Origin of the sequence: Streptomyces sp. OR43, assembly GCF_008042275.1 — a bacterium.
Classification (GTDB): domain Bacteria; phylum Actinomycetota; class Actinomycetes; order Streptomycetales; family Streptomycetaceae; genus Streptomyces.
In genome coordinates, this window is sequence record NZ_RDBK01000043.1 from 862,746 (window position 1) to 910,618 (window position 47,873).

Below are 47,873 nucleotides of genomic sequence, written 5' to 3' on the forward strand. Positions count from 1 at the left end.
GTGGTGTGGGGTCGGACCGGTGCGGCTGCTGGTAGTGCTGCGGCGGGAACGGCTGCGGGGGCGGGGACTGTGCGGGCGGCTGCATGGGCACGGTGGGTGCGTATGCGTAGCCCGGACCCGGCGGCAGGTAGCCGCCCATGACGTTCTGCCGCGTCAGCTGCGTGTAGTGGCGGATGTCGGCGACGAGGTAGTACGCGACGGCCGCGGCCATCGCGAGGAACAGCATCGGGATGAAGACGAAGTCGACGCCGTGGGCGTCCTCACCGTCCCTGCCGATGATGAGCAGCAGGGTGAGGGCGAGGACGAAGCCGGCTCCGGCCACCCACCAGTCGGCGGTCCTCCGGCGCACGAACGCCAGCCGCAACAGGGGTGCCCACAGGAGCATGCCGCAGGAGCACACCGCGAGCACGGTGAACAGCACGCGCATCGACACGATCCAGGCCCTGGAGGGGACTCTGCGCGGCGCCGTCGGCGGTTGACCCGGGGCGTACATGGCTGCTCCTGGATACCTGGTCATGGGACGTCCGCGCGCACTTGGACGTGCGCGCAGAACCGAGCGTAAAGGGCGACACCGACAAGGGGCCCCGGGTTGTACGGAACCGTTGTGGTTCCGCTCACTCCGGCGTGACCGTACCGTCCGTCAGTCCGTCGTACATCCCCTGGACGAGCCGGCCGCCGAGTTGGCCGGCGAGGCGCAGCGCGTCCTCGAACGCGGCCAGGGTACGGAACCGTTCGCCGTACCGCTGCTGTTCGGCCAGGGGCAGCCGGGGCAGTTGGAGGCGGCGGGCGTCGAGCCGGGTGGCGGTGGAGGCGTAGCTGCTGGCCCGGCGGTTGGTGGCGGTGCCGCGCAGGAAGCCGGCGAGGAACCAGGGGTCGAGGGCGGCCGGGTCGGGGCGCAGCAGCTGGAGGTTGCGGCCGAGCGCGGCGCCCGCGGTGGCGTCGTCGATGACGCGGGCGACGGAGCCGCCGCCGAGTACGGGAACGACGACGTCGCCGGGTTCGACGAGTACGMGGTCCTCGTGCGGCCCGTCGGCGGGGAGGTTTCCCGAGGGAGCGGCGGAGCCGAGGACGTCGTGCTCGGTGAGTACGGGACCGGGGCCGGTTCCGGTGCCGCCGGTGCGGAGCTGGAGGGCGCCGGCGCGGGCGAGTTCGCCGATGCTGGTGAGGGGCCAGCGGGCGGGTTCGGAGACCTCCACGGGCGGTGGGGTGAGGCTGTCCGCGAGGCCCAGGCTCCGGGTCAGCCGGTCCCGTACGTCGATCAGCTCGGCGGGCCCGCCGGCCGCGGCCGGGGACGGCAGGTGGCGGGCGGGGGCCAGGTCGACGTCGTCGTCGAGGAGTTCGATGACGGGGACGATGCGGCTGGCGCCGGGCCGCGGGCGGTTGCTCTCGGCGCCCGGGAGGGGCGGGGCGGTTGACGGGCCGTTCTCCGCCTCGCCGCTGAACGGCCGCCAGGCATCGAGCACGGAGGTGTGCAGGGCCGGCCAGTCGAGGCGGTCGCGGCCGCCGCGCTCGGAGGCGGGGTCGGCCGGTTCGGCGGTGTCGACGAGGAGCAGTTCGGGCGAGGGGTGCGGTCCGGCGTCCGGCTTGCGCAGGACCCAGAGGTGGAGCGGGATGCCGTACGGGGGCGCGGCGCCGGCCGGGAGCGCGATGACGGCCCGCAGGGCGCCGCGGCGTAGCAGATCGGCCCGGATGCGGCGGCCCGAGCGGCGCGACGCGGCGGCGGGCGGCATCAGCAGGACCGCGGTGCCGCCCTCGCGCAGATGGGCCAGCGCGTGCTGCACCCAGGCGAGTTCGGACTCAGTGCGGGCGGGGAAGCCGTACTCCCAGCGCGGGTCGTAGGCGAGTTCGTCGTGGCCCCAGTTGCGTTCGTTGAACGGCGGGTGGCAGAGCACGGCGTCCGCGGTGAGCCCGGGAAAGGCGTCGGCGCGCAGGGTGTCGCCGGCCCGCACGGCGAGCGTGCACTCGGCGGGGCCGGTCCGCAGGGCGAGACGGAGTGCGGTGAGGGCCGCGAGGTCCGGGTCGCTCTCCTGTGCGTACAGCGCGGTGGGCCGCGGGACCGCGCCGAGCAGGGTGCCGGTGCCCGCCGCCGGGTCGAGGACCGTGTGGGGAGGGCCGCCGCCGGTGTCGGCCAGTGCGGCCATCAGTTCCGCCAGGCCGGGCGGGGTGAGCGTGTACTGGCGCGGGTTGGCGTCGAGCTGACGTCCGAGCAGGAACTCGAAGGTCTCCCGGGGCCCGGACTCGGCGGCGAGCTCCGCCGCGCCCCGCAGGAGCGGTACGGACGGCAGGAGTTCGGAGCGGTCGGGGCTGTGAACCGCGCGCCCGGCCCCGGAGGCCGGTCCGAACCGGGCGGTGAGCACCTCGTTCAGGGCGAGGGAGAGCACTCCGGCCATGCGCGCGTCGGACACCCCCGCGATCTCCCGCCAGGCGGTGGGCCGCTCCCGCACGAGGAGGAGGGCGCACCCGACGTGGAACAGCGCGGGGACGGCGCCCGCGGGGTGTCCGGACAGTTGCTGCCAGACGCGCTCGCGGAGCGGGACCTCGGCGAGTTTTCCCTGGTCGCGCAGCCACTGCTCGACCTCGGGCAGGGCGAACGACGGGCTCGTCTCCGTGCCGCCGACGGGCTTGGGGAAGTCGGCGTGGCGACGGCGCCAGTTGCTGACGGCGGCGCGTCCCACCCCTGCCAGCCGGGCGATCCCGGCGGCGGTCACCTCTGTCGCGTTCTCCGGCACTTGCTGTCTCCCTGGTGCTCGTACCGCTGCTGCCCGTCCGTGCTCACTGCTGTGACGGCGAGCATAGCGACCCGTTCACAGCACACGATTCACGGCGTGCACTGCCCCATCCCGTGTGAACCGTGTTGACTCGGTTCACACGGGATGGTCTCATTGACCTGTCGCTGCACGAGGCGACGCGTGGAACCGCTCACCACTCACCTCCGCACCTGCCGAAGGGCACAGCCATGTCCCAGTTCACCCAGCCGCCGCAGTCCCCGCAGCACGGGCAGCCCCAGCCGCAGCAGCCGTACATCCCCACCCACACCCCCGGCCTGCGCCCCGCGCGCAACGGGCTCGGCGTGGCGGCACTGATCCTCGGCCTCATCGGCGCGGTCTCGGGCCTGGTCCCGTTCTTCTTCTGGCTGGCGGGCATTCTCGGCCTGATCGCGCTGATCCTGGGGCTGGTGGGCCGGGGCCGCGCCAAGAGGGGCGAGGCGACGAACAAGAACATGGCGACGTTCGGCGCGGTGCTCGGCCTGATCGCGCTGATCCTCTCGGTGGTCGGCGCGGTGATCACGTTCAAGGCGGTCGACGACGCGGTGAGCGACCTGAACAAGGCGGTGTCGGACACGACCGCCTCCGCGAAGCCGAAGGCCGGCGGGGAAGCCGACGCCAAGAACACGGACGGCACGAGCGCCAAGGAGGAAGGAAAGAAGGAGGACACCGGCGAGGCCCTGGAGGCCGGGGACTCGGCGGTCTACGACGACGACGTCACGATCACGGTCGGAGACGCGACCTCGTACACCCCGGACTCGTTCGCGGCCGGCCACACCAAGGGCAACAAGGCCTACCAGGTGGCCGTCGTCATCGAGAACGCGGGCAAGGAGAAGTTCGACGCCCTGCTCGTCAGCGTCGGGGCGCGGGCCGGTCAGGACGGGGTCGACGCCGAGCAGATCTTCGACAACAAGGTCGGCGAAGGCTTCAGCGGCACGGTCCTGCCCGGCAAGAAGGTCACGGTCCTCTACGCCTTCGACGCCCCCGCGGACGCCAGGAACCTGACGGTCGAGGTCAACCCCGGCTTTACGTACGAGGCCACCCAGTGGGACCTGAAGCTCTGACCCGCACCCACACATACGCAGGACGGAACCGGCCCACGGGCGGGTTCCGTTCGCGCGTTCACCCCGTTACGAGGAGCGGCCCGTGCGGCCGGGGAGCTCGGCGGCCGCCCGCCATCAGCCGCCGCACAGCTCCAGCATGACCTTCTTGTCCGCGGTGGTGACCGGGAGTTCGTACTTCAGCGAGACCTGGGCGAACCGCAGCGCATACGAGCAGCGCACCGGCTTGTACGGCGGCAGCCAGGAAGCGGGGCCGGAGTCGCGCTTGGCGTTGTTGGCCGGGCCGTCCACGGGCAGCAGATTGAGCGGGTCGTTGGCGATCTGCTGCCGCTTGGCCTCGTTCCAGCGGGCAGCGCCCATCTGCCAGTCGTACGACAGCGGCATGACGTGGTCGATCTGGACCTTGGTCGCCTGCTGCTTGCGCCACTCGATGGCCGAGCCGGTGTACGGGTCCATGAGCGTCATGGCGACGACCACGCAGTCCGATCCCGACCGGAGCGTGACCTCCTTGCCGTCCCGGGCCAGCAGGTCGTTCCGGGTGTCACAGCCGTTCCGCGAGAGTGGGATGCCGTCGACCGAGTCCTTCCAGGCGTACCCGAACTTGTCCCGCTCGTAGCCGGTCTTGGGGCCGCGGCCCTTGGTCGCCACCGTCTCGATGACCTTGCGGGCCTCCGCCCGGTCCGCGTCCGAGGTGAGAGGGGCGAGGCCCGGCTTCGTACCGTCCGGGTTGTCCAGCGGGCTGGCGCCGAAGCCGGTGGCGGACTGGCCGCCGTTCGAGCTGCCGCTCGGCGACTCGGCACCGGACGTGACCGATTCGGGATCACAGCCGGTCAGGGCCAGCACCGCCACCACACCCAGGGCGGGCACGATCACTCGACAATCGCGGGGAGATATCACTCGAAGCCGTCCTGACGGGGAGAAAGCCGAACCAACCCGGGAATCCTACGGACTTCTTCCCCGCCGGGACGTGTTCATGGCATCGCTTCACTCCGGATGCGGCCCGGATCACACCTTCCCGATCCCCAGCGTCGTCTCCGACGGCAGCAGCCCGGACCCGATCGCCGCCACCCACAACGGCCCCAGCAGCTCCACGAGCCGCTCCCTCTCCTCATCCGCCAGCACCCGCCACGGCGCCGCCGCCGCCTCGTCCGTGCGCCGCTCGACCTCGGCGCGCAGTGCCCTGCCCGCCTCCGTCGCCGTACCGTCGTCCGCCACCAGGCCGCGCTTCAGCAGCCGTTCGCGGGCCTGCGCCCACTCCTCGTCGCTCCAGCGCCGGCTCGCGAACACCTCCGGGCGCGCCGCGCCGATGGCTGCGAACGAGACCAGCGCCTCGACCGGGTCGAGCTCCGCCTCGGCGAGCGCCGCGAGATGGCCGTCGCCGCGGTGTTCGCGCAGGACGGTCGCCGCGTGCCAGAGCACCAGGTGCGGTTCGTCCGGCCAGGGAAGCGCGGCGTTGGCGGCGGCGAGCGGGCGGCCCGTCGTGTCGGCGGCCTCCGCGACGCGGCGCAGGAGCGCGGCGGCCTCGGCCGTGTCCGGCGCGGTGGCCGCCTCCCCCAGGACCGTCCGGTACGCGCGGTCGACGGCCCGGCCCCGGGCGGCGAGCACGGCGCCGGGCGAGGCGACGGACCAGACGGCGGGGACGTACGCGTCCACCATCGCCGGGCTGAAACTGTAGAAGGTCTCCGCGACCCGACCGGCTCCGGCCCCTTCCTCCCCGAGCGGCGCCGCCCGCCACGCGAAGTAGCTCGGCCAGCGCTCGTCGACCGCGTACCCGAGCGCCTCGGCCTCGTCGAAGGCCTCCGGCGCGTAGTAGAGAACAGCGTGCAGGGGCTCCAGCAGGTGCCACATCTGCCGTACGCGACCCAGCTCGTCGGACATGTCTCCGCCTTCCACAGCCATGTGAATCTTGCCAGTGACTAGATCTCCTACGGCAGCCACAGTGCACCTCGCGCCACGAACTTGTCAATGACTAGATTCTGCGTAGGGTGCTGTCCATGAGCAGCGACCGCACCTACCACCACGGCGACCTGCGGCGGGCCGTCCTCACCGCCGCCCTCGACGTCATCCGCACCGAGGGCCCCGCCGCGCTGAGCCTGCGGGACCTGGCCCGCCGGGCCGGCGTCTCCCACGCCGCGCCGGCCCACCACTTCAAAGACCGCACCGGCCTGCTCACCGCCATCGCCACCGAGGGCTACGGGCTGTTCGCCGACGCGCTGGCCGACGCACCCGATCTGCGGGAGCGGGGCGTGCGGTACGTACGGTTCGCCGCCGCACACCCGGCCCACTTCCAGGTGATGTTCCAGCCGGACCTCTACCGCGCCGGCGACCCGGACCTCCTCGCGGCGAAGGAGCGGGCGTCGGTGGAACTGCGGGCGGGCGTCACCGGTCTGCCCTCCGGCGGCGGGGACGACGCCCGGCTCACCGGTGTGGCCGCGTGGTCCCTGGCCCACGGCTTCGCCACGCTGCTGCTCAGCGGCAACCTGAGCGGGGCGGTGGGCGACCGGGATCCGGAAGAGGTGTTCCGGGCGCTCGCCACGCCGGTGTTCGCACCGGGCGGGCCCAACTGACGCTCACCCGGCGGGAATAGCCGACGCCTCCGCTTGCTTGGCCATGTCGTGCGCACGCAATCCACGAGACGGTCATCGAGGACAACGAGGGTGGAACCATGAGAACCACGAACGCGACCCGGCGTGCGGGTGTCGCACTGTTATCAGCGCTGGCACTGCTGGCGCTGCCGGTCGTCGGCGGACAGGTCACCGGCGCCTCCGCGCAGACCGCGCCGGCCGGTAACGGCACCACGCCGCAGCCGGACCGCGGCGCATGGCAGGGCGGCTGGGCCGCCTCGCCTCAGGCACCGACCGAGGTCTTCACACCGAACTGGTCGCGGCAGGGCTTCGCGGACCAGACGGTCCGCCAGGTGGTACGGGTCAGCACCGGAGGCACGCGGGCCCGCATCGAACTGTCCAACCGCTACGGGAGCACGCCGCTGCGCATCACCGGAGCGACGGTGGCGCGTACGGACAACGGCGCCTCGGTCGAGGAGGGTTCGGTCCGACGGCTGTCCTTCGGCGGGAACGGCATGGTGACCATCCCGGCGGGCTCCGACGCGACCAGCGACGCGGTGCCGTTCAGGACCCGGGCCCTGGAGTCGCTGACCGTCACGCTGTACCTGGCCGCACCGACCGGCCCCGCCACCTTCCACATGATGTCGTCGGCCACGAGCTACCGGGCGCAGGGCGATCACCGGGCCGACCGCGACGGCGCGTCGTTCACGGAGACCAGCGAATCCTGGTACTACCTCACCGGCGTCGAGGTCGGCGGCGGCGACGCCCCGCGCAGGAACGGGATCGTGGCGTTCGGCGACTCCATCACCGACGGCGTCGGATCCACGCCGGACACGGACAACCGCTACCCCGACGAACTGGCGGAGCGCTTCGCGGCCACCGGCAGGCCGCGCAGCGTCCTCAACCACGGGATCGGCGGCAACCAGGTCACGAACGACACGGACTGGGCCGGGGAGAAGGCCGTGGTCCGCTTCGAGAAGGACGTGCTCGACGAGCCGGGCGTGGGCACGGTCATCGTGCTGGAGGGCATCAACGACATCGGGGCGAGTGGTGCGGGCGCGGTCGGCACCCCCACCCCCGAAGTGTCGGTCGCCCAACTGATCGCAGGACACCGGTCGTTGATCCACCAGGCGCATGCCAAGGGTCTCAAGGTGATCGGTGCGACGCTGACGCCCATCAAGGGCTCGTTCTACGACAGCCCCGTCAACGAGGCCAAGCGCGACGCGTTCAACGACTGGATCCGCACATCGGGCGCGTACGACGACGTGGTCGACCTGGACCGCGCCGTGGCCGACCCCGAGGACCCGGACAGCATCGCCCCCGCCTACGACTCGGGCGACCATCTGCACCCGAGCGACGCGGGCTACCGGGCGATGGCCGGAGCACTGGACCTGGGCGGGATCTGACCCCACTGCGGTGCGCCCGGCGTCGCCGTCGGCTGCGGCGGGGCCGGGCGCGGCATGGGGTGCGTGCAGCAGTGCGGCACCCTGGGCTCCCGCTCAGTCGGCGGTGAACTCGTACTGCACCTCGTACAGATGGCCTGCCTTCACCATGACGGTCGCTTCGATGGGCCGCTCATCGTCGCTGTAGACGACACGCAACGTCCGCAGGACCGGCAGTCCACCCGGCAGCCGCAGCGCCTGGTACTGATCCTGCGTCGGTACGCGCGCGGAGACCCTGTCCACGCTGAGCCGCGGCGGGTAGCCGAGTTCCGCAAGCAGCGTCGGGGGGCCGCCCCGGATCTTCCGGCGCACCGTCATCGCCGTACCGTCAACGATCTCCAGCGGGTAGTACGACGCCACGAGCTCGACCGGTTCGTCGTCGACCATGAGGAGTTGGCGCCGCAGGAGCACACGGCCGGACGTCGGCAGCCTGAGCGCCTCAGCGACATCCGCGGGCGGGTCGCTCTCGGCCACTTCAAGAAGCGTGCTGTGTGCGCGGGCGCCGCCGCCGGCGGCTTCGGTAAGCCAACGGTACGGCGCACCCGAGCCCGCCGGAGCCATGTACGAGGCCGGGCGGACGGTTCGCTGCCTGTGGTCCCGGACCGTCACGGACGCACCCGCCCTGCCGATCACGAGCCGTTCGTCCTTGAGTAGCTGCAAGGCCTTCTGCACCGTCGCGTTCGAGGCGTCGAAGCGCTCCTTGAGGCGTGCGGTGGACGGCAGCCCGGCACCAGGAGCCAGGTCGCCGGACATGATCTCGTCCCGCAGATCGGCTGCGATCCGCTCGTGCAGTGAACGGCGATCGACATCGTTCGCTTCCGGTCTGGGCACAGTCATCCGATCCTGATCTCGTACCGCAGCAACTGCCCCCGGGGCGGCATGACCATCACGTCGGCTTGGACAGGCCGACCGTCCCGGTCCAGCGTGAGCCGCGTCAGTTCGAGCACCGGCTCACCGGTGTCCAGCCCCAACGCCACGCGCTCACCCTCCGACGGCATGCGCGCGACAACATCCTCCTGCGCCAGAACACCTGCGTGGCCGAGCTCGGCGAGCAGCCGGACAGCGCCTCCCCGGATCTTCGCGGTCCCCGCCAGCGCCGTACCCCGGGCGATCTCCAGCGGGTAGTAGGTGTCGGTCAACTCGCACGGCTCACCGTCGAGATACATGACCCTTCGGCGCTCGACGATGTCGCAGCCGCGCTCCACCCGGAGCAAGTCCGCGACCCTGTCGGGCGCGACGACCTCTCCGGCTCGCACGATCTCCTGGGTGCCCCGCCGCCCGACGGCCGCCGCCTCGGCACGCCATGCGTCACCGCCGTCCTGCTCCGATGGCGCCAGGTACCGGGCGGACGCGCTGACCCTCTCGCCTTCACCCATGGCCTTCTCCTTCACAACCGATGCCCGCAGGGCCTTGCCGCTCCACACGGTAGGCGAAAGCGATCCGGCCCCCCAAAGACTACCTTGCTGCTTTTCGCGAATAGCAGTACGGTGTGCGCGTTACGGCCCACGAGCAAGGCGGTGAACCACCGTGTCTCTGTCGCAGCAACGGCGTTTCCCCCGACGGCGCACTTCCGTCGGTGCCTCCCGCGACTTCGTCGTCGATGTCCTCGCGGAGTGGCGGCTCACGCCCCTGGTCGACGACATACGGCTCTGCGTCTCGGAGCTGGCCACCAACGCCCTGCTCCACGGAGTTCCGCCGGGAAGAGAATTCGCCGTCCGCCTTCGTGCGAACCGGGACCTCGTACACCTGGAGGTCCGGGACAGCGGCGGCGGTCACCCCGAGGTCAAATGCCCGACTGCGGAGGACTGCACGGGGCGCGGCTTACTCCTCGTCATCGAGCTGGCAGCAGATTTCGGTGTCGACCACCACGCCGTCGGCAAGACCGTATGGGCGGCCTTCAAGAGGCCCGCCACGCCCCCAGCCACGTAAAGAGCCCGGCCCCGCCGGATTTCCGGCGGGGCCCCCGCGTGTAGCTCCCGGTGCTACGACCCCAGGATCGTCGTCAGGAACTCCCCCGTCCACGCCAGCAGTTCACGCCCCACGACCGGCTTGCCGCCGATCTTGCCCGCGGTGGGGCGCGGGACCAGGATCTGGTGCAGGGCCGGCTTGATGATCGTCTTCGGGTAGAGGCGCTTCAGGCGGAGCTCCTGCGACTCGCGCAGCTCCACCGGCGCGAAGCGGATGTTCGGGCCCTGGAGCACGATGTCGCCGACACCGCAGGCGCGGGCCAGCATCCGCAGGCCGGCGACCAGGAGGAGGTTCTCGACCGGCTCCGGGAGCTTGCCGTAGCGGTCGGTGAGCTCCTCGCGCACCGCCCTGATGTCGTCCTCCGAGGAGGCCGAGGCGATCGAGCGGTAGGCCTGGAGGCGCAGGCGCTCGCCGGGGGCGTAGTCGTGCGGGACGTGCGCGTCGACCGGGAGCTCGATCTTGACCTCCAGCGGCGGCTCCTCCTCCACGCCGCCTTCGAGGGACGCCCGGTAGTCGGCGACCGCCTCGCCGACCATGCGGACGTACAGGTCGAAGCCGACGCCCGCGATGTGGCCGGACTGCTCGCCGCCCAGGAGGTTGCCCGCGCCGCGGATCTCGAGGTCCTTCATCGCCACGTACATGCCCGCGCCCATCTCGGTGTGCTGGGCGATCGTGGCGAGGCGTTCGTGGGCGGTCTCGGTGAGCGGCTTCTCCGGCGGGTAGAGGAAGTAGGCGTAGCCGCGGTCGCGGCCACGGCCGACGCGGCCGCGCAGCTGGTGGAGCTGGGAGAGGCCGAAGTTGTCGCCGCGCTCCACGATCAGGGTGTTGGCGTTGGAGATGTCGATGCCGGACTCGACGATCGTCGTGGAGACCAGGACGTCGAACTTCTTCTCCCAGAAGTCCACCACGACCTGTTCCAGGGCCTGTTCGGACATCTGGCCGTGGGCGGTCGCGATCCGTGCCTCGGGGACGATCTCGCGGAGGCGGGCGGCGGCGCGGTCGATCGACTCGACACGGTTGTGGATGTAGAACGCCTGGCCCTCGCGGAGCAGTTCACGGCGGATGGCCGCGCCGATCTGCTTCTCCTCGTACGGGCCGACGAAGGTGAGGACCGGGTGGCGCTCCTCGGGCGGGGTGGTGATCGTCGACATCTCGCGGATGCCGGTGACCGCCATTTCGAGCGTACGGGGAATGGGCGTCGCGGACATGGTCAGGACGTCGACGTTGGCGCGGAGCTTCTTCAGCTGTTCCTTGTGCTCGACGCCGAAGCGCTGCTCCTCGTCGACGATGACCAGGCCCAGGTCCTTGAACTTCGTCTCGGAGGAGAACAGGCGGTGGGTGCCGATGACCAGGTCGACGGAGCCCTCACGGAGCCCTTCGATCGTCGCCTTGGACTCGGACTCCGACTGGAAGCGGCTCAGCGCCCGTACGGTGACGGGGAACTGGGAGTAGCGCTCGGTGAACGTGCCGAAGTGCTGCTGGACGAGGAGGGTCGTGGGGACGAGGACGGCGACCTGCTTGCCGTCCTGGACGGCCTTGAAGGCGGCCCGGACCGCGATCTCCGTCTTGCCGTAGCCGACGTCGCCGCAGATCAGGCGGTCCATGGGGACGGACTTCTCCATGTCCTCCTTGACCTCGGCGATGGTGGTGAGCTGGTCGGGCGTCTCCGCGTACGGGAAGGCGTCCTCCAGTTCGCGCTGCCAGGGGGTGTCCGGGCCGAAGACGTGGCCGGGGGCCGCCATCCGGGCCGAGTAGAGCTTGATCAGGTCGGCGGCGATCTCCTTGACGGCCTTCTTGGCGCGCGCCTTCGTCTTCGTCCAGTCGGCGCCGCCGAGGCGGTGCAGGGTCGGGGCCTCGCCGCCGACGTACTTGGTGACCTGCTCCAGCTGGTCGGTCGGGATGTACAGCCGGTCGCCGGGCTGGCCGCGCTTGGCGGGGGCGTACTCGACGAGGAGGTACTCGCGGGTGGCGCCCTGCACCGTGCGCTGCACCATCTCGATGTAGCGGCCCACGCCGTGCTGCTCGTGGACGATGTAGTCGCCCGTCTCCAGCGTCAGCGGGTCGATGGTCTTCCTGCGGCGGGCCGGCATCCGGCCGAGGTCCTTGGTGGCCGTGCGCTGGCCGGTCAGGTCCGTCTCGGTGAGGACGGCGATCCTGAGTTCGGCGTCGACGAAGCCGTGGTCGATGGCACCGCAGGAGACGTGGACGAGGGACGGGGCGATCTCACCGAGGTCCGCGTCGAGGCGGGCCGGGATGCCTTCGCCGCTCAGCACCTCGACGGTACGGGAGGCGAGGCCCTGGCCCTCGGTGACGTACACCGTGCGCCAGCCCTCGGCCAGCCATCCCTTGGTGTCGGCGAGTGCGCGGGCGGTGTCGCCGCGGTACGCCTCCGGGGCGTGCATCCGGAGCTTGAGCGTGTCCTCGTCGAGCTCGTCGTCGGCGGCGAACGGGGAGACCGACCACCACATCATGTTCAGCTCGCGGGCCCGGTCGCGGACGTCCGCGATGCCGCGCAGCGAGGCCGCGCCGACGTCGATGGGTGCCTCGCCACCGCCGGCCGTGGCCGCCCAGGACGCCTCCAGGAACTCCTGGCTGGTGGCGACCAGGTCCGCGGCCCGGGTGCGGACCCGCTCGGGATCGCACACGACGGCCATGGAGCCCTTGGGCAGGACGTCGATCAGCAGTTCCATGTCGTCGACGAGGACGGGGGCCAGGGACTCCATGCCCTCGACCGCGATGCCCTCGGCGATCTTGTTGAGGAGTTCGCCCAGCTCGGGGTGGGCCTCGGCGAGCGCGGCGGCCCGCTCGCGGACGTCGTCGGTCAGCAGGAGCTCGCGGCAGGGCGGCGCCCACAGCCCGTGCTCGGCGATCTCCAGGGACCGCTGGTCGGCGATCTTGAAGTAGCGGATCTCCTCGACGTCGTCGCCCCAGAACTCCACCCGCAGCGGGTGCTCCTCGGTCGGCGGGAAGACGTCCAGGATGCCGCCGCGCACCGCGAACTCGCCACGCTTCTCGACCAGTTCGACCCGCGCGTACGCGGCTGCCGCGAGCGCCTCGACGGTCCTGCCGAGATCGGCGCTCTGCCCGATCCGCAGCGCCACGGGCTCCAGGTCGCCGAGCCCCTTGACCTGCGGCTGGAGCACGGAACGGATCGGTGCGACGACGACGGAGACGGGCCCGGTCTCCGGGTCGTCCTGCCTCGGGTGCGCGAGGCGCCGCAGCACGGCCAGCCGGCGGCCCACGGTGTCGGAGCGCGGGGAGAGCCGCTCGTGGGGCAGCGTCTCCCAGGACGGGAACTCCGCGATCGTGTCCGGCGGCAGCAGCGTGCGCAGCGCGGCCGCCAGGTCCTCGGCCTCGCGCCCGGTCGCGGTGACGGCGAGGACGGTCCGCTTCGAGTCCCGGGCGAGCGCGGCCACGGCGAAGGGCCGGGCGGCGGGCGGGCCCACCAGGTCGATGTGCATCCGGTGCCCGTCCCCGGCGGCCTTCACCGCTTCGTCGAGCGCCGGATCACGTACGACGACATCCAGCAGACCGTGCAGGCTCATGAAGGGCTTCCGTCCGGGTAACGAGGGCGAGGTCCGACAGCCGGCTGCTGTCGGGGGCGGCGCTGCTGTCAGGGGCAACGCGAAGGGCCCGACACGTGAGACGGGCCGGGGATTCCACCAGCGTACGACTCCGGGGTGACAGCCGCGCCCGCAACCGGCCAGCGCGCCGCGCCCCACGGCTCCGCACGCACGGAATCCGGCCCCGGGCGCTTGGAGGAGCGCCCGGGGCCGGAATCTTCAGTCTATGCGGACCGCCCGGCTCACCCGTCCGTGGCGATGGCGTTCAGGACGTTCATCCGTCCCGCCCGGAACGCCGGGACGAGTGCCGCGAAGAGTCCGACGAAGGCCGAGGCGACGAACACCGTGATGATGGTCGGCCACGGGATCTCCAGGACGCCGAGACCCTCCAGGGCCAGCAGCTTCTGGGCGGAGGTGCCCCAGCCCATGCCCAGGCCGAGCCCGAGCAGGGCGCCGAACAGGGCGATGACGACCGACTCCAGCCGGATCATCCGGCGCAGCTGGCGGCGGGAGAGGCCGATGGCGCGCATCAGGCCGATCTCGCGGGTCCGCTCGACGACCGAGAGGGCCAGGGTGTTCACGACTCCGAGGACCGCGACGATGATCGCGAGAGCGAGCAGGCCGTAGACGATGTTCAGCAGCTGGCTGATCTGGTCCTTCAGGTCCTGCTTGAAGTCGGCCTGATTCTGCACCTTGTACTGCGGGTACTCGGCGAGCGAGCTCTTCAGGGCGGCGTAGGCCTCCTTCTCCTTGCCGTCCTGCGCCTTGGCGAACATGATCACGTTCTTGGGCATCTTGTCCGCGGGGATGTACCGCTGGGCGGTCGTGGTGTTCATGTACATCGCGCCCTGGTCCACGGTCGTGTCGTCCGAGGTGATCGCGGCGACCTTCAGCTTCGCCGTGTCGCCCGCCTTGAACGCGACGGTGATCGTGTCACCGACCTTGATCCCGTGTTCGGTGGCGTAGTCGTCGCCGACCGACATGGCGTTCTTCCCGTACGCCGCGGACAGGTCACCGGCGGTGGTCTCGCGGTGCAGGTCCTGCGGATACGTCGGGTCGGCGGCGGTGACGTCCTCGTCCGTCGTCGTTCCGTCCGGGTTGGTGAGCTTCGCGCCGATGGCCTTGTAGTTCGTGATGTGCTCGATGCCGGGCGCGGTCTCCAGCGCCTTCGCGGCCTGGGGCACGATCAGCTGGCCGGTCGACGACTGCACGATGAAGTCCGCGCCCACCGACCTGTCCAGCTCGTCGGTGGCCGAGGCGACCATGGAGGAGCCCACCACCGAGAGGCAGGCCACCAGGGCCAGGCCGATCATCAGGGCCGCACCGGTCGCACCGGTCCGGCGCGGGTTGCGCAGCGCGTTGCGCTCGGCCAGCCGGCCGACCGGGCCGAAGAGCCTGAGGACGACGACGCTGAGTGCCCGTACTACGATCCCGGCGAGCAGCGGGCCGATGACGATGAAGCCGATGAGGGTGAGGACCACGCCCAGGCCGAGGAAGGCCGAGCCGTCGCTCGCCTCGTCCGCCCGCGTCGTCGCCCACAGGGCCGCCGCTCCGGCGCCGGTGAGGACCAGGCCGATACCGGCCCGGATCCAGCCGGACTTGGCGTCGGCCGGTGTTCCGGCGTCGCGCAGCGCGGCCATCGGGGAGACCTTGCCGGCCCGCCGGGCCGGGATGTAGGCGGCGAGGACGGTCACGATGATGCCGAGCGCGAGGCCGGTCACTGGGGTCGTCCAGGCGACGGTGAGGTCGCCGGTGGACAGCTCCATGCCGATGGCGCCCATGAGCTTCATCAGCCCGACGGCCAGTCCGACGCCGGCGGCGACGCCGAGGATCGATCCGACGATGCCCAGGAGCACTGCTTCGAGCAGCACGGACCGGTTGACCTGCTTGCGGCTGGAGCCGATGGCCCGCATCAGGCCGATCTCGCGGGTCCGCTGGGCGACCAGCATCGAGAAGGTGTTGACGATCAGGAAGATGCCGACGAGGAAGGCGATCCCGGCGAAGCCGAGCATCGCGTACTTCATCACGTCGAGGAAGTCGCCCATGGAGTCCTTGTTGGACTCGGCGGCTTCCTTCTGCGTCTGCACCTTGTACGCGGCCGAGCCGTCCAGTGCGGCGGTGACGCTCTGCTTCACCTGCGTGTCACTGACGCCGGGTTCGGCGGTGATGGAGATCTGCGTGAAGACGTCGGGGCTGCCGAGGAGCTTCTGCTGGGCGGTGGCCGTGTCGAGGTAGACGATGGCCGCGCCCGGGTTGGTGACCTTGAAGGTGGCGATTCCGCTGATGCGCGCCCTGACGTCGCCGGTGACCGCGATGGTGCGCAGTTCGTCACCGATCTTCAGGTCGTGCTTGTCCGCCGTGTCGGCGTCGACCATGACCTCGGTCGGGCCGCGCGGGGCGTGGCCGGAGGTGATCTCCATGGAGCGCAGGTCGTTGGAGGTCCAGTTGCCGGCCAGTGTCGGGGCGCCCGTGTCGGAGCCCATGTTCTTGTTGTGGCTGTCGACGACCGTGACGGCCGAGCTGGAGATGGCGCCCTCGGCCTTCTTCACCCCGTCGGCCTTCTCGACCTGCGCGATGACGGAGGCGGGCAGCGACTGGGGCTTGCCGTTCTCCGGGGTGTCGTCGACCTTGGCCGTCTTCGGGCTGACGGTGACGTCGGCCGACGTGGCGGCGAAGAGCTTGTCGAACGTGGTGTTCATCGTGTCGGTGAAGACGAGCGTGCCGCACACGAACGCCACCGACAGCAGGACGGCGACGGCGGAGAGCGCCATGCGTCCCTTGTGCGCGAAGAAGTTGCGCATCGAGGTCTTCCAGACGGTCATGACGTCCGCCCGCGCGCGTCGAAGTCCTTCATGCGGTCCAGCACCTGGTCGGCGGTCGGGTTGAGCATCTCGTCGACGATGCGCCCGTCCGCGAGGTACAGCACACGGTCGGCGTAGGAGGCGGCGACCGGGTCGTGCGTGACCATGACGATGGTCTGCCCGAGCTCGTCGACGGACTTGCGCAGGAAGTTCAGCACTTCGGCGCCGGCCCGTGAGTCCAGGTTCCCGGTCGGCTCGTCGCCGAAGATGATCTCCGGCTGGGCGGCGAGCGCGCGGGCCACCGCGACGCGCTGCTGCTGGCCGCCGGAGAGCTCGGTCGGCCGGTGCTTGAGCCGCTCGGCGAGACCGACGGTCTCCACGACCTGGCGCAGCCAGGCGGCGTCGGGCTTACGGCCCGCGATGTCCATCGGCAGCGTGATGTTCTCCAGCGCGTTGAGCGTCGGCAGGAGGTTGAACGCCTGGAAGATGAAGCCGATGCGGTCGCGCCGCAGCTGGGTGAGCTTCTTGTCCTTGAGCCCGGTGATCTCGGTCTCGGCGAGGTGGATCTGCCCGGAGGTCACGGTGTCCAGACCGGCGAGGCAGTGCATCAGCGTCGACTTGCCGGAGCCGGACGGGCCCATGATGGCCGTGAACTGGCCGCGGGCGATGTCGACGTCGACGTGGTCGAGCGCGACGACCCGGGTCTCACCGACCCCGTAAGCCTTGACGACCTGCCGCGCTCGCGCAGCCACGGCCGTACGCCCTCCAGTGCCCCCGTGCCTGGGAATGGTTACAGCCGTTGTCACGGTTTTTCTCCTATGTCGGTCGGCGACAGCGCGTCGCTGTCTGCTGTGAAGTCTGGTCGTGGAAGGGGGTCCGGCGCGCTGGTGCCCAGCGCAGTCTTCGGGTGGGGTTTTCCCCACCACGCCCCCTGTGGTCTGCCGCAATCCCGGTGCATGACCACGCTACGGAGCGGAGGGCGCGGGGCACGTCCTCCGCCGGGAGGAACGGTCCCTGCCCAGATGTAAGGAGCTCCCCCTAGGGGTCTGGTCCCCCGGGTGGACACGTCTCTCAGGGACTGCGCCCATGGGTCCACACCGCTGGGTGGAGCGGCAGGGCCCTGCCGTACGGAAACGCCCTGCTGAGGGGCTTCAGCCGCGGCGGCCGGTGCCCGGGGTGGTCGCGATGCGGGACCTCGGGGCCAGCGCGGACAGGACGGCGTCCGTACCGGCGACCGCGGCGTCGACGGCCGCCGGGTCGGTGGCGTCGGCGACGGCCACTGTGAGTCCGGGGCGTTCGGGCAGGGAGCCGGGGCGGCGGGTCACGGCGACGACGTGAAGACGCCGTCGGCGCTGACCGGCGCGGTGCGGTAGTCCGTGACGACAGGGTGCTCGAAGAGACCCGAGGGCCGTACGAGCGTCCAGTCGAGGTCCGTTCCGCGGATCACGTCCTCCATCCGGCGCATGTCCGCGTGGAGGGTGCGGCCCAGGCGCCGGTTCACCAGCGGGTCGAGCACATGGTTGAAGAAGTGTGCGCCGGTCGGACGCCAGGCGGGGTCGGCGTTATTCATCAGCGTTGAGCCTGCGTTGCGTGGATCGGCACAGTCAAGGGCGTTCCGGCCACCACACGAAGGAATGACCGACACCATGCGTATCGCAGTCTTCGGCGCCAACGGACCGACCGGCCGCCATCTCACCCAACAGGCCCTCATCGCAGGCCACGAGGTCGTCGCCGTGACCCGCCGCCCCGGCTCCCTGCCCGAACGCCCCGGACTCACAGTGGCCGTCGCCGACGCCACCGACCCGGCGGCCGTCGACGCCGCGGTCGCCGGTACGGACGCCGTCCTGTCCGCGCTGGGCGCCCGCTTCAGCAAACGGGCCATCACGCTGTACTCGGCGAGCGCCGCGGCCCTCACCGATGCCATGGCCCGCCACGGGATCAAGCGGCTCCTCGCCATCAGCTCCAGCATCGCCGACCCCGCCTGGCGTCCGACCGGCGCACACTTCTTCAACCATGTGCTCGACCCGCTGGTGAACCGGCGCCTGGGCCGCACCCTCCACGCGGACATGCGCCGGATGGAGGACGTGATCCGCGGAACGGACCTCGACTGGACGCTCGTACGGCCCTCGGGTCTCTTCGAGCACCCTGTCGTCACGGACTACCGCACCGCGCCGGTCAGCGCCGACGGCGTCTTCACCGCCCGCGCCGACCTCGCCGCGAGCATGCTGCGCGAGCTGGAGGAGCGGCGCTACGTCCGTACGGCGATGGGCGTCATCACCACCGCGGTGAAGCCGAACATCGCCAGGATGATCTGGGACGAGGGCGTGAAGAAGAAGTGAGCCCGGCGCACGACGAACTCCCCGCCACAGCTCTGGAGTTCCTCGGTCTCCCCCTCACCGCCACGTTCACCACGCTGCGCCCGGACGGCACCCCGCACGTCACTCCGGTCCGCTTCACCTTCGACGCGTCCACCGGTCTGGCGCGGGTGACCACCAGGGCGCGCGCCCGCAAGGCCCGCAACGTGGCGGCGGGCGGCGCGGCGGCCCGGGTCGCGCTCTGCCAGGCGGACGGCTTCCGCTGGCTCACCCTGGAGGGCCGGGCCACGGTCGGCGACGACCCCGTGCGCCTGGCCGATGCGGTCGCCCGCTACACCGCCCGCTACCGGACGGCCCCGCCCGCCCCGCCGGACCTGGTCGTCGTCGAGATCGCCGTCGACCGGGTACTGAGCCTCGGCCTCCGGCCCGGTCTCCGGGGCCGCACCTGAGCGCTGCGGCTACTTGGGCAGCCTGGCCCAGAAGTGGTCGACGATCTCCTCTACGTAGCGCCGCCCGTCCTCACCGGAGGCCGTGCTGCCGCTGGCCCGGCTGAGGGTGGCCGCCATGAGGGCCTGGTACTCCTGGTACATGGAGTCCAGCGGCCCGTGCAGCTGTTTGCGCTCCACCGAGATGAGCTTGGCGATGGCGCGGACATGCGCCTGCCACCGGGTGCTGACCGCTTCGGTGAGCAGGCGGGCGAGTTCGTCCTCCAGCCCGGTGATCGCGATGTGGTCGCGCGGCGGGAGGCCGAGCAGGCTGCCGAGTTTCGCGGACTGCCTCTGGTCGCCGGTCCACCGGCCGGTCTCCTCCATGTGGACGTACGAGTCCAGGGACAGACCCGTGGCGCGGGCGACGTCCTCGGCCGGTATCCCGCGGGCGACGCGGTGCTCGCGCAGGGTCCGCGGGTGCCCCATGACCTCGCTGGGATGGCACCACAACGCGCCTGCGAGCGCGGCGAGTTCATGGGGATCGGGCAGGGCGGACCCGCGTTCCCACGCCGCGATGTGGTCGGCGGTGACGTGAGCCGTCCCGAAGGACGTCCTCATCGCGTACGCGACGTGGCCGTGAGCCATCCCGAGCTTTTCACGCAGGGCTCGGGCAGCACGCGCATTGAAGGGGGGTGGAGGGTGCACGCACAGAACGTATGGGCATCGTCACCGGAAAAGCCATGACCGCTGTCGCCTGAATCACGCTTTGACTCCATAGGTCTCCGGCGATTCCGTAGGAACCGACAGTCGGATTCGCGTCATCAACGGCGTTATGCGGCAAGGGACTTGAGGGTTCGGCGCCGGCACGTATGATCCGCTCGCAAGAAGCCGTATGTGTGTTCGCACAACTGCCTGTCACCCGTGCCGGGCAGGAGCGGCTCCTGCCCTTTCCCTTTCCCCCTGTCCGTTGCAGGCCCAGGAGACGTCCCCATGCAACCCAACAAGACCGCCCCGGCCGACATACCGGCGACCGGATCCGGTGGCAGCGCCCTCGACCGGTTCTTCCGCATCACCGAACGCGGATCGACCTACGGCCGGGAAGTTCGCGGTGGCTTCGCCACCTTCTTCACCATGGCGTACATCCTCGTGCTCAACCCGATCATCCTCGGTGGCGCGAAGGACAAGTTCGGCGACCAGCTGGACACCGTCCAGTTGGTGACCGCCACCGCGCTCGTCGCCGCGGTGATGACCCTCATCATGGGCGTCGGCGGCAATCTGCCGCTCGCCCTGGCCGCGGGTCTGGGCATCAACGCCGTTGTCGCGTACCAGGTCGCCCCGCTCATGGCCTGGGACGACGCGATGGGCCTCATCGTGCTCGAAGGCCTGCTGATCTGCGTGTTCGTGGCGACGGGCCTCCGCGAGGCGATCATGCACGCCATCCCGCAGGCCCTCAAACAGGCCATCAGCGTCGGCATCGGCCTGTTCATCGCCTTCATCGGCTTCGTCGACGCCGGCTTCGTCACCCGCATCCCGGACGCGGCGAACACCACCGTTCCCGTACAGCTCGGCAGCGGCACCCTCACGGGCTGGCCGATGCTGGTCTTCTGCCTCGGCGTGATCATGACGATCGTGCTCCTCGCCCGCAAGGTCAAGGGCGCCATTCTCATCAGCATCGTCGTGATGACCATCGTCTCCGTCGTCATCAACTCGCTCGCCGACGTGAAGTCCTGGGGCCTGACCGTCCCGTCGATGCCCGACAAGCCCTTCGCCGCACCGGACTTCGGGCTGCTCGGCCAGTTCGACCTGTTCGGCTCGTTCGGCCGGATCAGCGTCCTGACCGTGATCCTGCTCATCTTCACGCTCATCCTGTCGGACTTCTTCGACACGATGGGCACCGTCGTCGGCGTCACGGCCGAAGCCGGACTCCTCGACGAGAGAGGACAGGTGCCGGGCCTGGGCCGGGTCCTGCTCATCGACGGCGCGGCCGCGGTCGCCGGCGGTGCCGCATCCGCGTCGTCCGCCACCACCTACGTCGAGTCCGCCGCGGGTGTCGGCGAGGGCGCCCGTACCGGTTTCGCCAACCTCGTCACGGGCGGCATGTTCGCCCTGGCCCTCTTCTTCTCGCCCGTCCTGACCATCGTGCCCATGCAGGCCGCGTCACCCGCACTGGTCGCGGTCGGATTCCTGATGATGACCCAGGTCAAGCACATCGACTGGGACCGCTACGACCTCGCCATCCCGGCGTTCCTCACGATCACCGTCATGCCGTTCACCTACTCCATCACCAACGGCATCGGCGCCGGCTTCGTCAGCTACGTCATCATCAAGGCGTGTCTGGGCAAGGCCCGTGAGGTCCACTGGCTGCTCTGGGGCACCGCGGCGCTCTTCCTCGTCTACTTCGCGATCGACCCGCTGGAACAGATCCTCGATCTCAAGTAGCCCGCCAAAAACGCCGAGGCGGTCCTCCGGGTGCGCACCGCGCCACCCCGGGGGACCGCCTCGGCGGATCGGTGTCCGGGTCAGTTCTTGACCGCGGCCACCTCGGGCGACGCGGTCGCCTCACTCTTCTCGCCCGCGGCGGCGGACGCGCGCACGGCCGGAATGAACGTCGAGATCACCACGGCGACGAGGGCGACCCCGCAGCCGAACATCAGGCCGGTACGGAACCCGGCCTCGGAGGTGAACGTGTAGCCGGCCGTCTCCGTGGTCATCTGGCCGAGGACCGCACCGATCACGGCGGCACCGATCGAGGTGCCGAGCGCGCGCATCAGGGTGTTGAACGCGTTGGCGGCGGCCGTCTCGGACGCCGGGACCGCGCTCATGATCAGGGCGGGCATCGCGCCGTAGGCGAGGCCGACACCGCTGCTGCTGACCATGAGGAACAGCATCAGGCCCCAGGCGGAGCCCATCAGGACGATGCCCAGACCGTAGGCCGCCGCGATGACCAGCACCCCGCTGATCAGCGTGAACTTCGGACCGCGGGCGTCGGTGAGCTTTCCGCCCAGCGGGGAGACGACCATCATCATGATGCCGCCGGGGGCCATCCACAGACCCGCCTGGAGCATCGACTGGCCCAGACCGTAGCCGGTGGCCTCGGGGAACTGCAGCAGCTGCGGCGCGATCAGCATGCCGGCGTACATACCGAAGCCGACGAAGAGCGACGCGAGGTTGGTGATGAGCACCCGCGGGCGGGCCGTGGTGCGCAGGTCGACCAGCGGGTCCGTGGTGCGCAGCTCCCAGAAGCCCCAGGCGACGAGCACCACGACGGCCGCGGCGAACAGACCGACCGTCGTCGCGGAGCCCCAGCCCCACTCGGCGCCCTTCGAGACGGCGAGGAGCAGGCAGACCAGACCGACGGCCAGGCCGAGGGCGCCGGGCATGTCGAAGCGCTGTCCCTTGGCGGCGGCCGGGACGTCCGGGATCAGGAACCAGACCAGGGCGAAGATGGCAAGGGCCAGCACGGCGGAGCCCCAGAACAGCACCCGCCAGTTCGCGTACTGGGCGACCGCCGACGCGATCGGCAGGCCGAGGGCGCCGCCGATACCGAGCGAAGCACTCACCAGGGCGATGGAGGAGCTCAGCTTCTCCTTCGGCACCACGTCACGCAGCAGGGCGATGCCGAGCGGCACCATGCCCATGCCCATGCCCTGCAGCCCGCGCCCGACGATCATGGGGACGACGGTCGACGAGAGCGCACAGACCACCGAGCCTGCGAACAGCGGCACCGCGCACACCAGCAGCATCCGGCGCTTGCCCAGCAGGTCGCCCAGCCGTCCGGAGACCGGCACGCACACCGCGGAGACCAGCAGGGTGGCCGTGATCACCCAGGCGGCGTTGGAGGAGGTCGTGTCGAGGATCTTCGGCAGCTCCGCGATGAGCGGCGTGACCAGGGTCTGCATGACCGCCGCCACGGTGCCGGCGAAGGCGAGCGTGGCGATCACACCGCCTGATCTGGCGGTCGGCTGGGGGGCATCCATGAGGGAGGAACTCCTTGGGGGGTCGTGGTCCCGGCTACCGGGACAGCGACGTGCATCGTACATGCCTAATGTGTCATACACACTTCATGCCTCGTGCACATCGCATGAGAGCATGGAGCGTCGCCCAGAATCCGACGTGCGACCGATCACCCGGCGCAGAAGCAGCAGAAGCAGGAGGCCGCAGACATGCCGAGGCCCACAGAAGAGGTGGAGTACGAGCAGATGCTGCTCGGGCGTCACAGCCTCGCCGATCACCGGGGCGGACGGCACAAGAACGCCCTCCTGGACCGGAGCGCCTACACCCTGCTGAGCCGTCTGCGTGTCCAGGGCCCCATGTCCAACGGCGAACTGAGCGACGCCTTCGGCCTCGACGCCTCCACCCTCAACCGCCAGACGGCCGCCGTGACCCGCGCCGGACTCGCCGAGCGCATCGCCGACCCCGACGGCGGAATGGCCCGCAAGTTCCGCATCACCGCCAGGGGCGCGGAACTGCTCGACGCGGAACGCGAACGCGTCGTCCAGTCCCTGGACCAGGTCATGAAGGACTGGCCGGACGACGACATCGCGGCCTTCGCCGGCTACCTCAAGCGTTTCAACACCGGGATCGAGCAGATCTCCCATCGCCCCTGGCCACGCCCCTGACCCGGGCGCGGCTGCCCCGTCCCCGATCCTGCCGCCGGGTGTCGGGCGGGGGGCGTGGGGCGGCTCCCGTCAGTCGTCCGCCGGAGCCACCCGCCCGGTCAGCGCCGCCAGCGAGTTGCGTACGTGCGCCATGTGCGCTTGCACGTCCTCGCGTCCCTCCTCGTGCTCACGCAGGATCCGCTCCGTCTCCCGCACGATCCGCTCCTCATGGACCCGGGCCCCCGCGACCAGTTCGGCTCCCCGCGCCGCCGCGTCCTCCTGGCCGTGGCGCGCGGCCTCCTCCGCTTCGGCCAGCGCACGCCGTGCCGCGGCGAGACCGGCCTCCGCCCGCTCCGTCAGCTCCGCGTGCTCCGCCGACTGCGCCGCCGCGGCCGCTTCCAGCTCCTCGTCCAGAGCCTTCCGGCGCTCACCGTGCTCCTGCTCCTGATGGGCCAGCACACTGTCCGTACGGCTCACGGTCGCCGCCATCGCGGCCTCCGCCTCCTCGCGGACCCGCGCCGCCTCCAGCCGGGCCGCGGCCAGTTCCTCACCAGCGGCGGTCTCGGCAGCGGACAGCACCTGCTCCGCGTGGGCCGTCGCCGCCGCACGCATCGCCTCCGCGTCGGCCCTCGCCGACTCGCGCAGGGTCCGCGCCGCCGCGTCCACCTCGTCGCGCAGCGCCTGGGCCTCCTCCGCGGCGGCGGTCCGGAGCGTCTCCGCCTCGCCCTCGGCCAGCGCCAGGATCCGCTGCGCCCGCTCCCCCAACGACGCGTAGTCCTGCGGTGCCAGCGCGGCGACGGCCTCGTCCAGCCGCGCCGACTCGGCCACCAGCCGCTCCGCCAGCGCCGTCAGCCGCGCCACCTGATCCCGCGCCCCGTCCCGTTCCGCCGACAGCGCGGCCACGGTCCGGTCCACCTGCTCCGGGCGGTAACCACGGCCGCGTACGCCGACGAAGCCGTGCGCGGACACCGGTGCAGAACTCATCCTTGACGCCTCTTTCCGACTCTCCGACCACTGAGCAATACGTCAAGGATGCGGCAATTGGCCAAGAAGTCGGAATCGATTCGATGCTTTCAGGACGGAAGCGACAGGCATCACAGCCCACGGAACAGACATGGCGCCCCTCCCCCGAAGGGAAGAGGCGCCACACCCCGCGCCACCGCGACGGCCGGGCCGTCAGATCAGCCCGTCCCACATCTGCTCCAGCAGGACCGACCACCAGCTCTCCGGCGACGCCAGGGCCGCCGGGTCGACCGCCACCAGCTGCGCCTGGAAGTCGACCGTCCAGCGGCCCGCCTGCTCGGGGTTCAGCCCGTACCGCAGCCGCCACATCCGGCCGAGCAACGCCATGGAACGCGTGAACTCCGGGAGCCCGGTGTTCACGAACTGCGGCGCCACCGACTGCCCGCCGGGGCCCGCCTCCACCGGCACGGCCACGATGTTCGCCGTCCCGTACTGCACACAGATCGCCCGGCCGAAGTCCGAGCCCATCACCAGGTACGACCCCGCGTCGGGAGCCGCCTGCACCTGCCGCTGCGCCGCCAGCTCCGCCAGCGTCGGCACCACCGGCTGCCCCGGCTGCGCCCAGAAGAACGGCCCGAAGTCGGCGGGCAGCCCCGCCCACACCAGGGTCCGCGCCACGATCTCCGGCACACCCTGCCGGGACACCGCGCGCTGGTCGAAGCGCAGCAGCCCCTGCGGACCGAAGGTCTGCAGCATCTCCTCCGCGATCGCCTCCGGCGGCACCTGCACCGGCGGCGGCGCCTGCGGCAGCGGCGCCCGCACCGGCGCCGGCCGCGCCGGACCGTCCGCGACCTGGTGCAGCTCGCCCTGATGGGTCAGCAGATGCTGCATGCCCTGCTGCCGGCTCGCGTGGTCCGTCCCGTACGGGGCGACGCTGGTGATCCGCACCTGCGGCCATGTCTCACGGATCATCCGGGCGCAGTAACCACCCGGCAGCTCGCACGACTCCAGCTCGGTGTGCAGCTCGATGACCTGCTGCGGCGGCACGTTCATCGCCCGCAGCTCGTGCAGCATCTGCCACTCGGGGTGCGGAGTGCCCGGCGCCGAACGACGGATCAGCTGCTGCTCGCTGCCGTCCGGCCCGCGGTACCGCAGCACGGCCTGGTAGCCGGGTCCGACGGTCGGCTGCCCCGCCGGCGCCTGCGGATACCCGTACGCGGGAGGCGGTACGGGGCCGGGGGCGCCGCCCAGCGACCCGCCCTGGCCCATCGGCGCGCCGGGCGGACCCGGCGGACCGGGCGGACCGGGCGGCTGCGGAGCCGACGGCCCGACCGGGCCCGGACCCGCGAGCATCGTCGCCGCATGGTGGACGTTGCTTCCGGCGGGCGGCGGCGTCGCACCGGGCGGCGCGGGCGGCTGCGGAGCCCCGGGGGCCCCTGGAGCGCCGGGCGGCTGCGGAGCGCCGGGCGCACCGGGCGGACCCGGCGGCCGCGGCGCGGACGGACCGGCCGCGTTCGGGTCGGCGAACATCGTGGCCGCGTGGTGGACGTTGCTCCCGCCGGGGGGCGGCGTCGCGCCGGGCGGCGCGGGCGGCTGCGGAGCCCCGGGCGGACCGGGCGGCTGCGGCGCGCCGGGCGGGCCCAGCTGCGACACGAGCTGCGTCGGCACGTACCCGCCCGCCGGAGCACCCGGCGTACCGGGTCCCGAAGGAGGCGGCAGCGGCGCGCCGGGCCGGGCGCCCGGCGTACCGGGGGCGCCGGGCGGCGGCGGGGTCGTCGAACCACCGCCACGCGCACCGCGCGGCGGCACGACCGCCTTGCTGGTCGCCTCGTCGGAAATGTCACCGGAACCGGAACCCGGCCCGGGGCGGGGTCCCGGAGCGGCCGGGCGGTTCGGTGCCGGAGCGCTCGGCGCGGGGCCGCCCGGCACGGGAGCCGGCGGAGCACCGGGGCCGGCCTGCGGCGGCAGGCCCGGCGCGATGGCCGTAGGCGGCAACTGACTGCCGCCCGACATCAGCGCCGTCGGAGCGTCGGCGGACACCACCCGGGGCGGTGCGCCCTCGTCGTCGGCGCCCGAGAGCGGCGGCGCGAACACGGTGGCCGGCAGGCCCACCTCGCCCTCGTCGGACCCGGCGTTGGTGTCGGTCCCGGCCCACGGGGTGGCCCCGACGGGCGGCTGCGGCGCGGACGCCTGGACGCCCGGGGAAGCCGTTGGCTCGTACGGGACCGGCTGCGGGGACGGGGAAGGGGCCGCGGGCGCGGGCGGGGGTGTCTGCCCCGCCGCTTCGGCCCGCCGGTCCGGGATACCCAGCTTGTCGGCCGCGTCCTGGAGCCACTCCGGCGGGCTCAACAGGAACGACGTCTGGTTCAGATCGATACGCTGCGGCGGCTCGGGGGCCGCGGGCGCACCGGCCGTCGACCCGTACTCCTCCTCGTACCGCCGGATCACCTCACCCACCGGCAGCCCCGGCCACAACGTCGCCTCGCCGCTGTCCCGGGCGATCACCAGCCGCTGCCGTCCGCCGTCCGACACCGGGCCCTCGGCACGGTCCTCGGCCCACACGACGAAGCCCAGCTCGAACTCACGGACCCGCACCTCCCGGTGCTGGTACGCCGGAACGTCACCGTTGACCCACTCGTCCGCGCGCTCCTGCGCCTGCGCAAAGGTCACCATCGCGCTCACCCCTCCACCGGGACAGCACGCGCGAAGCCGCCGTCCACCATCAGGTTCGCCACCGTCTCCAGCTCCGGCGGATTGCCCGCGAGCCGCTGGAGGAACGCGTCGAAATCGGCGCCGCACGGCAGCAGCAGCCGGTCCACCCGCTCCTGCACGCTCCAGCCGTCCCGGTCACGGGCGTCGTCGTACGCGCAGAACCAGACCGAACCGACGCCGTCCCCGCGGACCTTGACCGCGAGAATGCCGCCCTGGACGAAAGCGACGCCCAGATAGTCCTTGGTCAGATGGTCCCGCAGGCACTTGTTCACATAGACCAGGTCGTTCACGCCGGCTTCCTCGCGCACCGTGAAGAACGGCTGGTCGACCAGCAGGCCGAGCTCCGCGTCGAGCGCCGCACCGGCCGGAGCCGAACCGCCCGCCGCCTTCAGGAACGAGCGGTACGCACCGGGCAGCCGGTAGCCGAGGTCCTCCTCGACGCCCTGGATCTGCTGCTCGCTGACCGCCACGGCACCCTTCGGCAACCGGAAGTGCGCCGGCCGGGTCTCCTGCAGCGGACGCGTACCCCGCTTGTTCTGGTCCACGGCGGTCGTCGCCAGTCCACCGTGGTGCCGGAGCAACGCCTTCACCTCGACCGGGACCAGCTCCATCCGCCGGCCGCCCGGCACGTGGTGCCAGGTCCAGCCGTGCGGGGTGGCCACCGCGGGAATCGTGTCCCAGAGATCGTGGCCGCTCGCCGCCAGCGCCGCGTTCGCCGACACGTAGTCCGTGAGCCGCAGCTCGTCCACGCCGAACCCCTGCGGAGGCTCGGCGATCTCGGCGGCCGCGCGCGCGTAGGGCGCGAAGTCCGGGCAGCCGTTCCCGTCCATACGCACACCTCTGGGGTGGCGGGACGCCCGGACCGGGTCCGGGAAGTGCACGAGCTGCCCGGCGTAGGCCGCGTTCGGTGGCGCGGCTTGCTGACCGAGCCGACCTGTCGTCATGGCGGTTGCCCCCTGCTGCGTCTGGCTGATGAGGACCGACCTGCCCATGGGGGCGGTCCAGGCACAGCCTATGCGGTGAGCCCGGGACAGGCCCCGCCCCTGTGTCCCACGGCCACTTCCGTCACCAACCGTCACAACGGGGTGACGGACGAGCGACGATCGGGCCACTGAAGCGCGACACGCAGACACGTTTCATCGACCCCGCTTTCACAGGACCCGACACATTTGGCAGGCTGTCACCCGCATACACGGGGGCGTGCACATTCGGCAGCAGCCGCTGCGGGCACGGGAGGGACACAGCACCATGCACACCGCACACTCTGCACAGACCGTCACCACCGGGGACCCCCGACTCAGCTGGAGCAGCAACGAGACCGGCCACACCCCGCGCCTGATCCACCGCCGCGACGGCATCCTGCCCGCGGTGGCCGCAGCGCTGTCCGTACGCGGGGAAACGCTCACCTGCACCGCCGGCAAGGGCGACCAGCCGCCCGTGCTGCACCACCTCGTCCAGGACTTCCTGGACACCCTCCCCAGCGGGCAGCGCGAACGCTTCACCGGCCGCTGCCCCGAAGCCATACTGCTCTCCCGGCATCTCACCGCCGCCGAGTCCGGCCGTTCCAAGCGGGCCCAGCGCAAGCCCCTCACCAACGGCGAGGCCCGCCGCGCCCTCAAGCACGCCCGGCTCACCGCACGCCGGATCCGCGAGGACGGCGACCCGCTCCACGGCAGCTACGCGGCACCCTGCCGCTCCTGCTCCGTGATGCTCGCCCACTTCGGCGTACGTCCCGTCGACCTCACCACGACCGGAGCGGCGACGACCGCCGAGAAGGGCTGACAGCGCCCCCATGCAGGACCGAACCGACCTTCCCGACCTGCCGGCGCAGTCCGGGCCGGCGAACCACGACCGTCACGGCTCCACCCGCTTCCCCGTCGCCGTCGACGCCGCGCTGCGCGCCGCCGGCTGGGAACCCGGACGCTGGGACATCCGGCAGGCCGAGGAGTGGGCCGACGCCCTGCGCTCCCACGCCTCGCCCGCCGGGCACCAGCACGCCGTCTTCCCCGCCGCGGTGGAGGCGTGGGCCGAATTCGGCGGGCTCGTCGTCGCCGCCACCGCACCCGGGCGGCAGATCGCGCCGCCGTCCGTACGGATCGACCCGTTGCGCGGACTCCATCTGGCCCGGACGCTGGGAGACCTCGGCCGCGCCCTGGAGACCGAGGTCGCGCCGCTGGGCGAGGAGGGGGACGCGCAGGCCGTTCTCGCGATCGACGCGGAGGGGCGGATCTACAGCATCGACCACACCGGCGACTGGTACCTGGGGCCCGACATCGACAGCGCCCTGGCCGCACTCGTCGCCGGCATCCAGCCGGAGCGCCTGGTCTCCGGCTGAGAGCCCGGCCGGACGACAGGGTTCTGGACGCGCCGGGGCCCGATGCGGACGACAGGGTTCTGGATGCCCCGGAGCCTGATCCGGACAACGCGGTCCACGCCGCGCCGGGGCCCGATCCGGCCGAAGGGTCCTACGCCGCGTCGACGTCCGGCAGGACGGCCGAGACCCGGAAACCGCCCGCGTCCGTCGGCCCGGACACGAAGACGCCTCCCAGCCCGAGCACCCGCTCCCGCATGCCGACGAGCCCGTTGCCTCCGCTGGGCAGTCCCGCGTCCGCCGTCGCCGCGTCCGAGGGACCGTTCTCCACCTGCATGGCGACCTCGGCGTCCCGGTGGGCCAGGCGCACCCAGGTCTTCGCGCCCGCCGCGTGCTTGTGCACGTTCGTCAGGGCCTCCTGCACCACCCGGTACGCCGTCTGTTCGACCTCGGGCGCGTACGGACGCGCGTCGCCCTCCACCGAGAGCTCCACCGTCATCCCCGCCGCCCGTGACTCCCCCACCAGGGTCTCCACCTCTCCCAGCCGCGGCCCGTCCTCCGTCGCAGCCGGGACCGCACGTCCCACGGACGCCAGCGGGACCTTCGTCACCCGCGCCACCATCGGCTCCCCGGTCCGCAGCACCCCGAGCATCTCGCGTAGCTCCGTCAGCGCCTGCCGCCCCATGTCACCCACCAGCGCCGCGTTCCGCACCGCCTTCGCCGGGTCCTTGGGCGCCACCGCCTGCAGGGCCGCCGCATGGACCACCATCAGGCTCACCCGGTGCGCCACCACGTCGTGCATCTCCCGGGCGATCCGGTTCCGCTCCTCCGTGCGCGCCCACTCCGCCCGTTCCTCCGCCCGGTCCGCGAGCAGCGACAGCTCCCGTTCCAGCGAGTCCGCCCGCTCGCGCAGGCTCTCCATCAGCCGGCGCCGCGCCCCTATGTAGAGGCCGAACAGGACCGGCGGCGCGGTCAGGCCGACCGCCATGAAGAGGGACAGCATCGGCACGTACCAGTCGCCGGGGCCGAAGTCCGCGTCGGCGTCGACGCCCTGCCGCAGCCGTACATAGGTGACGATGAACGTCCCCACCAGCTGCATGCTCATCAGCACCGCGGTGATCCGGCGCGGCACTTCGGACGCGGCCAGCGTGTACAGGCCGACCAGGCCCATCAGGAAGCCCATCTCGGCCGGTGTCGTCGCGATCGACACGAGCACCACGGCGATCGGCCACTTGCGGCGTACCAGCAGCACGGATCCCGCGATCAGTCCGAACACCACTCCCAGCGGCACCGGCAGTCCGGTGTCCCCCGCGAACGCCACCCCTTCCAGCGCACATTCCAGCGCCGAAACCAGCGCCAGCCCCCCGTCCAGTGCGACACTCCGTCGCCGTTCCCACCACCAGTAGCCGCGGGTGGTCGATCCCGCCGCCTCCCGGTCTGCCCCCGTTGCGGTCATGGCATCCAGCGTACGGGCGGGCGCACCTCATTTTCGGGTGACCTGCGCAGCACGTCGGGGCGTCGAACGGATTCGAATGGGCGGAGGTTCGCGTGAACGAGCGCGCGGACCTATACCGTCGCGTCGAGGCCCGCTGGTACGGCATAGTGTTGGGTGCCAATCCGGCGGCCTGACGCAATGTCTGGTTAGTTCGCCTGTATTCCCCCATGGTGTAATTGGCAGCACAGTAGCTTTTGGTGCTATTTGTCCGGGTTCGAGTCCTGGTGGGGGAGCATCTGCCCGCGGGCCCCGACCGAAGCGGTCGGGGCCCGCGCCCATGTCCGCCCCCAAGCCCCCCGGTATCCTGCGGATGTCCGTCACCCGAAGCCGAAGGGCCTATCCGTGAGCTCCGTACGCCCGGCAGCCGTCGTCGTCCTCGCAGCGGGTGAGGGCACCCGCATGAAGTCGAAGACCCCCAAGGTCCTGCACGAGATCTCCGGGCGTTCGCTCGTCGGTCATGTCGTCGCCGCCTCCCGCGAGCTGGACCCGCAGCACCTCGTCGTGGTCGTCGGCCACGCGAGCGAGCAGGTCACCGCCCACCTCACCGCCGCGGACGCCCAGGTGCGCACCGCCTACCAGGCCGAGCAGAAAGGCACCGGGAACGCGGTGCGCGTCGGGCTCGACGAGCTGGGCGGGACCGTCGACGGCACCGTGATCGTCGTCTGCGGCGACACCCCGCTGCTGTCCGGCGAGACGCTCGCCGCGCTCGCCGCCACCCACACCGCCGACGCCAACGCCGTCACCGTGCTCAGCGCCGAGGTCCCCGACTCCACCGGCTACGGCCGGATCGTGCGCGACGCGGCGACCGGCGCGGTCACCGAGATCGTCGAGCACAAGGACGCCACCGACGCCCAGCGGGCGATCCGGGAGATCAACTCCGGGGTGTTCGCCTTCGACGGGCAGCTGCTCACGGACGCGCTCGGCAAGGTCCGCACGGACAACAGCCAGGGCGAGGAGTACCTCACCGACGTGCTGTCCATCCTGCGTGAGGCCGGGCACCGGGTCGGCGCCTCGGTGGCCGGCGACCACCGGGAGATCCTCGGGATCAACAACCGGGTGCAGCTCGCGGAGGCCCGCCGGCTGCTGAACCAGCGGCTGCTGGAGCGGGCGATGACCGCGGGCGTCACGGTGGTGGATCCGGCGTCGACGCTGATCGACGCGACCGTGACGTACGAGCGGGACGCGATCGTGCACCCCGGTACGCAGCTGCTCGGTGCCACGCATCTCGCGGAGGACGCCGAGGTCGGCCCGAACTCGCGGCTGAAGGACACCGTCGTCGGCGCGGGCGCGCGGGTGGACAACACGGTCGCGGACGGGGCCGAGGTCGGCGCCGGTGCGACGGTCGGCCCGTACGCGTACCTGCGGCCGGGCACGCGGATGGGGTCGAAGTCCAAGGCCGGTACGTACGTGGAGCTCAAGAACGCCACGCTCGGCGAGGGGACGAAGGTCCCGCACCTGTCGTACGTGGGCGACGCGACGATCGGCGAGTACACGAACATCGGCGCCGCGAGCGTCTTCGTGAACTACGACGGCGTGAACAAGCACCACACGACGATCGGGTCACACTGCCGGACCGGGTCGGACAATATGTTTGTGGCGCCTGTCACGGTCGGGGACGGCGTCTACACCGCGGCCGGCTCGGTCATCACCAAGGACGTGCCCTCCGGCTCACTGGCCGTGGCCCGTGGCCAGCAAAGGAATATCGAGGGTTGGGTGGCCCGTAAGCGTCCGGGCAGCGCGGCCGCGCAGGCGGCCCAGGCCGCGGCGGAGGACGCCGGCAGCGAAAGCTGACCGGAAACAGGTGCGCCGCGCACGGCGTACCGTGATAGATGCTCACCCCATTTCGGCTGGCTCGTTGCACATCGGGACATCTGCGTGCAGCGCCAGATACACGTCTGAGGAGACTGTGCTGTGACCGGGATCAAGACGACCGGCGAGAAGAAACTGATGTTCTTCTCCGGCCGCGCCCACCCCGAGCTGGCCGAGGAGGTTGCGCACCAACTCGGTGTGGGCCTCGTGCCGACGAAGGCCTTCGATTTCGCCAACGGTGAGATCTACGTCCGCTTCCAGGAGTCCGCCCGCGGCGCCGACTGCTTCCTGATCCAGAGCCACACGGCTCCGATCAACAAGTGGATCATGGAGCAGCTGATCATGCTGGACGCGCTGAAGCGCGCCTCGGCCCGCTCCATCACGGTCATCGTGCCGTTCTACGGCTACGCCCGTCAGGACAAGAAGCACCGCGGCCGCGAGCCGATCTCGGCCCGCCTGATCGCGGACCTGATGAAGACGGCGGGCGCGGACCGCATACTGACCGTCGATCTGCACACGGACCAGATCCAGGGCTTCTTCGACGGCCCGGTCGACCACCTCTTCGCGCTGCCGATCCTGGCCGACTACGTCGGTGCCAAGGTCGACCGCTCGAAGCTGACGATCGTCTCGCCGGACGCCGGCCGGGTCCGTGTCGCCGACCGCTGGTGCGACCGTCTGGACGCCCCGCTGGCCATCGTGCACAAGCGCCGCGACAAGGACGTGCCCAACCAGGTCAGCGTCCACGAGGTCGTGGGCAACGTGAAGGGCCGGGTCTGTGTCCTGGTCGACGACATGATCGACACGGGCGGCACGATCTGCGCCGCCGCCGACGCCCTGTTCGCGCACGGTGCCGAGGACGTCATAGTGACGGCGACGCACGGTGTGCTCTCGGGTCCGGCCGCCGACCGGCTGAAGAACTCGAAGGTCAGCGAGTTCGTCTTCACGGACAGCCTGCCGACCCCGGGCGAGCTGGAGCTCGACAAGATCACGGTCCTCTCCATCGCGCCGACGATCGCGCGCGCGGTCCGTGAGGTCTTCGAGGACGGTTCGGTCACCAGCCTCTTCGAGGAGCAGTAGGCGCGCAGGCGTCACAGAAGATCCACTTTGGGCGCGGCCTCCCCGCCGGGTAGACTCAGCGAGTTGCTCGGCGAGGGAGGCCGTACTCATAGGTACGGCGGTCCGTTATCGACGCGCTCTTCGTAGCAGGCCTGTCGTGGGCCGGGTGACCATCCGTAGCTTTGTCACCTTACGAGGAGTGCAGTCATGGCCGAGATCAAGCTCAACGCCGCGGTCCGTTCGGAGTTCGGCAAGGGCGCCGCCCGCCGTACCCGTCGCGCCAACCTGGTGCCCGCGGTCGTCTACGGCCACGGCGCCGACGCGGTCCACATCACGCTTCCGGCCCACGAGCTGCACCTCGCGCTCCGTACGGCCAACGTCCTCATCGGTCTCGAGATCGACGGCAAGGACGCCCTGGTCATCCCGAAGGCCGTGCAGCGCAACGCCCTCAAGGGCAACATCGAGCACGTCGACCTGCTGACCGTGAAGCGCGGCGAAAAGGTCGAGGTCGAGATCGCGGTGCACGTCGAGGGCGAGCTGGCCCCGGGCGGCAACCTGCTCGAGTACGTGCAGAACACCCTGCTCGTCGAAGCCGAGGCCACCCACATCCCCGAGTCCGTCACGGTCTCCATCGCGGGCCTGGACGCCGGTGACTCGATCCTCGCCAAGGACGTCCCGCTGCCCCAGGGTTCCGTGCTGGCCGGCGACGAGGACGCCGTCGTGCTCCAGGTCGTCGCCGCGCAGGCCGAGGAGCCGGCCGCCGAGGGCACCGAGGCCGCGACCACCGAGGCCTGAGCCTCACCTGCTTGACTGACGGGGCGGCGGTCTCCCTCCGGGGGATCCGCCGCCCCGTTTCCCTGTTCCCGCCGCCACCCGCCCGTACGCGAGGAGACCCAGCGCGATGTCCGACGCCAATGACCCCTGGCTGATCGTGGGACTGGGCAATCCCGGTCCCGAGTACGCGGCGAACCGGCACAACGTCGGCTTCATGGTCGCCGACCTGCTCGCGGAGCGCATCGGCGGCAAGTTCAAGCGCGCCCCCAAGGCCCAGGCGCAGGTACTGGAGGGCCGGATCGGCCCGCCCGGACCGCTGAGCCGCCGGGTGGTCGTGGCCAAGCCGATGTCGTACATGAACCTGTCGGGCGGCCCGGTCACGGCGCTGCGCGACTTCTACAAGGTGCCGCTCGACCATGTCGTGGCGGTCCACGACGAGCTGGACATCGACTACGGGACGCTGCGGCTGAAACTGGGCGGCGGCGACAACGGGCACAACGGCCTGAAGTCGATGACGAAGTCGATGGGCCCCGGCTATCACCGGATCCGGTTCGGGATCGGGCGTCCGCCGGGCCGGATGCAGGTCGCGGACTTCGTGCTGAAGGACTTCTCGTCCACGGAGCGCAAGGAGCTCGCGTTCCAGGTGGACCGGGCGGCGGACTCGGTGGAGTGCCTGCTGGCGGAGGGACTGGAGCGCGCGCAGAGCGCGTACAACTCCTGAGCGGCGCGGGTGGACGGGCGGAAATTCCGACATACCCACCGGTAAGTGGGCTGTTTTCGGCCACAGCTTGACCGACCGCAGGGCCCTGGCCAAGGATCGGCCCCCATGAAGCGCAGCTCCTCCCACCGTGCCCTGCAGTACGGCCGCAGCGCGGCGCTCGGCTGTGTCGTCCTGCTGCTGCTCGTCGCGGGCGTGCTCTCCTCGTGGGACTCGGCCCATCACATCGTGCTGGCGAAGGGCCGCGAACACGGGACGATGACGGTCACGGGGTGCGGCAGCGAGGTCTGCACGGGCCCCTACACGCCGACCGACGGCGGGGCGGCGCGCTCCCGGGTATCGGTCGAGAAGTCCGTGGCGGCGAAGAAGGGTGACCGTTTCCCCGTCGTCGTGAAGCCCGACACCTTCGAGGTCGTACGCACCGGGACACCGGGTTTCCTGCATGCGTGGATGCCGCTGGGCGGGGCGCTGGTGCTGGCCGGCCTGGTGATCGGCGGCGGTCTGCGACTGCCCCGGGTGGGCTGGGGCACCGGGATCGCGGGCGGGGTCCTGCTCGTGGCGACGTTCATCGCCCTGTGAGAGGACCCCGCCCGCGACCGCGTTCTTCGCCGGCCGGCGGGTGTTGATCAGCCGGTGTTGCGCAGCCCGGCCGCGACACCGTTGACGGTGAGCAGCAGGGCGCGGGCGAGCAGCGGGTCGGCTTCCTCGCCGCGTGCCGCGGCCTCGCGCTGGCGGGCCAGCAGGGACACCTGGAGGTAGGAGATCGGGTCCAGGTAGGCGTCGCGGATGGCGAAGGTCTGCTGGAGCACCGGGCTGGTGCCGAGCAGTTCGGTGTTGCCCGTGATCTTGAGGACTTCCTTCACCGTCAGCGCGTGCTCGGCCTCGATGGCGTCGAAGACGTGCTTGAGCTCGTCGGGGACGAGCGTGTCGACGTAGTGCCGGGCGATGCGCAGATCGGTCTTGGCCAGGGTCATCTCGACGTTCGAGAGGAAGTTCTGGAAGAAGTGCCACTGCTCGTGCATCTCGTCCAGGACGGTGTCCAGACCGGCCTCGCGCAGTGCCTTGAGGCCGGAGCCGACGCCGTACCAGCCGGGCACGATCTGCCGCGACTGGGTCCAGCCGAAGACCCACGGGATGGCGCGCAGGCCGTCGAGCGAGACGCCCGAGCCGGGCCGGCGGGAGGGCCGCGAGCCCAGGTGCAGGTCGGCGAGCTGGTCCACCGGGGTGGAGGCGAGGAAGTACGTCGGCAGGTCGGGGTCCTCGACCAGCTTGCGGTACGCGGCGTGGGCGGCGTCCGAGACGGTGTCCATGGCCGCGTCCCAGCGGGCCAGGGCCTCGTCGGACTGGCGGGGCGCGGTGTGCAGCGCGGAGGCCTGGAGGGTGGCCGCGACGGTCAGCTCCAGGTTCTCGCGGGCGAGCGCCGGGATGAGGTACTTGTCGGAGATGACCTCGCCCTGCTCGGTCACCTTGATCTCGCCCTCCAGCGTGCCCCAGGGCTGCGCGAGGATCGCGTCGTGCGAGGGGCCGCCGCCGCGGCCGACGGTGCCGCCCCGGCCGTGGAAGAGGCGCAGGCGCACGCCGTAGCGGTGGGCGACGTCGCGGAGGCGGCGCTGGGCGCGGTGGATCTCCCACTGGGACGTGGTGATGCCGCCGAACTTGGAGGAGTCGGAGTACCCGAGCATGACCTCCTGGACGTCGCCGCGGAGCGAGACGAGACGGCGGTAGGACGGGTCGGCGAGCATCTCGTCGAGGATGACGTCGGCGGCCTTGAGCTCGTCGGTGGTCTCCAGGAGCGGCACGATGCCGATCTTGGCCCAGCCGCCGTGCAGGTCGAGGAGTCCGGCCTCACGGGCGAGGACGGCCGCGGCGAAGACGTCGTCGGCGCCCTGGCACATCGAGATGATGTAGGACTCGATGACCTCGGGGCCGAAGCGCTCGAAGGCCTGGCTGATGGTGTGGAAGACGCCGAGGGTCTTCTCGCCCGCGGCGTCCAGCGGGGCCGGGGTCGGGGCGAGCGGGCGGCGGGAGCGGAGCTCCTTGGCGAGGAGCTTCTGCCGGTAGTCGCGCGGCATGTCGGCGTAGCGCCAGGACTCCTCGCCGAGGCGGTCGAAGAGCTGGCCGAGCGCGTGGTGGTGGGCGTCGGCGTGTTCGCGCACGTCCATGGTGGCGAGCTGGAGGCCGAACGCGGAGAGTGTGCGGATGGTGCGGTCCATCCGGCCGTCGGCGACGATGCCGCCCTTGTGCTCGCGCAGCGAGGTCTGGATGAGGGCCAGGTCGGCGATGAGCTCGGCGGTGCCGAGGTAGTCGCAGCCGGGGCGGTGCGGGGTGCCGGAGGCGAGGCGCTCGCGGGTGTTGACGAGCTTCTGCCGGATGCAGGTGGCCTTGAGCCGGTAGGGCTCCTCCGCGTTCAGCCGCTTGTAGCGCGGGCTGATCTCGGGAAGCGCCTCCAGGTCGGCCTGGAGGGAGGCGAGGAGCTCGTCGGTGGCTCCGGTGTAGCGGATGGAGTTGGAGAGCAGTCCGCGCAGCTGGTCGACGAGTTCGAGGGCGTCGGTGATGCCGTGCTCGTGCTGGAGGATCAGCACCTCCCAGGTGACGGTGGGCGTCACGTTGGGGTTGCCGTCGCGGTCGCCGCCGATCCAGGTGCCGAAGGTGAGGGGGCGGGTGCCGGCGGGCAGTTCGACGCCGACGCGCGCCAGTTCGGCGGCCAGGTCCTCCAGGACGTCGCCCACGGCGTTGGCGTGGAGCTCGTCGAGGTAGTAGATGGCGTTGCGGGCCTCGTCGGCGGGCTCCGGGCGGACCACGCGCAGCTCGTCGGTCTGCCAGATGAGGTCGATGTTCTCGGCGAGCCGGATGTCCTGGCGGCGCCGGTCGGCCTCGATGACCGGGGTCTCCAGGAGTGCGGCGATGCGGCGGAGCTTGTTCAGCACGGAGCGCCGGGCGGCCTCGGTCGGGTGCGCGGTGAAGACCGGCCGGACGTTGAGGTTCTTGACGGTCTCGCGCAGGTGCTCGGGGTCCGCGTCCTTGAGCCGGTCGGCGGTGCGGGCCAGGAGACCGCCCTCGGCGGAGCGCCGGTCGCGCATCTCGTGGGCGCGGTGGACCTGCTCGGTGACGTTCGCGAGGTGGAAGTAGGTGGAGAAGGCGCGCACGAGCTGTGCGGCGGTCTCCAGGTCCGTGTCGCCGAGAAGCTCGGCCGCGGCCTCGCCGTCGGTGCGGGTCAGGGCGCGGACGCGCTCGACGAGGTCGAGGAGCTCCTGCCCCTCCTGGCGTACGAGGGTCTCGCCCAGCAGGTCGCCGAGGCGGCGGATGTCGGCGCGCAGCTCGGGGCTGGCGGCAGGGGTCTGGTCGGCACTGCTCACAGTGTGCGGCTCCTTGCAGTGGTTGAGCACGGGATCCGGAGGCCCGCGGCCGGCGCGGTGCCGACGCGACCCCCCGGGTGGCAGGGTGCGGACCGCGCTGTCCGACCTCTCCAGGATAGGTGTCCGTGCTGTCGGCGCTGTTCGCGCCCCGAGGCGTGCCCGCTGTTCATGGCGGGTACGCGCGGGGTGCGTTCTCCGTCCCCTACCCCGTAGGGCGCCGGTCCGTGCCCGGTCCGTCGGCCTCTCGTGTGGCGGGCCTTCGCGCTGCCATACTTACGACGCCGTAGGTTACGGATGCGTAGCCCCGCCTGTCCGCTGCATTCCTACCCACAGGGGACTCCCCATGAAGTCCAGCCCCGATGTGATCGAGGCCGCCGAGGCGGCTGACGGTCAGGTTCTTCCCCCCGCCACGCTCGGCGGGGACAACAAGCGGTCGATCGAGCAGATCGCGCTCCTGCTGTTCATCGTCGTGCCGTTCGTGGCCCTGGTCGCGGCGGTGCCGCTGGCCTGGGGCCGCGGTGTGAGCTGGCTCGATCTGGGCCTGCTGGTGGCGATGTACTTCATCGGCTGCCATGGCATCACGATCGGTTTCCACCGCTACTTCACCCATGGTTCGTTCAAGGCGAAGCGTCCGCTCCGTATCGCCCTGGCCGTGGCCGGTTCACTGGCCGTGGAGGGCCCGGTGGTCCGCTGGGTTGCCGATCACCGCAAGCATCACCGTTTCTCCGACGCGGAGGGTGACCCGCACTCGCCGTGGCGTTTCGGCGAGACCCTGCCGGCCCTGATGAAGGGCCTGTGGTGGGCGCACATCGCCTGGATGTTCGACGAGGAGCGGACGCCTCAGCAGAAGTACGCCCCCGATCTGATCAAGGACCCGGCGATCCGCGGGATCTCCCGTCACTTCCTGACCTTCACGATCGTCTCGCTGGCCATTCCGCCGCTGGTCGGCGGCCTGGTCACCATGTCGTGGTGGGGGGCGGCGACCGCGTTCTTCTGGGGGTCGCTGGTCCGGGTGGCGCTGCTGCACCATGTGACCTGGTCGATCAACTCGATCTGCCACGCGGTCGGCAAGCGCCCGTTCAAGTCCCGTGACAAGTCGGGCAACGTGTGGTGGCTGGCGGTCCTGTCGTGCGGCGAGTCCTGGCACAACCTGCACCACGCCGACCCGACGAGTGCGCGGCACGGGGTGATGCGGGGTCAGATCGACTCGAGTGCCCGGCTGATCCGCTGGTTCGAGAAGCTGGGCTGGGCGACCGACGTGCGCTGGCCCGACTCCGCGCGTATCGAGTCCCGGCGCTACCCCGCGCAGGCCGACGCGGCATGATTGACGACGTGGCGACCGATGGAAGCACAAGCAGCGAGAACACCCGCGCACCCTCCGCCCGGCGTACCCGCCGGGTGCGGATGACCGGGAAGGAACGCCGCGAGCAGCTGCTGGACATCGGTCGCACCCTCTTCGCCGACAAGGGGTTCGAGGGCACGTCGGTGGAGGAGATCGCGGCGCGTGCCGGGGTCTCCAAGCCGGTCGTGTACGAGCACTTCGGCGGCAAGGAGGGGCTGTACGCCGTGGTGGTGGACCGGGAGATGCGTCAGCTCCTGGACATGGTGACCAGCGCGCTGACCGCCGGACACCCGCGGGAACTGCTGGAGCAGGCGGCGTTCGCGCTGCTGGACTACATCGAGACGTACACGGACGGGTTCCGCATCCTGGTCCGCGACTCGCCGGTGGCCCAGTCGACGGGCACGTTCGCCTCGCTGATCAGCGATATCGCCACGCAGGTGGAGGACATCCTCGGGCTGGAGTTCAAGGCCCGGGGCTTCGACGCGAAGCTGGCTCCCCTGTACGCGCAGGCGCTGGTCGGCATGGTGGCGCTGACGGGTCAGTGGTGGGTGAACGCGCGCAAGCCGAAGAAGGCGGAGGTCGCGGCCCATCTGGTGAACCTGGCGTGGCACGGTCTGGAGAACCTGGAGTCGAAGCCGCGGCTGATCGGACACCGCAGGAGTTGAGCGGAGGTGTCCCGATTGGTCCCCGATGCTCCGCACCGCGTATCGGATCCGAGACGTCGTTCACCGCTAAAGCACTTCAGTCCCGCTGGTCACAGTTGTAGAGTCTGTGACCATCCCGGGAATGCTTCACCCTGCATGTAATGCACCTGTGAAGGCGTTTCTCCCGGTTCCACCACTTACCCCTGGGGGGGCTTTGTCTTCTGTGGAACCCGGCCGTCGTCCCGTGCCCGCGCGCTCGAAGCGCGCGGGCCGGATCGCGGCCTGCACGGCACTCGTTCTCTCGGCCGGCATGCTGCTGGCCGCCCCGGCCTCGGCCGATGACACCGCACCGGGCCGCACCGCGGTCGAGCGGTCCACGCCGGCCCTCGGCCAACTGCCGTCCCTCTCGCTCCCGGAGCGCCCGGCTCACCCGGCGAAGAAGTCGGGTGCGGCCGGTGTCGAGGGTGCCGCCGCCGCGGTGGTGCCCGCGAAGCCGCGTCTCGACGTGGACGACGACGGATACAGCGACCTGATGTACCGCGCGATCGACGGCAAGGTGTACGTCGAGCCGTCGACCGGCGCGGACTCGCACGAGTACACGATCAACGGCGACTACGAGGAGCAGTACAAGGACCTCATCGCGCCCGGCGACCTGGACGGGGGCGGCCGGCCGGACTTCCTCGCCCTGTCCGCCACCGGCACGCTCTCGCTCCTCCAGAGCTGGGGCGACACCGGCACCGGTTACGTCACCTGGTCCGGCAAGGGCTGGCAGATGTACAACAAGCTGGTCGGCCCCGGTGACCTGAACGGTGACGGCCGCGGTGACCTGCTGGCCCGCACACCGTCCGGTGAGCTGTACCTGTACGTCACCAACGGCGCGGTCGACTCCAACCCGTTCAAGGCCCGCGTCAAGGTCGGCAGCGGCTGGGGCGCCTACGACCAGCTGGTCGGCGCCAATGACGTGACCGGCGACGGCATCGCCGACCTCTTCGCCCGGACGACCGCCGGTGAGCTGTACTTCTACGCGGGCACCGGGAACGCGGCCAAGCCGTTCACCGGGCGCGTGAAGGTCGGCAACGGCTGGAACGGCTACAACCAGATCATCGGCGTCGACGACGCCAACGGCGACGGCCTCGGCGACATCCTCGCCCGGACGACCGCCGGCGCGCTGTACTACTACGAGTCCACCGGATCGGGCAGCTTCCTCACCCGTTCGGGCGGCGGGCCCGGCTGGAACGTCGCGTCGCTGTTCATCGGCACGGGCGGCAACCCCGACTTCGGCAAGAACGAGATGCTCGGGCTCGGCTCCAACGGCACTCTGTACTGGTACTACCCGAAGAACAACGGCCTGTTCGCCGCCCGTCAGGTGGTCGGCGAGAACTGGGGCGGGGCCAACATCTCGTTCCCGTCGTCCTTCGACAAGGACGGCCGGGCCGAGCTGATGGAGGTCTACGCCGGCACGCTGTACAACGGCGGCGACCCCATCGGCAACGGCTGGGGCGTCTACAACAGCCTCGTCGGCCCCGGCGACCTCAGCGGTGACGGCAAGGGCGACCTGCTGGCCCGTACCTCCGGCGGCACGCTCTACCTCTACCGGGGCAACGGCAACGGCACCGCGTTCGCCTCCCGGATCAACGTCGGCGGCGGCTGGGGCGCGTACAACAAGCTGCTCGGTGCCGGCGACTACAACGGTGACGGCCTCACCGACCTGCTCGCCCGCAGCAAGAGCGGCTACCTGTACCTCTACCCGGGTACGGGCGTCGCCTCGAAGCCGTTCAAGGCGCGCCTGAACATCGGCGGCGGCTGGAACACCTACAAGAAGCTGGCCGCGCCCGGCGACATCAACGGGGACGGCAAGGCCGACCTCGTGGGCATCGACGGCAAGGGCGACCTGTACCGCTACACCTCGACCGGCACCGGCAAGTTCGGCGCCCGGGCCAGGATCGGCGGCGGCTGGGGTTCGTACGTCAACCTGTACTGATCCTTCGCACGACCGCACCATCGCGTTCCGACGGGGCCCCGTCACCGGCACTCCGGTGACGGGGCCCTGGACGTTTCACCACGTACCCCTGGGGGGGCCATGATCTCTGTGACATCCGGCCGTCGCGCCGTGCCCGCACGCTCCACGCGTGCGCGCCGCCTCGCGGCCTGCACCGCACTCGTCCTCTCGGCCGGCATGCTGCTGGCCGCCCCGGCCTCGGCCGATGGCAGCACGGCGGCCGAACGGCCCGCGCTCTCGGCGGACCCGCGGCCGGCCCTGAACCTGCCGGAGCACACCGACCGGCTCGGGGCGGCCCTGAAGCCCCGCGCGGACTTCGACGACGACGGCTTGTTCGACCTGGTCGTGCGGACGCGCGACGGCGGGCTCGGCATCATGCCGAGCAGCGCGGAAGGGGTGTACGACTTCGACATCCCCGGCAAGGACGGGAACGCGCACAAGGACGTCATTCCGGTCGGCGACCAGACGGGTGACGGGTTCTCGGACCTGCTGACGCTGTCGCCGTACGGCGCGCTGTCGTTCCACTCGACCATGTCCGGGGCGGGTACCGGCAACGCCGAATGGACCGGCAAGGGCTGGCAGATCTACAACAAGGTCCTCTCGCCCGGCGACCTGACCGGCGACGGGCGGTCCGACCTGCTGGCCCGCACACCCGCGGGCGAGCTGTATCTGTACCCGGCCACCGGCAACACCTCCACCGCGCCGTTCGGCGCACGGGTCCTCGTCGGCAAGGGCTGGGACTGGTACGACCAGCTCATCGGGATGAACGACGTCACCGGGGACGGCGTCGCCGACCTCTACGGGCGGACCGTCTCCGGCGATCTCTACTTCTACCGGGGCACCGGGTCGGCGAAGTCCCCCTTCGTGGCGAGCACCCGGGTCGGTCACGGCTGGCACATCTACAACCAGGTCATCGGCGCCGACGACCTGGACGGCGACGGCCGCGGCGACCTGATCGCCCGCGCGGTCAACGGTGACGTCTTCACCTATCTCTCCACCGGCGACGACGGCATGCTCTCGGTCCGCGTCGCGAGCGGTTCCGGTCTGAACACGGCGACGCTCCTCGCCGGCGCCGGCGGCACCCCCGCCTACGGCAGGAGCGAACTCCTCGGGCTCGACACCACGGGCGATCTCTCTGCCTTCTGGTCCCGGAACAACGGCGAGCTGGACCAGCGCGCGGGGATCAGCAGCGGCTGGAAGGGCAAGCCCTTCCTCGCCTCGTCGCTCAACGAGAACACCCTCGTCGACCTGATGAACGTGTCCGGCGGCGAGCTCTACAACCACAGCTTCGGCCCGGACGACATCCGCCACGTCAGCAGCGGCTGGGGCGGCTACGACCTCACGATCGGCCCCGGCGACCTGACCGGCGACGGCAGGGCCGACCTGCTGACCCGTGACACCAAGGGCTACCTGTACCTCCACCCCGGCAACGGCACGGGCAGCGCGCTCGGTGCCCGGGTCAAGGTCGGCGGCGGCTGGAACGCGTACGACGTGATCGTCGGCACCGGCGACTTCACCGGGGACGGCCGCGCCGACCTGGTGGCCCGCGACCTGGGCGGGGTGCTCAGGATGTACCGGGGCACCGGCGACGTGAACGCGCCGTTCCTCAGGCCGTTCCCCGTCGGCGGGGGCTGGAACACCTACGCCAAGCTGGCCGCGCCCGGGGACCTCACCGGTGACGGCAAGGCCGATCTCCTGGCGGTCGACCGCAGCGGCGGCCTCTTCCGGTACATCTCGAACGGCTCCGGCCAGTTCACCCGCCCGGTCAGGATCGGCGGCGGCTGGAACACGTACAGCGTCCTGAACTGATCCACCGCAACGACCGCACCCTCACGCAGGGCGGGGCCCCGTCACCGGTCTTCCGGTGCCGGGGCCCCGTCCGGTTCCAGGAACTCCAGCCGGTTGCCCACCGGGTCGTGGCTGAAGAAGCGGCGGTGGCCGGGCAGGTCCCCGTCCCAGCGGACCTCGGCACCGTGTGCCGTCAGCCGGGCGGCGAAGGCCTCGATGTCCTGGACGCGCAGGCCGGGATGCGCCTTGCGGGCCGGGCGGAAGTCCGCCTCGATGCCCACGTGGAGCTGGACCGGGCCCGCCTGGAACCAGCAGCCGCCGCGGGCGGCCAGGACCGGCGGCTTGGGGACCTCGGTGAGGCCGAGGATGCCGGCGTAGTACGTGCGCAGCGCCTCCTCCGAGCCTTCGGGGGCGGCCAGCTGGACGTGGTCGAGCGCGGTGATCATGACTTCTCCCGGTGGGCGACGGCGAAGATGCGGCGGAACGGGAAGACCGTGCCGTGCGGGCCCGCGGGGTAGGCGGCGCGCAGCAGGTCGCGGTACTCGGCGAGGAAGGCGTCCCGGGCCTCCTCGTCGTCGGCGAGGGCGGTGAGGACCGGGCGCAGTCCGGTGCCCTTCACCCAGTCGAGGACGGCGTCCTCGCCGTGCAGGAGGTGGAGGTAGGTGGTCTCCCAGACGTCGGCGGTGATGCCGGGGGCCGTGAGGTGTTCCAGGTAGCCGGCCGGGCCGAGGACCGCGTCCGCGTGGCGCAGGCTCCCTCCCAGCCGGGAGCGCCAGCGCGGGGACTCGGCGAGTTCGCGCATCAGGGCGTGCGAGGGCTGGTCGAAGTTGCCCGGGACCTGGAGGGCGAAGGTGCCGCCGGGGGTGAGCGCGTCCAGCCAGTCCGGGAAACGGTCCGCGTGGCCGGGGACCCACTGGAGCAGGGCGTTGGAGACGATCAGGTCGTGCGGCCGGCCGGGGGTCCAGGTCGTGGCGTCGGCCTCGGCGAAGTCCAGCAGGGCGGTGGCGTGGGCGCGGGCCCGTTCCAGCATCTGCGGGGAGTTGTCGTAGCCGGTGATACGGGCCCGGGGCCAGCGCTCGGCGAGCAGGGCGGTGACGTTGCCCGCGCCGCAGCCGAGGTCGGCGATGCGGGGGGCGGAGGCGTCCGGCAGTTCGGGAACGCGGGCCAGCAGGTCGTGGAAGGGGCGCGTGCGATGGTCCGCGTGGCGCAGGTACTGCTGCGGATCCCAGAGGGGTGCGGTCATGCCGTCCAGGATCGGCCCGAAGTATCTTGATGTCAAGACACTTGAATTCAAGAGACTTCATGTCGACAGACCCTCTACACTGATCCACATGGAGGACGAGGTCGACCGGCTGGTCGCTGCATGGCGCCGAGAGCGCCCCGACCTCGACGTGGAACCGCTCGAGGTCCTCAGCCGCGTCTCCCGCCTGGCCCGCCACCTCGACCGGGCCCGAAGGATCGCCTTCGCCGAGCACCACCTGGAACCGTGGGAGTTCGACGTCCTCACGTCGCTGCGCCGGGCCGGCTCCCCGTACCAGCTCTCGCCCGGCCAGCTCCTCACCCAGACGCTGGTCACGTCGGGCACGATGACCAACCGTATCGACCGGCTGACCAAGAAGAACCTCGTCGAGCGGCTCCCCGACCCCAGCGACCGCCGCGGCGTCCTGGTCCGGCTCACCGCGGAGGGCCGTGACAAGGCCGACCAGTCGCTGGCCGGCCTGCTGGCCCAGGAGCGCGCCATCCTGGGCGAACTCTCCCGGCAGCAGCGGGGCGAACTGGCGGGTCTGCTACGCCAGTTGACCGCCCCGTTCGACAACGTCCCCGGCTAGGGCCGGCGCCTCCAGGTCGGCGGGACCGACACCCGCCCGCCGGGCCAGCGCGACCGCCGCCAGCGTCGAGTGCACGCCCAGTTTCCCCAGCACGTTCTGCATGTGCGTACGCACCGTGTGCGGGGAGAGGAAGAGCCGCTCCGCCACCGCCTTGCGGCCCAGGCCCGCCACCATGCAGCGCAGTACCTCGCGCTCGCGCGGGGTCAGGGACTCGACGAGCTGTTCACTCTCGGTGCGGTGCTTGCGGTCCGCCATCAGCTCCCGCAGCACGCCCGTGAGCAGCGCGGGCGGCAGATGCGTCTCGTCGCGCAGCACGCCCCGGATCACCGCGAGCAGCCGTTGCAGCGAGCTGTCCTTGGCGACCCAGCCACAGGCGCCCGCCTGGAGCGCGAGCGCGGCCCGGCGCGGGTCGTCCTTCTCGGCGAGCACTACCGTACGCACCTGGCAGCGCAGCGAGCGGATGCCGGCGACCAGGGAGATGCCGTCGACCAGGCCGTTCTCCCCGGCGTTCGGAGCGGGCACCGGGACCGGGCCCGCGGCCGGGCGGCCGGGCGGGCGCAGGATGCCCAGTTCGGCGTCGACGAGTATCACGTCGTAACCGCGGCCCTCGGACACCGCGCGCTCCAGACAGCGCAGAGCGGCCGGCCCGTTGCCGGCCGCGGCCACGTCGACATCGGGCTCGGCGGCCAGCGCCGCGGCGAGCGACTCGGCGAAAATACGGTGGTCGTCGACGACGAGAACCCGGATACGGGCCACAGGCACCCCCATGCTGTGTGTTCTGGGGCACGCGAGAATGCGGCCCCCGGCAGGGACGGACCGGCGCGGGTACGACGCCCGGAGCGGGGAGCTGAACCGCGGTCCACGGCCGCCGCCGTGCACCGACTGCCCTCCCGCCCGGACGCCGCACCCGGCTGTCTCGTACCCCTGAATCAGCACCGGCCCCCACCGGTGCTGTGCATCAGGGTACGGGCGGCGGCTCCGAGGGGAAGGAAATTCACAGAACTGACGGGCAGCCGAGTCCTAGGGTGTTGTTCATGTTCCGTCTTGAGACAGAAGTGGACAAAGAGCGACGTCAGCTGCTGAACAAGTGCCTGCGCGACGACAACACCGCTCGCTCACCGCGGCTGCGCGCCCTGCGCGATACACCGGCGGCGCTCGAAGTCCCGCTGGAGGTATGGGCACTGGACGCCGATGACCGGCTCGCCGCGGGACTGACCGGCCGTACCTGGGCGACCTGGCTCCATGTGGACCTGCTCTGGGTCGACGCCCGCCATCGCGGTTCCGGCCTCGGCTCGCGACTGCTCGCCGAGGCGGAACGGGTGGCCCGGACCGAGCGGTCCTGCGTCCGCTCGCGGGTGGAGACCTGGGACTTCCAGGCCCCGGACTTCTACCGTCAGCGGGGTTACGAGGTGCGGGGGCGGATTCGGCGGCTCGGCGATCGTGCTCGTCGAGGAGTCGCAGGAGGACACCGTCACCAAGTCCGTGCAGGAGGCGTTCGCCGCGGCCGGGTACGCGGCCCCGGGCGTGTTCCCCGCGGTGCCGTCCGCGGGAGCCCGCCGGCTCGTCTGACCC

General features: G+C 71.3%; 41 protein-coding genes, 1 tRNA gene and 2 pseudogenes. 23 read left to right on the forward strand and 21 right to left on the reverse strand.

Annotation, left to right across the window (positions count from 1 at the left end; all coding sequences use genetic code 11):
- Together EAO72_RS42110 and EAO72_RS22260 are read right to left on the reverse strand one after the other, a co-directional pair.
- A partial coding sequence (locus tag EAO72_RS42110) for a hypothetical protein (protein ID WP_187285173.1) occupies window positions 1-493 on the reverse strand: 493 nt, incomplete at its 3' end.
- A gap of 121 nt (window positions 494-614) precedes the next feature.
- Complete coding sequence (locus EAO72_RS22260) at window positions 615-2,729, reverse strand: N-6 DNA methylase (RefSeq protein ID WP_148019047.1); 2,115 nt, start codon at window positions 2,727-2,729, stop codon at window positions 615-617.
- Between the two features lie 227 nt (window positions 2,730-2,956).
- On the opposite strand from EAO72_RS22260, the gene EAO72_RS22265 reads away from it, so the two are divergent.
- The gene (locus tag EAO72_RS22265) at window positions 2,957-3,829 is read left to right on the forward strand and encodes a DUF4190 domain-containing protein (RefSeq protein WP_148019048.1); all 873 of its coding nucleotides are present in this window, start codon (window positions 2,957-2,959) and stop codon (window positions 3,827-3,829) included.
- A gap of 114 nt (window positions 3,830-3,943) precedes the next feature.
- Here EAO72_RS22265 and EAO72_RS22270 read toward each other — a convergent pair whose 3' ends face one another.
- Window positions 3,944-4,699, reverse strand: a complete 756-nt coding sequence (locus EAO72_RS22270) for an HNH endonuclease family protein (protein ID WP_148019049.1) — start codon at window positions 4,697-4,699, stop codon at window positions 3,944-3,946.
- Between the two features lie 132 nt (window positions 4,700-4,831).
- On the reverse strand, window positions 4,832-5,704 hold the full coding sequence (locus tag EAO72_RS22275; protein ID WP_148019050.1) for an SCO6745 family protein: 873 nt from the start codon (window positions 5,702-5,704) through the stop codon (window positions 4,832-4,834).
- Between the two features lie 116 nt (window positions 5,705-5,820).
- Here EAO72_RS22275 and EAO72_RS22280 point away from each other — a divergent pair, with 116 nt between their 5' ends.
- Complete coding sequence (locus EAO72_RS22280; RefSeq protein ID WP_148019051.1) at window positions 5,821-6,393, forward strand: TetR/AcrR family transcriptional regulator; 573 nt, start codon at window positions 5,821-5,823, stop codon at window positions 6,391-6,393.
- A 98-nt stretch (window positions 6,394-6,491) separates the two neighbouring features.
- Window positions 6,492-7,796 (forward strand): SGNH/GDSL hydrolase family protein, encoded by a 1,305-nt coding sequence (locus EAO72_RS22285; RefSeq protein ID WP_148019052.1) that lies wholly within the window; start codon window positions 6,492-6,494, stop codon window positions 7,794-7,796.
- A gap of 93 nt (window positions 7,797-7,889) precedes the next feature.
- Here EAO72_RS22285 and EAO72_RS22290 read toward each other — a convergent pair whose 3' ends face one another.
- Together EAO72_RS22290 and EAO72_RS22295 are read right to left on the reverse strand one after the other, a co-directional pair.
- Window positions 7,890-8,669 carry a GntR family transcriptional regulator gene (locus EAO72_RS22290; RefSeq protein WP_148019053.1) on the reverse strand — a complete coding sequence of 260 codons (780 nt, stop codon included), beginning with the start codon at window positions 8,667-8,669 and terminating at the stop codon, window positions 7,890-7,892.
- Window positions 8,666-9,208: a UTRA domain-containing protein gene (locus EAO72_RS22295; protein ID WP_148019054.1), complete on the reverse strand. Its 543-nt coding sequence runs from the start codon at window positions 9,206-9,208 to the stop codon at window positions 8,666-8,668. The genes EAO72_RS22290 and EAO72_RS22295 overlap by 4 nt, the downstream gene beginning before the upstream one ends.
- Window positions 9,209-9,359: 151 nt before the next feature.
- Between EAO72_RS22295 and EAO72_RS22300 the strand changes: the two genes are divergently transcribed.
- Window positions 9,360-9,761, forward strand: coding sequence for an ATP-binding protein (locus EAO72_RS22300; protein ID WP_148019055.1), 402 nt, complete (start codon window positions 9,360-9,362; stop codon window positions 9,759-9,761).
- Window positions 9,762-9,814: 53 nt separating this feature from the next.
- Here EAO72_RS22300 and mfd read toward each other — a convergent pair whose 3' ends face one another.
- The 5 genes from mfd to EAO72_RS22325 all read right to left on the reverse strand — a co-directional run bounded on the left by mfd (window position 9,815) and on the right by EAO72_RS22325 (window position 17,734).
- Window positions 9,815-13,345, reverse strand: coding sequence for a transcription-repair coupling factor (mfd, locus tag EAO72_RS22305; protein WP_148019056.1), 3,531 nt, complete (start codon window positions 13,343-13,345; stop codon window positions 9,815-9,817).
- A gap of 260 nt (window positions 13,346-13,605) precedes the next feature.
- Complete coding sequence (locus EAO72_RS22310; RefSeq protein ID WP_148019057.1) at window positions 13,606-16,185, reverse strand: ABC transporter permease; 2,580 nt, start codon at window positions 16,183-16,185, stop codon at window positions 13,606-13,608.
- The gene (locus EAO72_RS22315) at window positions 16,182-16,970 is read right to left on the reverse strand and encodes an ABC transporter ATP-binding protein (protein WP_148019058.1); all 789 of its coding nucleotides are present in this window, start codon (window positions 16,968-16,970) and stop codon (window positions 16,182-16,184) included. Before EAO72_RS22315 ends, EAO72_RS22310 begins: the two co-directional genes overlap by 4 nt.
- A 345-nt stretch (window positions 16,971-17,315) precedes the next feature.
- Window positions 17,316-17,489, reverse strand: coding sequence for an NAD(P)H-binding protein (locus tag EAO72_RS42545; RefSeq protein WP_222724117.1), 174 nt, complete (start codon window positions 17,487-17,489; stop codon window positions 17,316-17,318).
- Window positions 17,486-17,734, reverse strand: a complete 249-nt coding sequence (locus tag EAO72_RS22325) for an NAD(P)H-binding protein (protein ID WP_222724118.1) — start codon at window positions 17,732-17,734, stop codon at window positions 17,486-17,488. Before EAO72_RS22325 ends, EAO72_RS42545 begins: the two co-directional genes overlap by 4 nt.
- A gap of 76 nt (window positions 17,735-17,810) precedes the next feature.
- On the opposite strand from EAO72_RS22325, the gene EAO72_RS22330 reads away from it, so the two are divergent.
- Together EAO72_RS22330 and EAO72_RS22335 are read left to right on the forward strand one after the other, a co-directional pair.
- A complete protein-coding gene (locus tag EAO72_RS22330; RefSeq protein WP_148019060.1) occupies window positions 17,811-18,503 on the forward strand; it encodes an NAD(P)-dependent oxidoreductase in 693 nt (230 codons plus the stop codon).
- A complete protein-coding gene (locus EAO72_RS22335; RefSeq protein ID WP_148019061.1) occupies window positions 18,500-18,928 on the forward strand; it encodes a pyridoxamine 5'-phosphate oxidase family protein in 429 nt (142 codons plus the stop codon). The genes EAO72_RS22330 and EAO72_RS22335 overlap by 4 nt, the downstream gene beginning before the upstream one ends.
- Window positions 18,929-18,937: 9 nt before the next feature.
- On the opposite strand, the gene EAO72_RS22340 is transcribed toward EAO72_RS22335, so the two are convergent.
- Window positions 18,938-19,552, reverse strand: coding sequence for a helix-turn-helix domain-containing protein (locus EAO72_RS22340; RefSeq protein WP_148019062.1), 615 nt, complete (start codon window positions 19,550-19,552; stop codon window positions 18,938-18,940).
- Between the two features lie 345 nt (window positions 19,553-19,897).
- On the opposite strand from EAO72_RS22340, the gene EAO72_RS22345 reads away from it, so the two are divergent.
- Complete coding sequence (locus EAO72_RS22345) at window positions 19,898-21,346, forward strand: NCS2 family permease (protein WP_148019063.1); 1,449 nt, start codon at window positions 19,898-19,900, stop codon at window positions 21,344-21,346.
- Between the two features lie 80 nt (window positions 21,347-21,426).
- Here EAO72_RS22345 and EAO72_RS22350 read toward each other — a convergent pair whose 3' ends face one another.
- Complete coding sequence (locus EAO72_RS22350; protein ID WP_148019064.1) at window positions 21,427-22,884, reverse strand: MFS transporter; 1,458 nt, start codon at window positions 22,882-22,884, stop codon at window positions 21,427-21,429.
- A 186-nt stretch (window positions 22,885-23,070) separates the two neighbouring features.
- Here EAO72_RS22350 and EAO72_RS22355 point away from each other — a divergent pair, with 186 nt between their 5' ends.
- Complete coding sequence (locus EAO72_RS22355; protein WP_148019065.1) at window positions 23,071-23,526, forward strand: MarR family winged helix-turn-helix transcriptional regulator; 456 nt, start codon at window positions 23,071-23,073, stop codon at window positions 23,524-23,526.
- A gap of 69 nt (window positions 23,527-23,595) precedes the next feature.
- On the opposite strand, the gene EAO72_RS22360 is transcribed toward EAO72_RS22355, so the two are convergent.
- From EAO72_RS22360 to EAO72_RS22370, 3 genes are all read right to left on the reverse strand, one after another.
- Complete coding sequence (locus tag EAO72_RS22360) at window positions 23,596-24,489, reverse strand: cellulose-binding protein (protein WP_187285175.1); 894 nt, start codon at window positions 24,487-24,489, stop codon at window positions 23,596-23,598.
- Between the two features lie 192 nt (window positions 24,490-24,681).
- Complete coding sequence (locus EAO72_RS22365) at window positions 24,682-27,141, reverse strand: SUKH-4 family immunity protein (RefSeq protein ID WP_148019066.1); 2,460 nt, start codon at window positions 27,139-27,141, stop codon at window positions 24,682-24,684.
- A gap of 5 nt (window positions 27,142-27,146) precedes the next feature.
- Window positions 27,147-28,124, reverse strand: coding sequence for an SMI1/KNR4 family protein (locus EAO72_RS22370; RefSeq protein WP_148019067.1), 978 nt, complete (start codon window positions 28,122-28,124; stop codon window positions 27,147-27,149).
- Between the two features lie 304 nt (window positions 28,125-28,428).
- Here EAO72_RS22370 and EAO72_RS22375 point away from each other — a divergent pair, with 304 nt between their 5' ends.
- Together EAO72_RS22375 and EAO72_RS22380 are read left to right on the forward strand one after the other, a co-directional pair.
- The gene (locus EAO72_RS22375) at window positions 28,429-28,962 is read left to right on the forward strand and encodes a YwqJ-related putative deaminase (RefSeq protein WP_148019068.1); all 534 of its coding nucleotides are present in this window, start codon (window positions 28,429-28,431) and stop codon (window positions 28,960-28,962) included.
- A 10-nt stretch (window positions 28,963-28,972) separates the two neighbouring features.
- Complete coding sequence (locus tag EAO72_RS22380; RefSeq protein ID WP_148019069.1) at window positions 28,973-29,515, forward strand: SUKH-3 domain-containing protein; 543 nt, start codon at window positions 28,973-28,975, stop codon at window positions 29,513-29,515.
- Between the two features lie 130 nt (window positions 29,516-29,645).
- On the opposite strand, the gene EAO72_RS22385 is transcribed toward EAO72_RS22380, so the two are convergent.
- Window positions 29,646-30,947, reverse strand: coding sequence for a sensor histidine kinase (locus tag EAO72_RS22385; RefSeq protein ID WP_148019070.1), 1,302 nt, complete (start codon window positions 30,945-30,947; stop codon window positions 29,646-29,648).
- 200 nt (window positions 30,948-31,147) lie between these two features.
- Here EAO72_RS22385 and EAO72_RS22390 point away from each other — a divergent pair.
- The 6 genes from EAO72_RS22390 (at window position 31,148) to EAO72_RS22415 (ending at window position 35,922) form a co-directional block, all read left to right on the forward strand.
- A tRNA-Gln gene (locus EAO72_RS22390) sits at window positions 31,148-31,219 on the forward strand.
- Between the two features lie 109 nt (window positions 31,220-31,328).
- The gene (glmU, locus tag EAO72_RS22395) at window positions 31,329-32,777 is read left to right on the forward strand and encodes a bifunctional UDP-N-acetylglucosamine diphosphorylase/glucosamine-1-phosphate N-acetyltransferase GlmU (protein WP_148019071.1); all 1,449 of its coding nucleotides are present in this window, start codon (window positions 31,329-31,331) and stop codon (window positions 32,775-32,777) included.
- Between the two features lie 120 nt (window positions 32,778-32,897).
- Complete coding sequence (locus EAO72_RS22400) at window positions 32,898-33,872, forward strand: ribose-phosphate diphosphokinase (protein ID WP_148019072.1); 975 nt, start codon at window positions 32,898-32,900, stop codon at window positions 33,870-33,872.
- Between the two features lie 186 nt (window positions 33,873-34,058).
- Window positions 34,059-34,646 carry a 50S ribosomal protein L25/general stress protein Ctc gene (locus tag EAO72_RS22405; protein ID WP_148019073.1) on the forward strand — a complete coding sequence of 196 codons (588 nt, stop codon included), beginning with the start codon at window positions 34,059-34,061 and terminating at the stop codon, window positions 34,644-34,646.
- Window positions 34,647-34,752: 106 nt separating this feature from the next.
- The gene (gene pth, locus EAO72_RS22410; protein WP_148019074.1) at window positions 34,753-35,346 is read left to right on the forward strand and encodes an aminoacyl-tRNA hydrolase; all 594 of its coding nucleotides are present in this window, start codon (window positions 34,753-34,755) and stop codon (window positions 35,344-35,346) included.
- Between the two features lie 105 nt (window positions 35,347-35,451).
- Window positions 35,452-35,922: a hypothetical protein gene (locus EAO72_RS22415; RefSeq protein WP_148019075.1), complete on the forward strand. Its 471-nt coding sequence runs from the start codon at window positions 35,452-35,454 to the stop codon at window positions 35,920-35,922.
- 47 nt (window positions 35,923-35,969) lie between these two features.
- Here EAO72_RS22415 and ppc read toward each other — a convergent pair whose 3' ends face one another.
- Window positions 35,970-38,699, reverse strand: coding sequence for a phosphoenolpyruvate carboxylase (ppc, locus tag EAO72_RS22420; protein WP_148019076.1), 2,730 nt, complete (start codon window positions 38,697-38,699; stop codon window positions 35,970-35,972).
- Between the two features lie 343 nt (window positions 38,700-39,042).
- On the opposite strand from ppc, the gene EAO72_RS22425 reads away from it, so the two are divergent.
- The 4 genes from EAO72_RS22425 to EAO72_RS22440 all read left to right on the forward strand — a co-directional run bounded on the left by EAO72_RS22425 (window position 39,043) and on the right by EAO72_RS22440 (window position 44,493).
- Window positions 39,043-40,023, forward strand: a complete 981-nt coding sequence (locus tag EAO72_RS22425; RefSeq protein WP_148019077.1) for an acyl-CoA desaturase — start codon at window positions 39,043-39,045, stop codon at window positions 40,021-40,023.
- Window positions 40,020-40,706, forward strand: a complete 687-nt coding sequence (locus EAO72_RS22430) for a TetR/AcrR family transcriptional regulator (protein ID WP_148019078.1) — start codon at window positions 40,020-40,022, stop codon at window positions 40,704-40,706. Before EAO72_RS22425 ends, EAO72_RS22430 begins: the two co-directional genes overlap by 4 nt.
- A 289-nt stretch (window positions 40,707-40,995) precedes the next feature.
- On the forward strand, window positions 40,996-42,666 hold the full coding sequence (locus tag EAO72_RS22435; protein WP_148021968.1) for an FG-GAP-like repeat-containing protein: 1,671 nt from the start codon (window positions 40,996-40,998) through the stop codon (window positions 42,664-42,666).
- Window positions 42,667-42,765: 99 nt separating this feature from the next.
- Window positions 42,766-44,493, forward strand: coding sequence for an FG-GAP repeat domain-containing protein (locus EAO72_RS22440; protein ID WP_261991602.1), 1,728 nt, complete (start codon window positions 42,766-42,768; stop codon window positions 44,491-44,493).
- Window positions 44,494-44,534: 41 nt separating this feature from the next.
- Here the strand turns inward: EAO72_RS22440 and EAO72_RS22445 are convergent, their stop codons facing one another.
- Together EAO72_RS22445 and EAO72_RS22450 are read right to left on the reverse strand one after the other, a co-directional pair.
- Window positions 44,535-44,918, reverse strand: a complete 384-nt coding sequence (locus tag EAO72_RS22445) for a VOC family protein (protein WP_148019079.1) — start codon at window positions 44,916-44,918, stop codon at window positions 44,535-44,537.
- Window positions 44,915-45,715: a trans-aconitate 2-methyltransferase gene (locus EAO72_RS22450; protein ID WP_148019080.1), complete on the reverse strand. Its 801-nt coding sequence runs from the start codon at window positions 45,713-45,715 to the stop codon at window positions 44,915-44,917. Before EAO72_RS22450 ends, EAO72_RS22445 begins: the two co-directional genes overlap by 4 nt.
- A gap of 88 nt (window positions 45,716-45,803) precedes the next feature.
- Here EAO72_RS22450 and EAO72_RS22455 point away from each other — a divergent pair, with 88 nt between their 5' ends.
- Window positions 45,804-46,301 (forward strand): MarR family winged helix-turn-helix transcriptional regulator, encoded by a 498-nt coding sequence (locus EAO72_RS22455; protein ID WP_148019081.1) that lies wholly within the window; start codon window positions 45,804-45,806, stop codon window positions 46,299-46,301.
- Here the strand turns inward: EAO72_RS22455 and EAO72_RS22460 are convergent.
- Window positions 46,260-47,057: a LuxR C-terminal-related transcriptional regulator gene (locus EAO72_RS22460; RefSeq protein ID WP_222724152.1), complete on the reverse strand. Its 798-nt coding sequence runs from the start codon at window positions 47,055-47,057 to the stop codon at window positions 46,260-46,262. The genes EAO72_RS22455 and EAO72_RS22460 overlap by 42 nt on opposite strands.
- A 278-nt stretch (window positions 47,058-47,335) precedes the next feature.
- Between EAO72_RS22460 and EAO72_RS22465 the strand changes: the two are divergent.
- Window positions 47,336-47,725: pseudogene (locus tag EAO72_RS22465) on the forward strand (GNAT family N-acetyltransferase); the annotation flags it as partial.
- A pseudogene (locus tag EAO72_RS43225) lies at window positions 47,700-47,870 on the forward strand (galactokinase); the annotation flags it as partial. The pseudogenes EAO72_RS22465 and EAO72_RS43225, both read left to right, overlap by 26 nt.
- Window positions 47,871-47,873: the final 3 nt, after the last annotated feature.

What these genes read in the sequence shown, in the direction of transcription:
- EAO72_RS22265 (WP_148019048.1), top strand. Translation starts at nt 2,957, where the DNA reads ATGTCCCAGTTCACCCAGCCGCCGCAGTCCCCGCAGCACGGGCAGCCC.
- EAO72_RS22275 (WP_148019050.1), bottom strand. Translation starts at nt 5,704, where the DNA reads ATGTCCGACGAGCTGGGTCGCGTACGGCAGATGTGGCACCTGCTGGAG.
- EAO72_RS22280 (WP_148019051.1), top strand. Translation starts at nt 5,821, where the DNA reads ATGAGCAGCGACCGCACCTACCACCACGGCGACCTGCGGCGGGCCGTC.
- EAO72_RS22285 (WP_148019052.1), top strand. Translation starts at nt 6,492, where the DNA reads ATGAGAACCACGAACGCGACCCGGCGTGCGGGTGTCGCACTGTTATCA.
- EAO72_RS22290 (WP_148019053.1), bottom strand. Translation starts at nt 8,669, where the DNA reads ATGACTGTGCCCAGACCGGAAGCGAACGATGTCGATCGCCGTTCACTG.
- EAO72_RS22295 (WP_148019054.1), bottom strand. Translation starts at nt 9,208, where the DNA reads ATGGGTGAAGGCGAGAGGGTCAGCGCGTCCGCCCGGTACCTGGCGCCA.
- mfd (WP_148019056.1), bottom strand. Translation starts at nt 13,345, where the DNA reads ATGAGCCTGCACGGTCTGCTGGATGTCGTCGTACGTGATCCGGCGCTC.
- EAO72_RS22310 (WP_148019057.1), bottom strand. Translation starts at nt 16,185, where the DNA reads ATGACCGTCTGGAAGACCTCGATGCGCAACTTCTTCGCGCACAAGGGA.
- EAO72_RS22325 (WP_222724118.1), bottom strand. Translation starts at nt 17,734, where the DNA reads ATGAATAACGCCGACCCCGCCTGGCGTCCGACCGGCGCACACTTCTTC.
- EAO72_RS22330 (WP_148019060.1), top strand. Translation starts at nt 17,811, where the DNA reads ATGCGTATCGCAGTCTTCGGCGCCAACGGACCGACCGGCCGCCATCTC.
- EAO72_RS22340 (WP_148019062.1), bottom strand. Translation starts at nt 19,552, where the DNA reads ATGGCTCACGGCCACGTCGCGTACGCGATGAGGACGTCCTTCGGGACG.
- EAO72_RS22345 (WP_148019063.1), top strand. Translation starts at nt 19,898, where the DNA reads ATGCAACCCAACAAGACCGCCCCGGCCGACATACCGGCGACCGGATCC.
- EAO72_RS22350 (WP_148019064.1), bottom strand. Translation starts at nt 22,884, where the DNA reads ATGGATGCCCCCCAGCCGACCGCCAGATCAGGCGGTGTGATCGCCACG.
- EAO72_RS22355 (WP_148019065.1), top strand. Translation starts at nt 23,071, where the DNA reads ATGCCGAGGCCCACAGAAGAGGTGGAGTACGAGCAGATGCTGCTCGGG.
- EAO72_RS22360 (WP_187285175.1), bottom strand. Translation starts at nt 24,489, where the DNA reads ATGAGTTCTGCACCGGTGTCCGCGCACGGCTTCGTCGGCGTACGCGGC.
- EAO72_RS22365 (WP_148019066.1), bottom strand. Translation starts at nt 27,141, where the DNA reads ATGGTGACCTTTGCGCAGGCGCAGGAGCGCGCGGACGAGTGGGTCAAC.
- EAO72_RS22370 (WP_148019067.1), bottom strand. Translation starts at nt 28,124, where the DNA reads ATGACGACAGGTCGGCTCGGTCAGCAAGCCGCGCCACCGAACGCGGCC.
- EAO72_RS22375 (WP_148019068.1), top strand. Translation starts at nt 28,429, where the DNA reads ATGCACACCGCACACTCTGCACAGACCGTCACCACCGGGGACCCCCGA.
- EAO72_RS22380 (WP_148019069.1), top strand. Translation starts at nt 28,973, where the DNA reads ATGCAGGACCGAACCGACCTTCCCGACCTGCCGGCGCAGTCCGGGCCG.
- EAO72_RS22385 (WP_148019070.1), bottom strand. Translation starts at nt 30,947, where the DNA reads ATGACCGCAACGGGGGCAGACCGGGAGGCGGCGGGATCGACCACCCGC.
- EAO72_RS22405 (WP_148019073.1), top strand. Translation starts at nt 34,059, where the DNA reads ATGGCCGAGATCAAGCTCAACGCCGCGGTCCGTTCGGAGTTCGGCAAG.
- pth (WP_148019074.1), top strand. Translation starts at nt 34,753, where the DNA reads ATGTCCGACGCCAATGACCCCTGGCTGATCGTGGGACTGGGCAATCCC.
- EAO72_RS22415 (WP_148019075.1), top strand. Translation starts at nt 35,452, where the DNA reads ATGAAGCGCAGCTCCTCCCACCGTGCCCTGCAGTACGGCCGCAGCGCG.
- EAO72_RS22425 (WP_148019077.1), top strand. Translation starts at nt 39,043, where the DNA reads ATGAAGTCCAGCCCCGATGTGATCGAGGCCGCCGAGGCGGCTGACGGT.
- EAO72_RS22430 (WP_148019078.1), top strand. Translation starts at nt 40,020, where the DNA reads ATGATTGACGACGTGGCGACCGATGGAAGCACAAGCAGCGAGAACACC.
- EAO72_RS22435 (WP_148021968.1), top strand. Translation starts at nt 40,996, where the DNA reads ATGCTGCTGGCCGCCCCGGCCTCGGCCGATGACACCGCACCGGGCCGC.
- EAO72_RS22440 (WP_261991602.1), top strand. Translation starts at nt 42,766, where the DNA reads ATGATCTCTGTGACATCCGGCCGTCGCGCCGTGCCCGCACGCTCCACG.
- EAO72_RS22445 (WP_148019079.1), bottom strand. Translation starts at nt 44,918, where the DNA reads ATGATCACCGCGCTCGACCACGTCCAGCTGGCCGCCCCCGAAGGCTCG.
- EAO72_RS22450 (WP_148019080.1), bottom strand. Translation starts at nt 45,715, where the DNA reads ATGACCGCACCCCTCTGGGATCCGCAGCAGTACCTGCGCCACGCGGAC.
- EAO72_RS22455 (WP_148019081.1), top strand. Translation starts at nt 45,804, where the DNA reads ATGGAGGACGAGGTCGACCGGCTGGTCGCTGCATGGCGCCGAGAGCGC.